The 56,460-nt window shown below is 39.6% G+C and carries 44 protein-coding genes; 27 read left to right on the forward strand and 17 right to left on the reverse strand.

Translation table 11 applies throughout. The features are described from left to right. Nucleotides 1-95: 95 nt before the first annotated feature. Nucleotides 96-425 carry a hypothetical protein gene (locus tag ACTB0Y_RS14925; protein WP_463207631.1) on the reverse strand — a complete coding sequence of 110 codons (330 nt, stop codon included), beginning with the start codon at nucleotides 423-425 and terminating at the stop codon, nucleotides 96-98. 193 nt (nucleotides 426-618) lie between these two features. Here ACTB0Y_RS14925 and ACTB0Y_RS14930 point away from each other — a divergent pair, with 193 nt between their 5' ends. From ACTB0Y_RS14930 to ACTB0Y_RS14975, 10 genes are all read left to right on the forward strand, one after another. Further along, on the forward strand, nucleotides 619-1,425 hold the full coding sequence (locus tag ACTB0Y_RS14930; RefSeq protein WP_463207632.1) for a 2-oxoadipate dioxygenase/decarboxylase family protein: 807 nt from the start codon (nucleotides 619-621) through the stop codon (nucleotides 1,423-1,425). 95 nt (nucleotides 1,426-1,520) lie between these two features. Beyond that, the gene (locus ACTB0Y_RS14935; RefSeq protein WP_463207633.1) at nucleotides 1,521-2,489 is read left to right on the forward strand and encodes an L-histidine N(alpha)-methyltransferase; all 969 of its coding nucleotides are present in this window, start codon (nucleotides 1,521-1,523) and stop codon (nucleotides 2,487-2,489) included. Between the two features lie 142 nt (nucleotides 2,490-2,631). Continuing rightward, nucleotides 2,632-4,545: an endonuclease gene (locus ACTB0Y_RS14940; protein WP_463207634.1), complete on the forward strand. Its 1,914-nt coding sequence runs from the start codon at nucleotides 2,632-2,634 to the stop codon at nucleotides 4,543-4,545. A gap of 51 nt (nucleotides 4,546-4,596) precedes the next feature. Continuing rightward, complete coding sequence (locus ACTB0Y_RS14945) at nucleotides 4,597-6,564, forward strand: endonuclease (protein ID WP_463207635.1); 1,968 nt, start codon at nucleotides 4,597-4,599, stop codon at nucleotides 6,562-6,564. Between the two features lie 52 nt (nucleotides 6,565-6,616). Further along, nucleotides 6,617-11,302 carry an endonuclease gene (locus ACTB0Y_RS14950; protein WP_463207636.1) on the forward strand — a complete coding sequence of 1,562 codons (4,686 nt, stop codon included), beginning with the start codon at nucleotides 6,617-6,619 and terminating at the stop codon, nucleotides 11,300-11,302. Nucleotides 11,303-11,737: 435 nt separating this feature from the next. After that, complete coding sequence (locus ACTB0Y_RS14955) at nucleotides 11,738-12,085, forward strand: hypothetical protein (protein ID WP_463207637.1); 348 nt, start codon at nucleotides 11,738-11,740, stop codon at nucleotides 12,083-12,085. 515 nt (nucleotides 12,086-12,600) lie between these two features. Continuing rightward, nucleotides 12,601-12,975 (forward strand): response regulator, encoded by a 375-nt coding sequence (locus ACTB0Y_RS14960; protein WP_463207638.1) that lies wholly within the window; start codon nucleotides 12,601-12,603, stop codon nucleotides 12,973-12,975. Next, the gene (locus tag ACTB0Y_RS14965) at nucleotides 12,975-15,005 is read left to right on the forward strand and encodes a chemotaxis protein CheA (RefSeq protein ID WP_463207639.1); all 2,031 of its coding nucleotides are present in this window, start codon (nucleotides 12,975-12,977) and stop codon (nucleotides 15,003-15,005) included. Before ACTB0Y_RS14960 ends, ACTB0Y_RS14965 begins: the two co-directional genes overlap by 1 nt. Nucleotides 15,006-15,010: 5 nt before the next feature. Further along, the gene (locus ACTB0Y_RS14970; protein WP_463207640.1) at nucleotides 15,011-15,502 is read left to right on the forward strand and encodes a chemotaxis protein CheW; all 492 of its coding nucleotides are present in this window, start codon (nucleotides 15,011-15,013) and stop codon (nucleotides 15,500-15,502) included. 4 nt (nucleotides 15,503-15,506) lie between these two features. Further along, nucleotides 15,507-16,955, forward strand: coding sequence for a methyl-accepting chemotaxis protein (locus ACTB0Y_RS14975; RefSeq protein WP_463207641.1), 1,449 nt, complete (start codon nucleotides 15,507-15,509; stop codon nucleotides 16,953-16,955). A 64-nt stretch (nucleotides 16,956-17,019) separates the two neighbouring features. Here ACTB0Y_RS14975 and ACTB0Y_RS14980 read toward each other — a convergent pair whose 3' ends face one another. Further along, complete coding sequence (locus ACTB0Y_RS14980; protein WP_463207642.1) at nucleotides 17,020-17,484, reverse strand: hypothetical protein; 465 nt, start codon at nucleotides 17,482-17,484, stop codon at nucleotides 17,020-17,022. 207 nt (nucleotides 17,485-17,691) lie between these two features. On the opposite strand from ACTB0Y_RS14980, the gene fbaA reads away from it, so the two are divergent. Then, entirely contained in the window at nucleotides 17,692-18,768 is a 1,077-nt protein-coding gene (fbaA, locus tag ACTB0Y_RS14985) for a class II fructose-bisphosphate aldolase (protein ID WP_463207643.1), read from the forward strand. A 78-nt stretch (nucleotides 18,769-18,846) separates the two neighbouring features. Here the strand turns inward: fbaA and ACTB0Y_RS14990 are convergent, their stop codons facing one another. Continuing rightward, entirely contained in the window at nucleotides 18,847-19,575 is a 729-nt protein-coding gene (locus tag ACTB0Y_RS14990; protein ID WP_463207644.1) for a prohibitin family protein, read from the reverse strand. Nucleotides 19,576-19,698: 123 nt separating this feature from the next. Beyond that, nucleotides 19,699-20,577: a universal stress protein gene (locus ACTB0Y_RS14995; RefSeq protein WP_463207645.1), complete on the reverse strand. Its 879-nt coding sequence runs from the start codon at nucleotides 20,575-20,577 to the stop codon at nucleotides 19,699-19,701. Nucleotides 20,578-20,782: 205 nt separating this feature from the next. Between ACTB0Y_RS14995 and ACTB0Y_RS15000 the strand changes: the two genes are divergently transcribed. From ACTB0Y_RS15000 to ACTB0Y_RS15015, 4 genes are all read left to right on the forward strand, one after another. Continuing rightward, nucleotides 20,783-21,655 carry a nucleoside phosphorylase gene (locus tag ACTB0Y_RS15000; protein ID WP_463207646.1) on the forward strand — a complete coding sequence of 291 codons (873 nt, stop codon included), beginning with the start codon at nucleotides 20,783-20,785 and terminating at the stop codon, nucleotides 21,653-21,655. A 1-nt stretch (nucleotide 21,656) separates the two neighbouring features. Further along, nucleotides 21,657-22,550 (forward strand): transglutaminase-like domain-containing protein, encoded by an 894-nt coding sequence (locus tag ACTB0Y_RS15005; RefSeq protein ID WP_463207647.1) that lies wholly within the window; start codon nucleotides 21,657-21,659, stop codon nucleotides 22,548-22,550. Nucleotides 22,551-22,775: 225 nt separating this feature from the next. Next, nucleotides 22,776-24,902, forward strand: a complete 2,127-nt coding sequence (locus ACTB0Y_RS15010; protein ID WP_463207648.1) for an HD family phosphohydrolase — start codon at nucleotides 22,776-22,778, stop codon at nucleotides 24,900-24,902. Between the two features lie 65 nt (nucleotides 24,903-24,967). Beyond that, nucleotides 24,968-26,905 carry a thioredoxin domain-containing protein gene (locus tag ACTB0Y_RS15015; protein ID WP_463207649.1) on the forward strand — a complete coding sequence of 646 codons (1,938 nt, stop codon included), beginning with the start codon at nucleotides 24,968-24,970 and terminating at the stop codon, nucleotides 26,903-26,905. Nucleotides 26,906-27,045: 140 nt separating this feature from the next. Here ACTB0Y_RS15015 and ACTB0Y_RS15020 read toward each other — a convergent pair whose 3' ends face one another. Continuing rightward, nucleotides 27,046-28,842 carry a cation:proton antiporter gene (locus ACTB0Y_RS15020; RefSeq protein ID WP_463207650.1) on the reverse strand — a complete coding sequence of 599 codons (1,797 nt, stop codon included), beginning with the start codon at nucleotides 28,840-28,842 and terminating at the stop codon, nucleotides 27,046-27,048. A 392-nt stretch (nucleotides 28,843-29,234) separates the two neighbouring features. On the opposite strand from ACTB0Y_RS15020, the gene ACTB0Y_RS15025 reads away from it, so the two are divergent. Both ACTB0Y_RS15025 and ACTB0Y_RS15030 read left to right on the forward strand, forming a co-directional pair. After that, nucleotides 29,235-29,699: an Lrp/AsnC family transcriptional regulator gene (locus ACTB0Y_RS15025; RefSeq protein WP_463207651.1), complete on the forward strand. Its 465-nt coding sequence runs from the start codon at nucleotides 29,235-29,237 to the stop codon at nucleotides 29,697-29,699. A gap of 38 nt (nucleotides 29,700-29,737) precedes the next feature. Then, nucleotides 29,738-30,430, forward strand: coding sequence for a queuosine precursor transporter (locus tag ACTB0Y_RS15030; RefSeq protein ID WP_463207652.1), 693 nt, complete (start codon nucleotides 29,738-29,740; stop codon nucleotides 30,428-30,430). A gap of 220 nt (nucleotides 30,431-30,650) precedes the next feature. Here the strand turns inward: ACTB0Y_RS15030 and ACTB0Y_RS15035 are convergent, their stop codons facing one another. The 7 genes from ACTB0Y_RS15035 to ACTB0Y_RS15065 all read right to left on the reverse strand — a co-directional run bounded on the left by ACTB0Y_RS15035 (nucleotide 30,651) and on the right by ACTB0Y_RS15065 (nucleotide 37,159). Further along, the gene (locus tag ACTB0Y_RS15035; RefSeq protein ID WP_463207653.1) at nucleotides 30,651-31,157 is read right to left on the reverse strand and encodes a dihydrofolate reductase; all 507 of its coding nucleotides are present in this window, start codon (nucleotides 31,155-31,157) and stop codon (nucleotides 30,651-30,653) included. A gap of 98 nt (nucleotides 31,158-31,255) precedes the next feature. Next, on the reverse strand, nucleotides 31,256-32,515 hold the full coding sequence (gene nqrF, locus ACTB0Y_RS15040; RefSeq protein ID WP_463207654.1) for an NADH:ubiquinone reductase (Na(+)-transporting) subunit F: 1,260 nt from the start codon (nucleotides 32,513-32,515) through the stop codon (nucleotides 31,256-31,258). 20 nt (nucleotides 32,516-32,535) lie between these two features. Beyond that, nucleotides 32,536-33,153 (reverse strand): NADH:ubiquinone reductase (Na(+)-transporting) subunit E, encoded by a 618-nt coding sequence (nqrE, locus tag ACTB0Y_RS15045; protein ID WP_463207655.1) that lies wholly within the window; start codon nucleotides 33,151-33,153, stop codon nucleotides 32,536-32,538. 19 nt (nucleotides 33,154-33,172) lie between these two features. Next, the gene (locus ACTB0Y_RS15050; RefSeq protein WP_463207656.1) at nucleotides 33,173-33,826 is read right to left on the reverse strand and encodes an NADH:ubiquinone reductase (Na(+)-transporting) subunit D; all 654 of its coding nucleotides are present in this window, start codon (nucleotides 33,824-33,826) and stop codon (nucleotides 33,173-33,175) included. A gap of 7 nt (nucleotides 33,827-33,833) precedes the next feature. After that, nucleotides 33,834-34,556 carry an NADH:ubiquinone reductase (Na(+)-transporting) subunit C gene (gene nqrC, locus ACTB0Y_RS15055; protein WP_463207657.1) on the reverse strand — a complete coding sequence of 241 codons (723 nt, stop codon included), beginning with the start codon at nucleotides 34,554-34,556 and terminating at the stop codon, nucleotides 33,834-33,836. 12 nt (nucleotides 34,557-34,568) lie between these two features. Further along, complete coding sequence (locus tag ACTB0Y_RS15060; RefSeq protein ID WP_463207658.1) at nucleotides 34,569-35,720, reverse strand: NADH:ubiquinone reductase (Na(+)-transporting) subunit B; 1,152 nt, start codon at nucleotides 35,718-35,720, stop codon at nucleotides 34,569-34,571. Nucleotides 35,721-35,812: 92 nt separating this feature from the next. After that, nucleotides 35,813-37,159 (reverse strand): Na(+)-translocating NADH-quinone reductase subunit A, encoded by a 1,347-nt coding sequence (locus tag ACTB0Y_RS15065; RefSeq protein WP_463207659.1) that lies wholly within the window; start codon nucleotides 37,157-37,159, stop codon nucleotides 35,813-35,815. A 260-nt stretch (nucleotides 37,160-37,419) separates the two neighbouring features. Here ACTB0Y_RS15065 and ACTB0Y_RS15070 point away from each other — a divergent pair, with 260 nt between their 5' ends. Further along, complete coding sequence (locus tag ACTB0Y_RS15070) at nucleotides 37,420-38,649, forward strand: type IX secretion system plug protein (protein ID WP_463207660.1); 1,230 nt, start codon at nucleotides 37,420-37,422, stop codon at nucleotides 38,647-38,649. A 275-nt stretch (nucleotides 38,650-38,924) separates the two neighbouring features. Here ACTB0Y_RS15070 and ACTB0Y_RS15075 read toward each other — a convergent pair whose 3' ends face one another. Beyond that, nucleotides 38,925-40,016: a redoxin domain-containing protein gene (locus ACTB0Y_RS15075; protein ID WP_463207661.1), complete on the reverse strand. Its 1,092-nt coding sequence runs from the start codon at nucleotides 40,014-40,016 to the stop codon at nucleotides 38,925-38,927. Between the two features lie 137 nt (nucleotides 40,017-40,153). On the opposite strand from ACTB0Y_RS15075, the gene ACTB0Y_RS15080 reads away from it, so the two are divergent. The 5 genes from ACTB0Y_RS15080 to ppdK all read left to right on the forward strand — a co-directional run bounded on the left by ACTB0Y_RS15080 (nucleotide 40,154) and on the right by ppdK (nucleotide 46,638). After that, nucleotides 40,154-40,663 carry a MarR family winged helix-turn-helix transcriptional regulator gene (locus tag ACTB0Y_RS15080; protein ID WP_463207662.1) on the forward strand — a complete coding sequence of 170 codons (510 nt, stop codon included), beginning with the start codon at nucleotides 40,154-40,156 and terminating at the stop codon, nucleotides 40,661-40,663. Nucleotides 40,664-40,708: 45 nt separating this feature from the next. Then, a complete protein-coding gene (locus ACTB0Y_RS15085; protein ID WP_463207663.1) occupies nucleotides 40,709-41,779 on the forward strand; it encodes an alanine racemase in 1,071 nt (356 codons plus the stop codon). Between the two features lie 63 nt (nucleotides 41,780-41,842). Further along, nucleotides 41,843-42,439, forward strand: a complete 597-nt coding sequence (locus ACTB0Y_RS15090) for an aminodeoxychorismate/anthranilate synthase component II (RefSeq protein ID WP_463207664.1) — start codon at nucleotides 41,843-41,845, stop codon at nucleotides 42,437-42,439. Then, on the forward strand, nucleotides 42,426-43,703 hold the full coding sequence (locus ACTB0Y_RS15095) for an anthranilate synthase component I family protein (protein ID WP_463207665.1): 1,278 nt from the start codon (nucleotides 42,426-42,428) through the stop codon (nucleotides 43,701-43,703). Before ACTB0Y_RS15090 ends, ACTB0Y_RS15095 begins: the two co-directional genes overlap by 14 nt. Before the next feature lie 214 nt (nucleotides 43,704-43,917). Then, nucleotides 43,918-46,638, forward strand: a complete 2,721-nt coding sequence (gene ppdK / locus ACTB0Y_RS15100; RefSeq protein ID WP_463207674.1) for a pyruvate, phosphate dikinase — start codon at nucleotides 43,918-43,920, stop codon at nucleotides 46,636-46,638. Between the two features lie 485 nt (nucleotides 46,639-47,123). Here ppdK and ACTB0Y_RS15105 read toward each other — a convergent pair whose 3' ends face one another. The 4 genes from ACTB0Y_RS15105 to ACTB0Y_RS15120 all read right to left on the reverse strand — a co-directional run bounded on the left by ACTB0Y_RS15105 (nucleotide 47,124) and on the right by ACTB0Y_RS15120 (nucleotide 49,180). Then, nucleotides 47,124-47,534, reverse strand: coding sequence for a DUF5958 family protein (locus tag ACTB0Y_RS15105; RefSeq protein WP_463207666.1), 411 nt, complete (start codon nucleotides 47,532-47,534; stop codon nucleotides 47,124-47,126). A gap of 509 nt (nucleotides 47,535-48,043) precedes the next feature. Continuing rightward, a complete protein-coding gene (locus ACTB0Y_RS15110) occupies nucleotides 48,044-48,373 on the reverse strand; it encodes a transposase (RefSeq protein WP_463207667.1) in 330 nt (109 codons plus the stop codon). 283 nt (nucleotides 48,374-48,656) lie between these two features. Further along, on the reverse strand, nucleotides 48,657-48,956 hold the full coding sequence (locus ACTB0Y_RS15115; protein WP_463207668.1) for a type II toxin-antitoxin system RelE/ParE family toxin: 300 nt from the start codon (nucleotides 48,954-48,956) through the stop codon (nucleotides 48,657-48,659). Next, on the reverse strand, nucleotides 48,947-49,180 hold the full coding sequence (locus tag ACTB0Y_RS15120) for a hypothetical protein (protein ID WP_463207669.1): 234 nt from the start codon (nucleotides 49,178-49,180) through the stop codon (nucleotides 48,947-48,949). Before ACTB0Y_RS15120 ends, ACTB0Y_RS15115 begins: the two co-directional genes overlap by 10 nt. 480 nt (nucleotides 49,181-49,660) lie before the next feature. Between ACTB0Y_RS15120 and nuoE the strand changes: the two genes are divergently transcribed. From nuoE to ACTB0Y_RS15140, 4 genes are read left to right on the forward strand one after another with little or no spacing between them, the layout of a single operon-like run. Further along, complete coding sequence (gene nuoE / locus ACTB0Y_RS15125) at nucleotides 49,661-50,182, forward strand: NADH-quinone oxidoreductase subunit NuoE (protein ID WP_463207670.1); 522 nt, start codon at nucleotides 49,661-49,663, stop codon at nucleotides 50,180-50,182. A 48-nt stretch (nucleotides 50,183-50,230) separates the two neighbouring features. Next, nucleotides 50,231-52,009, forward strand: coding sequence for an NADH-ubiquinone oxidoreductase-F iron-sulfur binding region domain-containing protein (locus tag ACTB0Y_RS15130; protein ID WP_463207671.1), 1,779 nt, complete (start codon nucleotides 50,231-50,233; stop codon nucleotides 52,007-52,009). A 19-nt stretch (nucleotides 52,010-52,028) separates the two neighbouring features. Then, nucleotides 52,029-55,706 (forward strand): molybdopterin-dependent oxidoreductase, encoded by a 3,678-nt coding sequence (locus tag ACTB0Y_RS15135; protein ID WP_463207672.1) that lies wholly within the window; start codon nucleotides 52,029-52,031, stop codon nucleotides 55,704-55,706. A 29-nt stretch (nucleotides 55,707-55,735) separates the two neighbouring features. Continuing rightward, nucleotides 55,736-56,191, forward strand: a complete 456-nt coding sequence (locus ACTB0Y_RS15140; protein ID WP_463207673.1) for a ferritin family protein — start codon at nucleotides 55,736-55,738, stop codon at nucleotides 56,189-56,191. Nucleotides 56,192-56,460 lie beyond the last annotated feature (269 nt).

A 56,460-nucleotide genomic window follows, 5' to 3' on the forward strand; every position in this document is an offset into this window, starting at 1 on the left:
CAGCCATAATTTTAAACACCGCCCATATGTTAGAAAAACAAAAGTAGTCCCCCAATTGTAAAAAACAAAATCATAATGCACTCAATGGAAGTTATTTATGCGTTTGTGTTTTCAAGTTGGGTTAAATACCCGGCCTCCAGAATTCCTTGATATTTGTATTTTTTGTGTTTTTTATTTTGGTGGGAATTAAGAAGGTTTTTGTTTTCAATGTTTTTTTGAGATACACTGTCAATATCAGTTTGGTTTATTGAGTATACTTTATTTTCAGCGGTCTTAATTTTAAGTGTTTTTCCTGAAATGTTTTCAATCACCTCGCCTCTTAAAATAGAACCGTCTTTCAGATAAAATACTTTTTGAGTTTGCTCTTGTGCTGCTGTAATTTGCGCAATAAACATTGCAAGGGTAAGTAAAAGCGTAATTCGCATAGTTCAATTTTTTTTAATCGTTGCTTTTCTGATTGACAAAGATAAACTTTGATTAATAAGGTGCAAGTAATTGTTAAAAAAGCTTTATTCCTGCTTTATCCGTTAACTACCTCATAAAAAAAATATTCTCCTATTGCAGCAAATTGTAAACAATCGTTTGCATGACCTGTTTTTATGGAAAACAGTGTGAATTATGAACTATACAGAAATTTTCAACAAGTTATGGGACGCTTACGCCGAACAGAATAAATCGGCAAAGCGCGTAAAGGAACTATTTGAAAGCAAAGGCGAAACAGTAATCAATGATCATGTCGCTTTCAGAACTTACAACGACCCACGTGTAAACATAGAAAAACTGGCACGCATTTTCAAGGATGCCGGCTATGTAGAAAAAGGCTCCTATGATTTTGAGGCCAAAAAATTGAAAGCCAAACACTATGAATTGCCTGGAGTTGAAGATGCACCCCGTGTTTTCATCAGCGAGTTGCTCCTCGAAGAATTCAGTCCCGAATTGCAGAATACTGTAAAAAAGGCCTTAGACAGTGCTGATCAGGAAGAGCTGGATGCCAAAGAATTGGTGTTTAAAGGCCGTCCATGGAACCCGGTATCCTACAAAACCTATGAAAAATTAAGAGCGGAATCAGAATATGCAGCCTGGGTTTATGTGTATGGGTACAGGGCCAATCACTTCACAGTAAGTGTAGATTACTTGAAAAGCATTGTTGATATAGAAGATGTGAATCAGTTACTCAAAGACAATGGTTTTAAACTCAATAGTTCAGGTGGCGAAGTGAAAGGTACCAAAGAACAATTGTTAAAACAGTCCAGTATCATGGCAGACATCATCCCTGTGCAGTTTGAAGAGGGTGAGTATCAGATTCCGGCCTGCTACTATGAGTTTGCTCAACGCTTCGAAGACGAAAATGGCGAGCGGTACTCCGGCTTTATAGCCAAATCGGCCGATAAAATTTTTGAATCGACAAATTATTACAAAAAGTAAAAGAAATTTCAGCGATCCATCAAAACACAAGCAGCAAGCAGTAATGAATTTTTTTTCGTTACTTGCATTGTTGTTTTTTTATTTAAAGTGATATTATGGAGGTGAAAACAATAAATCAACAATTACTTACCGATGTACTCAACGGTTTGACTCACAGGCCTAAATACCTTGAAAGTAAGTATTTTTATGATGATGAAGGCAGCAGGATTTTTCAGCAAATAATGCAAATGCCGGAGTATTATCTGACCAACTCTGAATATGATATTTTTGATCGCAAACCAGAAGAAATTCTGCAGTGGTTTTCCTTCGGTAACAACCCTGTAGATATTATTGAACTGGGTGCCGGAGATGGCTTCAAGACGCGGGTTCTACTCAGGCATTTCATGAACAAGGAGGCAGATATGCGATATATGCCCGTTGACATAAGCGAAGAAGCTAATCGAAGACTATTGGCAGCTGCCCAAAAAGAGTTGCCCGGCTTATACATTAAACCCTACACCGGTGATTTTTTTGATGTCTTACCTCAAATTCAGATGATCGATAATCGTCGTAAGGTTTTTATGTTCCTGGGGTCAAGCATTGGCAACTTTGATCAACAGGACGCCGTTCGATTCTTTAAGCATATTGGGCAATTTATGAACAAAGAGGATTTGCTTTTTACAGGTTTCGACATGAAAAAAGACCCTGCCATAGTTCTACCCGCTTATGATGACCCGCATGGGTACACGGCAGCATTTAATCTGAATTTGCTCAAACGCATAAACCGGGAACTCGATGCCGATTTTGATGTAAGTGCCTTTAAGCATTATGCTACCTACAACCCGGTATCAGGGGAGGCCAAAAGTTACCTGATAAGTAAAAAAACTCAAAAAGTCAGTATTGGGGTAACAGATCAAACCATACATTTTGATAACTGGGAGCCCATTTTTATGGAAGTATCTCAAAAATATGATGAGGATATGATCCGGAAATTAGCGAATGATAGTCATTTCTCTCTGTTACATAATGTTGCCGATGAAAAACATTATTTTATGAACAGTTTATGGAGAAAAAACATTATTTAAAATAATTATAAATTACTAATTGACATCTTCATAACAAAAATATAATCAGCTTCTTTAATTTACGATGTTTTTAAATATGTCTGTCAAGAATCAAAAGTAGCTTAAAAACGTATATTTATAGGCCAACTTAAAAAACCGATTTATGCGTAATTTTTTTCTAATTAGTTTGGCTTTTGCTTTCATTTCCTTTTCCATGCAAGCTCAAGCTCCCGCCGATTATTATAGTACTGCCACCGGCACAGGCTACACCTTAAAAACACAGTTGCATAACATTATAGATGGACACTCATCACAAACCTATGATGCATTGTGGACTCATTTCCAGACTATTGAGGTAGACAACTACTATGAAAACGATGGAAGTCCGCTCGATGTGTATTCGGAAAATCCAAACGGAGCAGATCCATATAACTGGACTTTTGTGAGCGACCAATGTGGAAATTATTCAGGCGAGGGAAGTTGCTACAATCGTGAGCACAGCTTTCCCAAAAGCTGGTTCAATGATGGCTCACCAATGTATACCGACATGTATCATCTCTACTTAACAGACGGGTATGTGAATGGTCAACGGGGAAATTACCCATTTGGTGAGACAGATAATCCAACCTGGACATCCCAAAATGGGTCCAAAAAAGGCCCATCCGCTTATCCGGGCTATTCTGGTACAGTTTTCGAACCCATAGATGAGTTTAAAGGCGACTTTGCCCGCACCTATTTCTACATGGCCACCCGTTATGAGGATGTGCTGACGAGCTGGAGTAGCCCAATGTTGAATGGAACAACCGATCAGGTATATACGGATTGGGCTTTAAATATGCTTTTGGAGTGGCATGCCAATGACCCTGTTTCACAAAAAGAAATCGATCGTAACAATGGTGTTTATGAGATACAGGGAAACCGCAACCCGTTTATTGATAATCCGGAATGGGTGAATGAAATTTGGGGCGGTGGAACTATTAACCCTGAACCCGATAATCAGGCTACTTCATTTTCTGCGGTAGCTTCAAGTTATTCAACAGTGGAGATCAACTGGACAGATGCCACAGGTACGAACCTGCCCGATGGTTATCTCATAAAAGCTAATACCTCAGGTACTTTTACGGCGCCTGTCGATGGCACCGACCCTGTTGAAGATAATGACCTATCAGACAATATTGCCCTTATAAAAGTGGCCTATGGTAATGAAAATCATGTTTTCAATGCCTTAACCGGAGAAACTTCGTATTATTTTAAAGCCTGGGCATTTAGCAATTATGGAGACAATATTGATTACAAATTAGATGGAGTAGTGCCCACAGATAATGCTACCACACCGGTGGCACCTGTGCCAATTTTAACAGATGATTTTGAAACAGATCTGACGCAATGGACTGTATTGAATGATACTGATCCTGATGCTGAGGCTGTTGTAACTAATTCATGGGGAGGGGCAGAGTCTACCAGTAATGCATTGCTCTTTGATGCACCAAACCCTTCATCTATCTCTTATTTTACTTCTCTTATTGAACATACGTTTGAACAAACATCGGACATTTCGCTCAATTTGTGGTACTATTTTGAAGATTACCGTGGTGGTGAAATTGGCATTTATGTAAATAATATACAATATTATTCAATTGCCACAGAAGGTGGTGGAGACATAGCAATAACAGAAAGCGATACAGATACCTGGAAATATCTGGAGCTTGATTTAGCAGACTATACCTCTACAACCGGAGACTACACAATTAGAATTGAAGGAATAGCAAAATGCTCAGATACCTGGAAAGACCGTGTTGGGATTGATCAAATAGAGGTTTATGGTACCGAAACAGGTACAGGCATTAATATTTATGATAATCAAAAGCTCAGCGTGTATCCAAATCCAGCTACCGCAGAAATCAATGTTGTTTTAAAGGGATTAAACACCATAGCATTATTTGATGTGCAAGGGCATAAAGTTGCTGAGAAAGAAATAGAAGATCGCGGAGCTTTTCAAACGACTCATCTGCCCGCAGGCGTTTATTTTCTTCGCATACAAGGCAAAACGGATGTACGAAAAGTGCTGATATATTAGAAACTTAAAATTTATTTATTCATTATGGTCTACAACTAAAACCAGCGAGTTATGAGGAAAATTGTATTTATACTAGCTCTATCTATTGTTTTTTTGGGAATTCAGGCCCAAATACCAGCAGGATATTATGATGCTGCAACCGGAACAGGGTATACTTTAAAAACACAATTGCACGATATCATTGATGCCCATAGCGCGCAAACCTACGAAGACTTGTGGACCCATTTTCAGATTACCGATGTGGATAACTATTACGAAAATGATGGCAGTCCGTTAGATATGTATTCTGAGAATCCAACAGGTTCTGATCCTTATAATTGGGTTTTCGTAACTGACCAGTGTGGTGATTATTCAGGAGAGGGCAGTTGCTACAACCGCGAGCACAGTTTTCCCAAAAGCTGGTTTAACGATGCGGACCCGATGTATACCGATTTATTTCACATTTATTTAACCGATGGTTATGTGAATAACATGCGGGGAAATTATCCTTTTGGCGAGGTTGATGCACCAGACTGGATTTCGCAGAATGGCTCAGAAAGAGGTCCGAATGTTTACCCGGGGTATGCAGGAACAGTCTTCGAACCCATTGATACCTTTAAAGGCGATTTTGCCCGCGCTTATTTTTACATGGCTACACGTTATGAAGATGTTGTTTCAGGATGGCCCGGCTCAGATATGTTAAACGGTACAGGCGATCAGGTTTTTGAAGACTGGGCGCTGAATATGCTCATGGAATGGCATACCAATGATCCGGTATCACAAACAGAAATAGACAGGAACGATGCTGTATACGGAATACAGGGAAATCGAAATCCATTTATAGATAACCCCGATTGGGTATACGAAATTTGGGGTGATGGAACTTCCGATCCTGAGCCAGACAGCCAGCCAACCAATTTTGCCGCCATGGAAAACGGCAGCGATCAAATTGACCTATCATGGACCGATGCTACAGGCACAAATTTACCCGATGGCTATCTTATAAAAGCTAATACATCAGGCACTTTTACTGCACCTGTTGATGGTACTGACCCGACACTTGACAGCGACCTGTCTGATGGGGAGGCTGTTGTGAAAGCTGGCTATGGTTCGCAAAACTATGCTTTTACAGGGCTTCTAGGCGAAACGACTTATCATTTTAGTATTTGGTCTTATGCCAACAGCGGTACAAGCATTGATTTTCTGACGACCGGTGCCCAAATTATATCTGCAACTACAGAAGCTGGTGGCACCGGAGGAACAACCGTTTGTGAAGATTTCGACGACCAAAGCGGGAACCAGTATCTAAGCTCATTTACCACCGATGATTTTGGTGCATGGACAGCAAGCGATGCTGGTAATTTTGATTTGGGAACACCAAACAATGGTGCTGCCTGCGTGGCCATTAATGATGACACGCCCGGAGCGCATATTACAACGCCGGCATTCAATACAGTGGGGACTGTAAGTTTTTGGTATTATCAGCGAAGTGGTGATGCCAACGACCAGTTTGAATTGCAGGTGTCTGAAGATGGAGGAGCTTTTACAACAGTTACCACACAACCGTATAATGTAGGTGAAACGTACACTGAATTTACATACGACGTAAATTCTTCAAGCAGTAATGTAAAAATAAGAGTACTTAACGATAATATGGCGGCACATTTAATCATCGATGATTTTTGTGTGACTGATTATGGCGGAACACCCGAAATTAAGCCGGAACCGACTAACCATGCAGCAAATTTTAGGCGCGAGCGCTCCGTAAATCTCAGTTGGGCCAACAGCGAAACGCCCGATTATTACATGATTAAAATGAACACAACCGGCTGTGGAGATTTTACCGCACCCATAGACGAAACAACTTATACCGAAAGCAATACATTGAAAATAATTAATGGGACATCAACAAATTACAATTGGTCTAACCTGCCAGCAGATGACACCTATTACTTTATAATTATTCCGTTTAACGGAAGCAGTGGAAGCGAAAACTATAAAACCGACGGCAGCATTCCATGCCTGCAAAAGAACCTTTAGTGCTCGCATTTCCCCACTTTTACTGAATAAACCAACTAAAAACACAGGGAACATGAGACAATTGTATCTTTTTGTAACCTTATTTTTCATTACATTGATTGCCGGTGCGCAGGTGCCGGCTACTTATTACGATGGAATTTCCGGCACCGGATATACATTGAAAACCAATTTGCATAATTTGATAGATGGGCATAATTCCCAAAGTTACGATGCATTGTGGACCCACATGCAATCCACAGATAATGATGGTGTTTATGAAAATGATGGTACGGTGCTCGATATGTACTCGGAGAACCCTACGGGCCCTGATCCCTATAACTTTACCTGGGTTTCGGATCAATGCGGAAATTATTCAGGCGAAGGCAGTTGCTACAATCGTGAACACAGTTTCCCGAAAAGCTGGTTTAACGATGGTTATCCTATGTATACTGATTTATTTCATTTATACCCGACAGATGGCTATGTGAACGGACAGCGGGGAAACTACCCTTTTGGCGAAGTAGGTACAGCCTCATGGACTTCGCAGAATGGCTCGAAAAAAGGTTCTTGTGCGCATGCCAACTATGCAGGTACGGTTTTCGAGCCCATTGATGAATTTAAGGGAGATTTTGCACGTACCTATTTTTACATGGCAACACGGTATGAAGATGTAATTACAGGTTGGAGTAGTGATATCTTGGATGGATCGGCCGATAAAGTATATGTCGACTGGTATCTTGAAACTATGATTGAATGGCACCAAAACGATCCTGTTTCTCAAAAAGAAATTGACCGGAACAATGCGGTATACGATATTCAGGGCAATGCCAACCCGTTTATTGACCATCCGGATTGGGTTACCGAAATTTGGGGCGGAGGCACAATTGACCCAGAACCGGATAATTACCCAACAGCTTTTTCAGCAACTGCCAGTGCATACGACCAGATAGATTTGAGTTGGACAGATGCCACAGGAACCGATTTGCCCGACGGGTATTTAATTAAAGTTAATACCATAGGTAGTTTTACGGCACCTTCCGATGGAACAGACCCTGCCGAAGATTCCGACCTTTCAGACGGAGCCGCAGTGGTAAAAGTAAATCACGGAATAGGAAGTCATACTTTTACCGGCTTAAACGGTGAAACTACTTACTATTTCAAAGTTTGGTCTTATACCAATTATGGTACAAATATTGATTTTAAAACCGACGGAACACCCCCGACTGATAATGCAACAACACTTGCTGCACCCTCTACAATTTATTCCGGCAGCTTTGAAATTGATGCAGAAGGATGGACTTTTTACGATGGTAATGCCGGCGGCGCTGACTGGGAAAGAACAACCGATGGAGCCCCAAATAGCACGTATAGTCCCGGTGATTTAGGAAATGATGGTTCCTTTTATATGTGGGTATATGGTTATAATTCAGATGCAGATGATTGGTTAATCACAAATGCATTTGACCTGTCATCTTATACGAATTGCACAATGAATTTTTATTCATGGGTTCGAAATACAGGAACCGATATTGTAATGAAAGTATCTACAGATTATACAGGTTCAGGAGACCCTTCTGCAAACGGAACATGGACTGATTTATCACCAACTTTACCTGCTTCTGTTGAGGCGTGGACTTCATCAGGTAGTGTTGATTTGAGTGCTTATGATGGTGAAAGTTCAGTTTATATTGCCTTTTATTATGGTGGAACAGATGTTGATAGAAACTGGGCCATCGATGATTACGAAGTAACAGGCTATGCCGCAGGTCCGGCTTTATCTGTATCCCCGTCTTCATTAACAGGTTTTACTTATGAGGAGAGTTCAGGTCCGTCAACAGTTCAGTCTTTTATGCTTTCAGGTAGTGATTTGGATGGAACGGATGTTACATTAACCCCGCCAACGAACTATGAGATTTCTACTTCTGATTTTGCAGCCACAAACCCAATAACATTAAGTAGTTATTATGGTTCCGAAACAACCATTTATGTACGCCTGAAAGCGGGTTTGTCAGCAGGGACATACAACAGCGAAAATATATCAATCTCCGGAGGAGGGGATGCAGAAGGTGTAAGTGTTTCGTGCAGCGGTGAGGTAACTCCGCCACCCGACCCCGAACCCGCCAATCAACCCACAGCCTTCACAGCCACAGCCAACGGTTCCGACCAAATTGACCTGGGCTGGACCGATGCCGACCCCGGTTCACAGGTGCCGGCCGGTTATTTAATCAAAGCCAATGAAAGCGGTACTTTTTCAGACCCTTCAGACGGCACCGACCCCGCTGAAGATACAGATTTAAGCGATGGCAGTGCAGTCGTAAAAGTTGCCCACGCTAGCGGTGCCAGTTATTCGTTTACCGGGCTTTCTGCCGAAACGCAATACTACTTCAAAATATGGTCGTACACCAATTCCGGTTCAGATATTAATTTTAAAATTGATGGAACGCCGCCTACGGCTAATGCGACAACTGATGCGGCAGCAACTTCAATGTGTGAGGTTTTTAACAGCGGTTTAGCAGGTTCTTACACTACGGGTACTCAAACTTTATCTACTGGTGATTGGTATACTGTTGCAGTATATGCAGAGGATGCAATTGCCTCTAATGGAGGAACCGGTTCTGCTGCAAGACTTAATGATGATACACCCAATGCAAGTTTAAGAACTCCATCTTTGAATTCTGTTGGTACTGTTACATTTTGGTATCGTGAATTGAATTCTGGCGGTGGTACTTTTGTTTTGCAAAAAAGCTATGATAATTCTGTTTGGACTGATGTCACAAGTCAAGTATATAGTGGAACTACTTTTACAGAATTTTCTTATGACGTGAATGATGGGGTAAATCCTGTATACATTAGAATTCTTAATGATAATCAGGCAGGTCATTTGATAATTGATGACTTTTGCTGGACTTCCTATTCAACCCCTTCCAACGACTCCGACTCCGATGTCTCCGCCGGAGCAGGGTCCGAACCCGCCACCATTGCCTCAACCGTTGACGCGGCCGGCGAAGAAATTGCCGTGCTCGACTTTACCTTTACTGATGCAGGAAGTGGTGACGAATTGGCTACCATTATCGACGAAATTCAAATCACACAGGGCAGCGCCAACGATGTGGCCGACTGGACCAATGCCATTGCAGGAGCTTATCTGAATGGAAATGATGTGACGGATTTAGCCGGAACTGTTAATGCGACCAACATTACTTTTGCCAGCAACGATATGATTTCCATTACCGACGGTACAAGTGAAACCTACACACTCAAAATTTACCTGAAAACCGATTTGAGCGGCATAACCGACAACAATAACCTGGAATTTGCCCTGAATTATACGAACATTACAGCCGATGCATCCGGCTCCTCGTTTGGCTCCGGCGCGCCGGAGAGTGGCGATACCAACGTGGCTATTGATATTACAGCCACTGAAATACGTTTTGTTGCACAGCCGGTAACTTCTGTGGTTGATCAGATAATGTGGCAAAATCCAGATGTAAAAGTTACGGATGTCAATGGAAATGTTGATGTGGATTATGCTGATGCCATTGCTGTTACTTCAAACGGCACTATGACAGGGGATCCTGTGTCAGGGGCATGGGCAGGTAATGTAGCTACATTTAGTGGTATAACCCATGAAGCAACCGGAAAAGGCCTAACACTCACGGCATCATCGGGTGTATTAACAGATGGAACAAGCGACCCGTTTGATGTAAACAAATACTGCACAGAATTAATGATTTCAGAGTATCTTGAAGGTGATTTAAAAAACAAAGCCATTGAATTATTTAATGGAACCGGAGCAGCAATAGATCTTTCATTATATGAGTTACGTCAGGACAATAATCATGATGGTACTTTTGAACGCACTTTAAGTCTTACAGGTAGTTTGGCTCATGGTAAAGTTTATTTGATTGCCCACCAGGACGGCGCCGATCTAATTGCCAGTGTTGGAGAAAGTAATATTGATTTATTATCAGGTAATACTACCATAGAATTTAATGGAGATGACCCTGTTGGGCTTTTTAAAGATGATGGGGTTAAAGCTTTTAACTTAATAGATGTAGTTAGTGATGCGTCGGGTAATTATCAGGATGTTAACCTGAGGCGAAAATCTAATGTTTTTGAACCCAACACTACCTTTACGTTAGATGAATGGACAGCGGAAGCCTTTAACTATACGCCACTTGGAACAACAGAAAATCCACTCCCCGTTACCTGGTGCGGTGTGTCAGCCAAACCTACAGACAAAGGCGTTGCCATTAATTGGAGTACCGCTTCGGAGGTGAATAACGACTATTTCACCGTGGAGTTTTCAACCGACAATCGTCACTTCAATCAGGTGGGTCGGGCAGGAGGTGCAGGAAACACAAATACAGTAAAAAATTATAGCTATTTGCATAAAACTCCGGTATCTGGGGTGAATTACTATCGTATTAAGCAAGTCGATTTCGATGGTGCTATTGATTATAGTAAAATTGTTTCTGCCAATTGGAATGGTATGGAACTAAATGAATTGAGCATTGAGTATGTTCATTGGTCTACAAATGAACATAAAGCGATGATTCATTTTATTCCCGGTAAATTTGTCGAAATTTCCATTTATAACATAACAGGCAAACAGGTTTACAAAGAAACAGTAAAAGTTGCATCAGCTTATTATATACACAGTATCAATAAGAGCAATTTGCAGGATGGTATCTACATTATGCGTGTCAGATCTGGCGAAAATATAGCCCAGCAAAAATTTGTGGTAAGCGGTTTCTAAAAATATTGGTTTACCAGGTTTTTATTTGATAGAGGCTGCCGCTACGGGTCAATTTGCCTGCGCGTACCTCCAAACCTTCTCGATTTAACATTGGGCTCTAAAGGAGGAATCGCCAACGCACGGGTGGTGAAGCTACTTTACCTGAAAACACTTCCGAACGGTATATAATTCTGTCACTACCTGCATTATACCATCCAAAAGTATTGGGGAGGCGAGGTCTCGGAATGAAGAGGATTATTGACCTTTTTAGACTTCATCTGTTTTTTTAACTTATAATTAACTCTACCTCAATCTACTGGTAGTAATAGCTTGTAGGGAGATGGCTGTTTTATGTGATAAAAATATGTAACGAAGTTCAATTATTGGCGTCATATTAATGAAACCCTTTTCAAAACCCGATTCTCTTGATCTTTGAACCGTTAAATCCTTAAAGCCATGAAAAACCTTTTTTTAGTTTTATCTGTCGTTATGGTGCTCTTTGCAGCAACCGGCTCCGCACAAGCCAATAATATTCCACCCACAAACAAAGCGGATGAATTGGCTTATATTAAAAACCTGATCGATAAAAATATCGATTATCCGTACATGTGTGATCAATTTGAATGTGGATTGGTAAAAGCACAATTTATCATTAATCGCGATCAAACGATCGACGTGGTGGCCATTAACGGTGAACCTGAACTGACTACTTATGTCAAAAACCAATTAAAACAGGTCTCAGTAGCCTATCCCAGACTCATTGGCCGGCAATTTATTTGCAAGTTCGATTTTCGAAGTGCTTAATTGAGCGAAATCCAAAATTCAATTCACGAGGTCAGCTAATAAAACCCCGTTGCAAAATAAATTGTCTGGGATTATGTTTGCTGACCTTGTTGTTTTACATCCGGGATAACCTTAGCCCGATTCTTGAAAAATGGAAATCTTGTAAGTGTTTATATTCAATCAACTATTTATACCTGTTGATGTGTTTTTATTGAACAAATCAACAGGTAGACAGCTTCTGTTATTTATAAATCATTCCAACTTACCTTCTTTATTAGTTTTAGCTGCAATAATATAAAAGTGTATTCTATGATACCTCACATTTTTTTATTAATTTTTGGCGAACGTTTTCTTAAAAGCGCTTAATGATAAAAAAATTAAATGTTTGCTATTGAGTGTTTTGTGTGTCTTGTAATAAATTTTGGCCTGATTTCTGATTATATTTAAAAGCCTCTTAAACCTATAAAAACCTATAAAAACCTATAAAAACCAATAATAAAACCACTTTTAAAACCACTTTTAAATCCACAAATACGATGAAAAAGAAAGTACTCGTTGTAGACGATTTTGAAAATACACGCTGGATTGTTCAACAAATTCTTCAGAAAGAAGAAGAACTTGAGGTGCTTAGTGCGGCCAATGGCAAAGAGGCTTTGCAACACTTCGAATCCACCCACATCGATTTGCTTGTTACAGATTTAAATATGCCCGAGATGGATGGTATAGAACTGGTTAAAGCTGTAAGGGCTAAAGATCGTTACAAGTTTATACCAATTATTATGCTAACTACAGAGCGCAATCCTGAAAAAAAGCAGAAGGCCCTGGATATTAAAGTAACCACCTGGATACAGAAGCCTTTTGAGCAAGGTCAGTTCAGAAAAATAATACGTAAAGCACTGAGGCTTAAATAATGGAAAACTATCAGGCCAGATTTAGTCACGAAGTTCTAGAGTTACTGGAAGGGCTCGAAGGAAGTCTTATTCAGCTTGAGAAAAACCCTCAGGATGGAGAGTCGATTGCTGAGCTTTTCAGGGTAATGCATACCATAAAAGGTACTGCCTCCATGTTTGGTTTTGCCAATATGGGAAAACTTACCCATGATGTAGAAGATTTATTCCAAATAGTACGTTCGGGAGATCTGGCTGTTGATGAGCAGATTATCAAAATAAGCTTTGATACGGTAGATGCATTGCGTGCTATGCTTGATACAAGAGATCAACTTGCGGGCGATTTACAAACCAAATATAATGATATTCTTACCAACGTAGCACAAATACTTGATTCATATAGCTCTGATGCCCCCGAAACACAAGAAAAATCAACAATTGAACCGGGTAATGCAAATCAGATGTTTTATGTACGTTATCAGCCAGATAGCGATGTATTGGAACGCGGCATTGATCCTTTAGGTGTGTTTGATGAGTTCGAAGATGAAGGTCAATTTCTCGCTTTTCTCGATTTAACCTTAGTGCCTTCGATCGAGGCTTTTGATACGGAAAAAACATTTTTAGCATGGGATATTTTTTGTACTGGCTTAAATGATCAGGAGACACTGGAGGATATTTTCATGTTCTTTCTCAGTCATGAATATACAATTGTTCCATTTAAAGGTAATGAACTTAAAAAACAAGACCAGTTTAAAGATATTCTGACACGCCTTGAATATTACAAGATGGACGAATCCGATTTATTTCTCCAGCTCGACCATTTATGTAATGGATGTTTTACAGGTAAAAAAGATGCAGCAAATAGAACCACAGCAGATAATAACCTTAAAGAACAAACAGAAGAAAAAGTACAGCAGGTAAAGGAAATGATTAGGGTAGATGCTGGTCGACTGGATGAACTCATTAATCTGGTAAGCGACCTGGTAACGCTTAATAGTCAGTTGGAGTTAAGAGCAAAATCGTTGGGCGATGACCAATTGCAAAAGCAGGTATTGAATCTGAGTAAGTTGTCTAAAAACTTTCGCGATAACGCGTTAAACCTGAGATTGGTGCCCGTGGAGAGCCTCACTATCAAGATGCAACGTATGGTACGGGACCTGGCGAATAATTTGGGTAAAAAAATCGATTTTATTACAGAAGGCACCAATACAGAACTCGACAAAAATATCATCAGCCGGCTCGAAGGTCCGGTACTTCATATCATCAGAAACTGTCTCGATCATGCCATTGAAATGCCGGAGGAACGCCTCAAACAAAACAAACCCGAAAATGGCATCGTGCGTTTTATTGCCTTTTATTCAGGAGCCAATGTCTTTATTCAGATACAGGATGATGGGCGTGGTATTGACCCGGCTAAGGTAAGGCAAAAAGCCATAGACAAAGGAATGATAGCTGCCGACGAGCAAATATCAGATGAGCAGGCCTATAACTTCATTTTTGAACCGGGCTTTACTACAGCAACAGAGATTTCTGACGTTTCAGGGCGCGGTGTAGGCCTCGACAGCGTTAGAAAGCAAATTGCAGAAATGCGCGGACAGATTGATGTGGAATCTGAAATAGATTTAGGCACCAGTTTTACCATAAAATTGCCATTAACCCTGTCTATTATTGATACACTCATGACAAAAGTCGGCAAGCAAACATTGCTTGTACCTATGGAGTACGTGGTAAAAACAATGTTTGTAACCAATGTGGACAAACCAAACATTGCCTATGAAGATTCCATAATTCCCCTGATAAACATGAATAAATTGATGGATGAACCCTTACCTGAACGTAAAATGAGGGCCATCATAATAAGACATTACAACAAGCGGTATGCAATAGCGGTGGATCAAATTCTGCGCGACTACCAGGCTGTTGTGAAACCGTTGGGAGCCTACAACCGCCACCATCCCTTTTTCTCAGGTTCCAGCATAATGGGAGATGGCAGTTTGGCTGTAATACTCGATATTAACCGTTTAATAAAACACCAAAAGCAAAATAATTCATAAGCATTATGACAGAAAATTCTGAACATAAATCTATACTGCATTTTCAGCTTGGCAATGAGACACTCGGTGTGAGCGTGTCGAATGTGTTGGAAGTGCTGCGAAATAACGGATTGACCCCAATTCCGCGGTCAGCCGATTTTGTGCGTGGTATTGTACAATTCCGTGGTGAGATTATTACCGTAATCGACTTTTCCGAGAAACTTAACTTGCATGAAAATGAACCAACAAGTGGAAAAGTTATTATTGTATTTCAAATCAATACAGATGACCACGAATTTAAGGTTGGAATTTTGGCTGACGATGTTAAGGCAGTGGAAGAACTACAGCAAACAGATATTAAAACAGTAGACGAGATTACACACTATTACAATCCAGAATACCTTGAAGGAGTTGTGAAACTGAACGAAGAATTTGTAATTGTATTGAACGTCAATAAAATATTCTCTGATAAAGAGATAGATCTAATAAAAACAACAGCAAAAAACGAAAAAAAATAATATTATGAGTGATTTAATGGTTTTAGGCTTAACTTCATTGGGCGGTATCGTAATAATGGGAACCGTGCTGTTCATAATTTTCCGGAAATCAATATCCTTTATAGTGGGCTTATTGGTTTTGTTATCATCACTCGGTACACTTGTTTTGGCAAGTATCGATTTAAGCGACAATGTGTTTGTAGACAAATTGCTCGGAATACTAATTCTGGTTACCATTATGTCTGCTCTGCTATTAGCTTTTGATCGCAATGTAGGCCGGCACCTGAGGATGCTTACACACAAGATTAACCAGATTTCACATGGCGATTTATCCGTAGATTTTGATCAGGACTTGACCAGGAAAAATAATGAAATCGGTGAAATTGTAAGCTCAATGACCAGAATGATAGCTACTTTGAGAGAGAGTGCAGAGGTAGCCAAAAATGTCGCTGATGGGCAGTTATATGTAGAAATAAAAGCGGATAGAAAAGGTGATTTGGATAATGCCTTACGCAATATGATTAATAACTTAAAACGTATTGCCGTGGAAATAAAATCAGCTTCAGCACAGGTAGAGCAAGGCAGTGAGCAAGTTAGTGAATCGGCCCAGAGCATATCGTCAGGTGCAAGCGAACAGGCGGCTTCTTCAGAAGAAGTAGCAACTTCAATGGAGGAAATGTCGACCAATATTCAGCAAAACACAGAACATGCCACAGAGGCTGAAAAAGTGGCCGAAACCGTAGCCAAAGATATCGAGAGCGTTAGCAATTCTTTTACCGAAAGTGCTAAGGCTATGCAACAGATTAAAGAAAGAATTGAAAATATTAAGGATATTGCAGAACGCACAGACTTGCTGGCCATTAATGCGGCTATAGAAGCAGCCCGGGCAGGAGAGTACGGTAAAGGTTTTGCAGTGGTGGCCGGCGAGATTCGGGAATTGGCAGAAAATAGCCAGAAAACTTCAGAGCTTATATCCAATGTAGCCATGAAAAGTCTTGACCAGTTTAACGATTCCGAAGAGAAACTATACAAGGTAATTCCGGAAATTAACAAAACGGCTACACTTGTGAAAGAAATATCAGCAGCGAGTGGTGAACAAAATAGTGGTGTTTCAGAAATCAACCAGGCACTGCAGCAACTTTCTTCTGTTACACAAAGCAACTCTGCCTTAGCCGAACAAATGGCTTCAAGCGCCGAAGAGCTTTCATCGCAAAGCGTGAGCCTTAATGATGCCATTGGGTTCTTAAAAACTACCCGTGAAGAATTTGACTTATCACAACGGGAAGAACTGCAAAAAGAATTTGAGCGGTTAAAGCAGGTGTTAACCAATGAACCTCAGTCCACCAAAAAATCAAAATCAGTGCAGGCAACTTTTAATACAAAAGATGATGAAGAGAATCAAGGCCAGAATAAAAAAGGTGGTGTAAACCTTAATCTGGACGATGAAGATTTTGAAGGTTACCAAAAATCATAAACTGAAATTAATAAACCAAAAGCCGTGATAATTTTTATTTATCACGGCTTTTTGTTTAAATATTTCACTCAAACCATTCTTTCATCATTTTAAGGGTTTTGCGTGCTTGTATTTGAAAGGGAACAATGACCCATAAATAGGCACCCAAAGCAATCCATAAACCTATTTTTACTACCTCCTCGTATTGGCGTGTTTCCCAGAAATTAGCCAACAGGAGGCCAAAAGCTAAAATTAATAATGGTATTATTACACGCAAATGCGGGTTTGCCATGGTCAGGGTTATCCGGCTTTTATCTTTGTTTTCAGTGACGAATCCGCGTATATGAACCGGTGAAATATTCCAATAGGGTACTACGGGTCTCACAGCAAAATGGTCTTCTTTTATCTTTCCCCATAAGGCTTTATTAAAAGACTTGCCCCAATAAAAGGCAGGGCTTTTATTCTCTGTATGTTTTGATAAAAGTTCGTTTACTTCTTCCTTTGAAAGTTTTGTATCTATCTGTGTGTGAATCAATGGCCAAAATTTCATAAGTCCTCCTTTATTACTTATAACAGGTTAAAAAGGCTCTGGTTCAACGAATCCCTGTTTTTTTATCAGCATATTTTATGCTTCTTGCACTACTAATCATGATTTTCAATCGTTTGCATATTTTTAAACGTACGAAATCTCACATATAGAATTAATTATCGCAGGAATTAATTAATTTTACACACCTAAAACTATAAAATCGTAATTATGACAAAAATATTTGATGCAGTAAAGCCAGGCGTGCTTTTCGGAAAAGATGTAACACGGGTATTGGAGATAGCCAAAAAAGAAAAATTTGCCATCCCGGCGGTGAATGTTGTAGGAACAAACTCTATTAATGCAGTATTGGAAGCTGCAAAAACTGTAAACTCACCAGTTATTATACAATTTTCGAATGGCGGAGCTTCATTTTATGCCGGTAAAGGAATAGATTTGCCCGGGCAGGAAGCTGCTGTTGCAGGTGCTGTAGCAGGTGCTTTGCATGTCAACCATATGGCCGAACTTTACGGCGTACCCGTAATATTACATACTGACCACGCAGCCAAAAAGCTGTTACCCTGGATTGATGGTTTACTTGATGCCTCAGAAGCACAATTTGAAGCTACAGGCAAACCACTTTTTTCTTCTCACATGCTCGATCTCTCAGAAGAACCGCTTGAAGAAAATATTGCCACTTGTGCTAAGTATCTGGAGCGGATGGATACAATGGGAATGACACTCGAAATCGAACTGGGTGTTACCGGTGGTGAAGAAGATGGAGTTGACAATACGAATATAGATTCTTCGGCGCTCTACACGCAGCCTGAAGAAGTCTATTATGCCTATAAAGAACTGAATAAGGTTTCTTCTAATTTTACCATTGCCGCATCGTTTGGTAACGTGCATGGTGTATACAAGCCGGGAAATGTAAAATTGACACCAAAAATACTGGATAACTCTCAACAATACATTCAGGAAAAAGAGGGTACCGAAGGTAAACCTGTCAATTTTGTATTCCATGGAGGTTCGGGTTCTTCTTTGGAAGAAATACGGGAAGCCATCGATTATGGTGTAATAAAAATGAACATCGATACCGATACCCAGTGGGCAGCCTGGAACGGTGTAAGGGAATATGAAGCTAAAAATCATGATTATTTGCAAGCTCAAATTGGTAATCCCGAAGGAGCGGATAAACCCAATAAGAAATATTACGATCCGAGAAAATGGTTGCGCGAGCTCGAAAAATCAATGGTGGAGCGCCTGAAACAAGCATTCTCTGATTTGAATTGTATCGACAGAAACTAAGCATATATTCTAAAACAAAAAAAGGCTGTTTAATTATTTCAAACAGCCTTTTTTTACTTTAAATCTTTTATTGATTCCCTAATATAAGCGGCATGCCACCTTCTCCACTACCAATACCACAACCTTACTGTTTGGTGATTCTGATAATTTTACGGTGGCTTCTATTCCACGCATGCGGAGGAGGCTTCTGGTCAAACTTGCGTTGATAATTTTGTTTGCGCGTGACTCTCCTTCGGCTTCAATGCGTTTCCTTTCTGCTTCACTTTTTTCTTTTTCGAGCTTAAACTTATATGCTAAAGCTTCCTGCTCTTGCGTAAGCTTATTTTCAATGGCCAATTTAATATCTTTAGGCAATTGAATGGAGCGGATTAAAAGAGCTCGCATATCTATAAAATTGTTACTTAGTTTTTTACCGGCTTCATCAATGATAGTTTGTTTAACTTCTGATCGTTTAGTAGAGTAGATTTCCTCTGCTGTATACCGCCCTGCAACCTGTCTTACAGTACTCCGTATTTCGGGTATTATCAGTTGATTTATGTAATCTAATCCAAATTGGCGGTGCAAATAAGGTATTTTTTTGTATATGGGATTATAACGCACTGAAACATCTATATTCACAGAAAGGCCGTTTTTGTCCAGCACATCCATAGGTTCCTCTGATGATTGCTCTTTTACATTGTATGTAATAAAGTCGTTCCAGGGAGCAACAACATGAAAACCTGGGATAAAAACATTTGCTGTGTCCAGCCCGTCACCAAATTGACGGAAAATAATGGCCCGCTCGCCCGGACTTACTGTGTAAAACATGCTGCTGCCAAAGAAAACTATCAGTATAAAAACACCGATAATTGCAATAATTAGTTGTTGAAGTCCTTTTTACATAGTTTTAAGGTTTTAATAATTAATTGTCAAATTTATTTTGTGTGTGCATTAATCTGTTCCTGGCATAGCAGTTAAAACCTTAAAGGTGCCTTTGGGTACAATACTTAATACTGGTACTGGGGAACTGTGTACAACTTCTTTGGCAAAGGAGCCCATAAAAAATTGTACTATTTCTGGTTGTTGATGAGTAGTTATAATAACCAAATCTCCGTCTTGCTCCTGAACATATTCTAAAAACTTTTTGCGTCGGTTGCCATCGTAAAAGCGGAAATCAGTTTGTATTTCAATTCCGGATTTTTCAACAAAATCTTCAACCTGTCGTAACTGACCTTTAAGATGTCCCACTATACCATCGTCGCGTGTAGAAGAAAAAGATACTGCAAAAATTTTACTGTGAAATTTTTTAGCCAATTTTACGGCATCAGTTACTTTCTCTCGTGTTTCCTTTGTTAGGTCTAATGGCAGGATAATATTGTTCAGGTTTTTGCTTGCACAGCCATTTTTCACTGTTACCACCGGTATTTCTGCCTCTGTAGCAACCCTGAGGGCATTACTTCCAATAATCTTTTTCTTGATATTGTCAGCTGTTGACGTACCCATAACAATGAGTTCCGCATTCACCTGGTTGGCTTGATCTAAAATAGTATCACAAAGTTTTCCTTCTACAACAATGGTAGAAAACTCCGGTGGTGTATCCTGAGAGAGTTCTTCTGCTTCCTTTACGAGCGCTTGTTCAATGCTTACAATTTGTGTTTCGCGTTCTTTATCCTCCATAAAGATCCATGGTGGTAAATTCGGACGAATTACGTGTAAAAGGAAAATTCTTGCGCCGTTTTCGTTAGCAATCTGAATGGCTTGATATATGCCTTCTTTTGATTGTTCCGAGAAATCTACAGGAACGAGTATTCTGGCTTCTTTTTTTTCCATTTGTTGATATATTTGTAACGTTCAGTTATTGTTTTGTATGCTTTTTGATTCAAAGTAATTTTTGAAGAAACAAGCTAATTTTACTTTACTTTGTCTAAAAATTAATAGCTTTGGTCTCCGTTTTCAATCACAATTTTATTATTTAGTGAGTGAGATTAATTCTATAAAATAATTATTTTATTGTTCATTACAAATTTAAACATATATGAAGCAAATACAAGCATCTGAATTAATAGTTAACCCGGATGGATCAATTTTTCATTTACATCTTAAACCAGAAGAAATTGCTGATACCATAATTTTGGTTGGCGATCAGGATAGAGTGGACATGATAGGCGGTTATTTCGACAACATTGAACTAACTCGCCAAAACCGTGAATTTAGGTCAATTACAGGCACTTACAAAGGTAAAAGGTTATCTGTAATTTCCACAGGAATAGGGACAGATAATATTGATATTGTGCTTAATGAACTTGATGCCCTGGCAAATATTGATTTGGAAAAACGCGAAATTAAAAAAGAACACACACAATTAAGTTTTATACGAATTGGAACTTCAGGTGCCCTCCAGGCAGATATTCCTGTTGATACACCGGTCATTAGCCAGGTAGCCTGCGGATTTGATGGGTTATTGAACTTTTATGCAGATCGGGATAAGGTGAGCAATTTGGTGATGGAAAACCATTTTATGGAGCATATGAATTACTATAAAAAACTTGCAGTCCCTTATTTCGTTGGTGCCGATGACGACCTTTATGATATTTTAAAACCAGGATGTACCAGTGGTATAACCATATCTGCACCCGGGTTTTATGGTCCTCAGGGGCGCGTGCTAAGGTTGGACATTAAAGATCCTGAAGTAAACAACAAAATATCTGCATTTAATATCAACGGAGATCGTTTTACGAACTATGAGATGGAAAGTTCAGCCATTTACGGGCTGTCTAAGTTGTTGGGACATAGGGCTTTAACCATATGCAATATTATAGCCAATCGTATGCGTGGTGAATACAGTAAAGATTATAAAGAAGGATTGAAAGTTACAATTAAAAACGTATTAGACCGGCTGAGTTATTAATATGAATAACGACCTATTGTATTTACTGAAATTGATGGATGACCCCAGCAAAGAGGTTTTTAATGCCGTTAAATCAAAAGTAATTGATTTTGGGCGGGAGGTAATTCCTGATCTGGAGAGTTTCTGGGAGAAAACAGATAATACTTTAGTGCAAGGCAGGATAGAGAATTTACTTCAAAAGATTAATTTTAATTTTTTAAAACATCAATTGCGCAGTTGGATTCCTAATAGCGACCATAACGCTATTTATGGAGCCTACCTTGTTTCGTTAATTCAATATCCCGATATTGAATTCGAAGATATTTCAACATTGTTCGAGGAACTTAAGAGAGATTTATGGCTCGAAATGAATCTACAGCTCACTGCCCTTGAGAAGGTGAGGGTTATTAATCATATTTTATTTCAGGTACACAAATTCCAGGGCAATAAAAGTAACCCAACAAGCCCACAACACTTTTTTATCAACAATTTACTTGATACCAGACGTGGAAACCAGTACTCATTAATGTTGTTGTACGTGTCCCTGGCTCAATCCATAGATTTACCTGTCCATGGTGTGCAGCTACCGCATAATTATTTATTGGCCTATCATGATGAGGATTTGGCAAAATATGTTGGAAAAGATAAGTCGGGCATTTTATTTTATATTAACCCTTACAACAAAGGTGCTATTTTTGGTAAACAAGAGTTGGCACAAATGCTCAAACAAAACAAAATTGAGCCTCGCGAACAGTTCTTTGAACCGGCTGATAACGTTTTTTTAATATCACAGGTCTTTAGAGCAATGCTCCTAACGTTTCAGAATTTAGGTTATACAGAAAAGGTGGAACGCATAGAAGAGCTCTTACGATTTATTGCTGCTGAACAAAGTAGGGTCAAAAAACGTAATAAGTGATTGAACCGAGTCATGACAATATTTTTATCACGCACCGCGTGTCGCCTAAAGCTTCAGCGTTTCACCTGCGGAAGCTTCCGGCGACCGAAGGGTGGCGCACTCGCATGATTGTAATGAAGCCAAAAATAGCGTGCGACGTGCATTTTACATATCATGGCGAGCTACACCTCTCCGCCCTACTACTGAGGCAGGCGGGTGTGACTTTTGAATAATAAATATAGACAAATGAAACGAATTGATATACTATTTAGGCGGCACAGGGAGAATTTGTTCCGTTTCTTTCTTTTCATTATAACTGTAACCATATTGGTTTTTTTATTGCCTACAGAACGAAAATTTGGTTTCGAATACCGCAAGGGTGCACCATGGATGCATCAGGATTTAATTGCACCATTCGATTTTGCTATACAGAAAAATTCCGATATCATTCAGAAACAAAAAGATAGCATTCAGCAACAGGCTAATGTTTTCTATCGCTTTCGTGATGAGCTATTCATGGAGCTTGATTCAAGCTTTAATCAAAATATAGAGTTGGCCTTTGAGAAATTTGCCGATACTGCAAATCTCAAAAGCGAAGCAATGAATGACCTCAATTTTTACCTTGATAGCCTTAGGCTGGTTTATTCCAATATAATGCATCAGGGTGTAATAGATACGTTACTGATAGATGATGAGGCAGGTAACCGGAAAATTACCTTGTTGAGAAATAACGTAGCCCATACAATTGATAAAAAATTGCCAAAGCCGGACAAAGCTGAAATGCAATTGAGGAAAAAGATTAACACATTCAATTTGGAAGATCAGGTACTTAAAGATTTCCTAAATCATTTGAATATAAGTCAATACGTCAGACCTACGGCAGTTTACGATAAACAAACAACGGCAGATAATCTGGAGAATTTAACCAAATCCCTTTCTACCACTTCCGGAATGATTCAACGTGGACAACGCATTGTAAGCAGGGGAGAACTCATCACAAATAACACTTACCAGATTATTGAATCTTTGCGTAAAGAGTATGAATCAGAGCAAGGTGTTGGAAGGGTGAAAGATTGGCTGATTGTTGGAAAAATAATTGTGATTTCTCTCGCTATTGGGGTGCTGTTTTTATTTTTAATTTATTTCAGGCGTGAGGTGCTCAAACATAGGGTGAAATCTTACTTTATTGTGTTTTTATTACTTCTTATGGTGCTGGCCGCCGGACTTACATCCGATGCCGACAATATTAACATCTATGTTGTTCCCATTGCCATTATGCCCATCATAATACAAATATTTTATGACCCCCGGTTGGCTATTTTTGTCCATATGGTCACAATTGTCATAATTGGATTTATTGTGCCCAACCCCTTTAAATTTGTTTTTATTCAATTTGTGGTTGGGGTTGTGGCCATATTGAGTTTACGGAATATGCACCGGCGGCAACAAATATTTTTTGCTGCGCTAGCTGTTTTTACCACCTATAGTTTAGTTTATCTTGGCCTTGGCATGATGCAGGAGGGGGATATCACAAAGATTGATCCAATGCAATTTGCCTGGTTTGCCGGAAACAGCATGTTGGTGCTCTGGACATATCCATTGATTTATTTATTTGAAAAAATGTTTGGCTTTTTATCCGATGTTACATTGATGGAAATGGCAGACACCAATCACCCGTTATTAAGAAAACTGAACGAAAAAGCACCAGGCACTTTTCAGCATTCCATGCAAGTTGCCAACCTTGCAGAAGCTGTAATAAGGCGCATTGGCGGAAACCCATCGCTGGTGCGAACCGGAGCTCTCTACCACGATATTGGAAAAATGAAGAACCCGGAATATTTTATCGAAAACCAGGTGCCAAACCGCAATCCACACGATAAACATACATTTGAAGAAAGTGCCAATATCATTATCAACCATGTGAAAGACGGTATTAAAATGGCTAAACAATACAACTTGCCCAAGCCCGTGGTCGACTTTATTCGCACACACCATGGCGATGGGCTGGTGCAGTATTTTTACCGCTCACATGTCAACCAATTCCCGGAAGATATTGTCGATGAAACAAAATTCAGGTATCCTGGCCCAACGCCTTTTTCAAAAGAGACAGGCGTAGTTATGATGGCAGATTCAGTAGAAGCTGCCTCCCGCAGTCTTAAAACCATGAATGAACAGACGATCGATAATTTGGTTGATAATATCATTAGTTACATAATTGGCGAAGATCAGTTAGATGATGCAGATATTACCTTCAGGGATATCAACATCGCAAAAAGTATTTTTAAAGACAAACTAAAAAATATTTACCACGCGCGTATTGAATATCCGGAAGAAAATAATAAGCAGCCAGCAGCAGAGCCAGAAAATGCTTAGTACATTCAATACCCTGATAAATTTTAAACAGATAAAATCAATAGGTGTTGGTATGATAAAAGCATATGGCCAACAGATTAAATAAAGAAAATAGTCTCTATCTCAGACAGCATGCCGAAAATCCTGTGGATTGGTTCTCGTGGGGTGATGAAGCATTCAAAAAAGCACGCGATGAAAATAAACTCCTGATTGTAAGTATTGGATATTCATCGTGTCACTGGTGCCATGTGATGGAACACAATGTATTTGAGCATGAAGATGCAGCAGCCTTAATGAACGAGCACTTTGTAAGTGTGAAAGTTGACCGGGAGGAGAGACCCGCTATTGACCAGATTTATATGGATGCAGTACAAATGATTACCGGCAGTGGCGGCTGGCCGCTAAATGTTTTTGTGTTACCAGATGGCAGACCATTTTATGGTGGTACCTATTTCCCCAAGACCCAATGGATGAGTTTAATAGAGCGCCTGGCAATTACGTACAAAGAACGCCCGGAACTTATTCGGCAGACAGCAGCAGAAATAAAAGAAAAAATAGCGCAAAATGAAGATGCCTTACAAGGACAGGACAGCCTGAAATCTAATAATGTTGATTTGCATAGTAAGCTGTCCCGGCAATGGAAAGCTAATTTCGATTCACAAAATGGTGGTGAAAAAGGAGCTCCTAAATTTCCCATGCCTGCCAAATTAAGTGCTGTATTGAATATGGCTTTTACAAAAGAAAATGAATCAGTAAAAAAACAAGTGCTCTTTACATTGAAAAAAATGGCAGCAGGAGGTATTTACGATCAGGTGGGTGGTGGTTTTTCTCGTTATGCTGTTGATAGCCATTGGAAAGTGCCTCATTTCGAAAAAATGTTGTACGACAATGCCCAACTTTTACCACTTTATGCCAAAGCTGCTGCCATTGAGAATGATAAACTCTGCAAACTGGTTCTAAATGAAACCTTTGAATTTTTGCTTCGCGAGATGCAACCCGAACCAGGACTGTTTGCGGCTGCCATTGATGCCGATAGTGAAGGGGTAGAAGGTAAGTTTTACACCTGGAACTACGACGAATTTAAGCAAGTGATGCCCGATGATCAATGGGCAGATTTTTTCAATGTAATTAAGCCGGGCAATTGGGAAGGAACCAATGTGCTGCATTGTAATTCCGAAAATATGGATGAAAAAATGCAGGCGGGAAGAAAATTTGAATCTGCTCTTGCCGGGGTGAAGTCAGTGTTTTTGCAAGAACGGGAAAAACGTATCAGACCCATTCGGGACGATAAGGCCATCACAAGCTGGAATGCCATGCTGGCTTTTTCTTTGTTAGAAGCCAACCGGTATGTAAGCAATGAAAATTTTTATTCAACAGCCATTGAAATACTCAACCCTATAAAGGCGTATTGGCAAAAACATCAGCAACTTCCAAGAATTTTGAATTACGATGCAGGAGAAGGCATGCTTGATGATTACGCCTATGTAGCTAAAGCATTTTATGGTGCACATGAAATTACACACGAGCAGTCATGGCTAGAACTTGCAGAAAATATTCTGGTGAAAACCCTGGAACTATTTGATTTGGGAAAACCATTGCTAAACTATTATCCGGTTAAAAATGAGTTATTTGCCACAAAAACGGAGTGGTTGGATACTGTAATACCTTCATCGAATGCATTAGTAGCTTCTGCGCTCTTTAATGTGGGGTATGCTGCCAAAAATCCGGAATTTACTGAAAAATCTATGGTTATGGTCGATTTAATGAAACCATATATGGAAAAACACCCATTGATGTTAGGTGCCTGGATTGAGGTAAATTTGGATATTGAAGAGAAACAATTTGTTAGTATTGGCGATAAGTATGACAGCATGGAGGTGAGGAATAACTTTGCCAAAGAAAAATACTTTCCTGATATTTTACCACTCACAATGGGCGAAAAAGATGATATGCTTGTTTGTAAGGGTAGTGTTTGTTTTCAACCGGTTAAAAGTGTTCAGGAGGCAAAGCAATTGCTGAAATAGATTTTTTGGCGGTATGCAAGCAGTTTTTCAGGTAGATTATCGCTTCTTGTTACTTTAAATAATTATTGTTTCTATTTTTTAAGCTGGTTTATTTGTCAGTTGAAATTAATCATCCATTGTTTCGTTGAAGTTGTCGTTAGTTATCTGTTTTTTTTAACCATTGCAATAAGTTTCTCGCCTTGTATTGGCTCCCAGTCTATGTCACTGGTAAATACTTTTAAGCGGTTTCCTTTTTCAATAATAAAAAGTGGAGCAATATTGCCTTGATAATCCAGGATAAGATCGTCATAATCAGTTTTATCAGACATTTCCAGGGTTGCTAATTCGTACTTTTCTCTGGAAAAATTGTAAATCGTCTCGTAGTAAAAATCTTCACCAAACACAAATCTGCCTCTTAGGTGTTTGGGCGTGTGTTCATTGTATCCTTTGCCATCGTTAAGGTTGGGTTGTAACTGAAATAAATGTTCCGAATCAAAATAATCGCTAAAGTGCAGTGCCGCAAGAGAGTTAACCTCATCGTTAGGCGTGAGCGCAATGAGCTTACCTATGCCCTCCATATCAATTTCATCGGCAATGGCTTCTGATAAAACATTACCATGGTAGGCTTTTAGACCTTGTTTGCGCGCTTTTTGCACATTCGATGGAGAAGTGTCTATTAATGCTACATTGAAATTGTGACTTTGTAATAAGTCTGCCAATTCTCGTACCCATTTAAATCCTCCGATAAATAATATTCCCTGCGGATCTGTTTGGGCTACCTTTAGTTTTTTGGCGACCCATGAGGCAGAGAGTCCATAGATTGTTACCGTAGATACGATCACAATAAACGTTATGGGTACGATTCTTTCTGTTTGTTGAAATCCACTTTCTGCCAGTTTGAAGGCAAAAACAGATGCTACAGCAGCCGCTACAATACCCCTGGGAGCCATCCATGATAGAAATAGTTTCTCACGTATGTTTAATCCGGATCCTATACTCGAAAGAAAAACTGAAAAGGGTCTTATAACTATAACCAGTGCAATAATGAACAAAATGGTTTGCCAGTTAAATGTTGCGAAGCTTTCTAGTTCAAGACGGGCGGCAAGCAGGATGAATAAACTGCTTATGATAAGCACTACAAGATTTTCTTTAAACTCTACAATGTTTTTTATTGTTACGATTTTTTGGTTATCCAACACAATACCCATAACAGTAGCTGCAAATAGACCCGATTCTTCCTGAAATTGATTTGATAGTATAAATGCAAGTATAACCAACATAAAAGTCACGGTTTCCTGCAGAAAGTCAGGAATCCAATACCGCCTTAGCAGGTAAACCAGCAATAGAGCCAGACCAATACCTATTCCTCCTCCGAATAAGATGGTTTTAAAAATACCAAATGCGATAAGGGATGATGCCTGTTCAAGTTTCTCAACTAGTAATGCTTCAAAAACCAGCACTGCAAGCAAAGCACCAACTGGATCAATAACTATACCTTCCCACTTAAGTACTTTACCAACATTCCCCTTTGGTCTTATGTGGGCCAATAGAGGATTTATCACTGTGGGTCCAGTCACGACAAGCACAGCACCAAGCAAAATAGAAATTCGTAAATTAAGGTCGAGAATATAATATGCCGCAAGGCTTGTTAATATCCATGTGATGAAAACACCCAGCGAAATTAGTTTTAGTACTGTTCCTCCAACTGTTTTTAACTCTTTTACCCGTAGTGACAGGCCCCCTTCGAAAAGAATTACGGCTACAGACATAGTGACTACAGGTAACAAGGCTTCTCCCATCACTGCATCAGGGTCCAATATGTTAAAAACCGGTCCGGCAAGAAAGCCAAAAAGCAACAGTAGTAAAATGGAAGGCATCTTTAACCGCCACGCAACCCATTGTGCACCTATACCCAATATTACAATGATTGCAAGTCCCGTAACTATATCTTCTGACATATGCTTTCTCTAATGATCTCCTAAAATAACAATTGATTGGCAAATTCGTTCCAGAATATCTGGAATTTTTTCATTAATTTTTATTAGCAGATGAAAAAAAGCCACTCCGGAAAAGAATGGCTTATTGGGCATTTGCAAGATATTTAATTTGTTTTTCTGCAAATGCGAGGGGTATGCTGTTTAAATGATATGGGGATGAAAGTTTACTATTTCTGATTTGTTGTTTTAGAATTTGATGCTGCAAATATCTAAAAAAATAATTATTTTTGCTGCATTATTAGTTAATTTTAGAAAAATAAACTATGTTTATTGTATATTTTGATGATTTTAACTTGATTTGATAGTATTAAAATATCTAATTTGGATAATATAACTATAAAATACTGAAAAATATGAAATTAGATGCTACAGACCGTAAAATTCTGGCCATTTTGCAGGAGAATGCACGCATTACTACTAAAGAGCTGGCTTCGCAACTTCATTTATCAAATACACCCGTTTATGAACGTGTGAAAAAGTTAGAAAAAGCTGGAATTATTGAGAAGTATACAGCAAAACTCAATGCCGCTAAGGTGGGGCGAAGCATGACCAGTTTTATTATGGTTTCGCTTCAAAGCCATACAAAAAGGGTAGTGGAGGAATTTCAAAAAGAGGCCATGTCGCTTCCGGAGGTAATGGAGTTTTATTATATATCTGGAAACTATGATGCACTGCTCAAGGTTATGGTTGCCGATATGAGTGAATTCAAGGTTTTCCTCGAAGAAAAACTGGCCAGTGTTGAGCATATAACACAGTTTCACAGTATTTTTGTTATTTCAGGCGATAAAAAAGATGGTTTCGAGGTGATGGAAAAGTAGTTTAGTATTGCTATTTTTGCGCCATAAATAATATGTCTATGAATGAGTTGTTCTGGCTGGCCATGCTGCTGGCCAATTTTATATTGATATTACTGGCTTATCGAATCTATGGGAAAATGGGGTTATTTATCTGGGTACCTATAGCTGCTATTATTGCAAATATCCAGGTAATACAGGGAATTGAACTTTTCGGATTTGCAGCTACACTTGGAAATATCGTTTATGCCTCTTCTTTTCTGGTTACCGACATACTCTCAGAAAACTATGGAAAAAAGGAAGCTAATAAAGCCATTTGGATAGGTTTCTTCAGCCTAGTGGCAATGACATTGTTGATGAACCTGGCATTGCTTTTTGAACCGTTACAAGATGATTTTGCGAAATCAATACATGAGAGCACTGCCAACATTTTTAGTTTTATGCCCCGTATCGTAATCGCAAGCTTCCTGGCCTATCTCATTTCTCAGAAGCATGATATTTGGGCCTATCACTTGTGGAAGAAGCGTTTCAAAGGAAGGAAAAATATTTGGCTGCGCAATAACCTGAGCACCATGGTTTCGCAACTGATCGACAGCGTGATTTTTACCATAATTGCTTTTTATGGTGTATATGAAATGGACGTGCTCATTGAGATTGTACTGACCACCTATTTGCTGAAGTGGATAGTTGCTGCAGCTGATACTCCATTTGTGTATATTGCCAACCACATGCAACGTAAAAATCTTGTAAAGTAGTCTTTGCGGGAAAAAGCCAAATACAGCTTTATGATCGTTTTTTAAAGCCCTTTATTTGACGTTTTCTTATCAAAAACTGAAATTAATTTAACGGGCGTAAAAGTAAAACTTACTTCATCAGATTGCAAAATGATGAAAACATCAGAACGAACCGTTTAATAATAAATAGGAAGCTTTAGTGAAATTTTAGGGTTGCTCTTCTCTGGCAACCCTGTTATTTCTATTCAGGTGATCTTGCTATTCTATCGAGAATTTTGAATTCAAAGCTATAAGTATGTTTTGCATCTTTTGGATGATAGTGATTATATGTAACATCCCAGTTGTGTGTATCATATTTTGGAAAAAAAGTTTCACCTTCAATTTCGGTATTTACAATGGTTAAATAAAGCCGATGCGCAAAGGGTAGGGCTGCTTTATAGATTTTACCACCGCCTACCACCATTAGTTCTTTTTCACCAAGCGACTCTGCAAGTGAAATTCCTTCTGGCAATGACTGTACAACCTGTGCTTTGCCTGCATTGTAATCAACCTGCCTGGTAACAACAATTGTTTTCTGATTTATCAATTCTTGTTGGGGTTCTTCGAATGTTTTGCGGCCCATAAGTAAATAACGTCCTTCAATACGTTCCTCTAACCACTTCAGGTCGTCTGGTAGTTGCCAGGGGACCTGGCCTTTTACTCCAATAACGCGATTGCGACTATGGGCGGCTATTAATGATATTTTCATGGATTTTAATTTGCATATGCAAGTTAACTATTGTTTTAATTTAGGGCAAAAAAAAACCGGCTTTCAAAAGAAAACCGGTCATGTAAAAGTTCATTATTTTATCCAAAATCGTCATATGCAATATTTTCTTCAGGCACACCGAGATCAATGAGCATTTTGGTAGCTGCGTCATTCATCATTGGGGGGCCGCATAGATAATATTCAATTTCTTCTGGTTCCTCGTGTTTCGAGAGGTAATTATCGTAGATTACCTGGTGTATAAAACCGGTATCTCCTTTCCATTTATCTTCGGCCTGTGGCTCAGAAAGGGCTATTGTAAAATCGAAGTTGGGAAAATCTTTTTCAATTTGCCTGAAGTCTTCTTCATAAAAGATCTCTTTTTTCGAGCGGGCACCATACCAGAATGTAACTTTACGGTCTGTTTTTTCGGTTTTGAACAAATGAAATAGATGTGAACGCATGGGTGCCATACCTGCACCACCACCAATAAACATCATTTCGCGTTGCGTATCTTTTAGGAAAAACTCTCCATATGGACCACTAATAGTCACTTTATCGCCAGGTTTCTGTGAGAAAATATATGAAGAACAAACACCCGGATTGACGTTTTTAAATTCTCCTTTAACCCGGTCGAAAGGTGGTGTGGCAATACGAATATTGAGCATTACAATATTCCCTTCAGCAGGGTGGTTGGCCATTGAGTATGCCCGGAATTGTGGTTCGGGATTTTTCATTTTCAGGTCGAAAAGACCCATTTTTTCCCAATCTTCCCGGAATGGTTCTTCTATTTCAATGTCTTTGGCAAAATCGACCTCGACTTTAGGTACATCAATCTGAACATATCCACCACTCTTGAAATCAAGGTTTTCGCCTTCAGGCAATTTAACCACAAATTCTTTAATGAAGGTGGCCACATTTTTATTGGAAACCACTTCGCATTCCCATTTTTTAATGCCCATAACCTCTTTAGGTACGTGCATTTTGATGTCATCCTTAACTTTTATCTGGCACCCTAACCGCCAATTGTTCTGTATTTCTTTTCGGGTAAAAAATCCTGTTTCTGTTGGCAAAATCGTTCCTGCACCTGATTCAACCTGGCACTTACACATGCCGCATGTGCCACCACCACCACAAGCCGAAGGCAGGAATAGGTCATTGCTGCTTAAAGTTGATAGCAGGGTACCACCTGGCTCGGCCTCAAATTCTTTTTCACCATCGTTAATATCGATTTCAACCTTTCCCTGTGGTGTAAGTTTTTTCTTGGCAAAAAGCAATATCGACACGAGCATCATGATGATGATCAGGAAGACGGCAACGCTAATTTCTATAACTGTTATATTTGATGTTAACCAAATCATGTTTGTCGCTTTTTATCTGATTATAATTTAATTCCCATAAAACTCATAAACGCGATACCCATTAATCCTGTTATGATAAAAGTAATACCGAGTCCTCTGAGTGGTGCTGGTACGTTCGAATACCTTATTTTTTCTCGTATTGCTGCAATACCAACAATAGCAAGTAGCCAACCTACACCTGAGCCCAGTCCGAATGCTGAGGCTTCAGCTATATTGTTGTATGCGCGCTCCTGCATGAACAAAGAACCACCCAGAATAGAACAGTTCACTGCTATTAGTGGCAGGAATATACCAAGTGATGCATATAGTGTAGGGGCAAATTTGTCTATCACCATTTCAACCAATTGCACCATAGAGGCAATAACAGCAATAAATATTATAAAACTGAGGAATCCAAGATCTACATCGGCCAGGCTGGGAGATAACCAGGTAAGTGCGCCTTCCTGTAAGAGGTAATTTTCGATCAAATAGTTTACAGGTACGGTAATACCCAAAACAAACACCACCGCTAAACCAAGTCCCATTGATGTTTTAACTGTCTTCGATACTGCCAGGTATGAACACATACCCAGAAAGTAGGCGAAGATCATGTTATCTATAAATATCGACTTTACAAATATATCTAGTAAATTTTCCATTTCAGCTGATTTTCAGTGTTTAACTTACGTCAATCAAGTCTTTGTTTCTACTTCGCTGTATCCAGATAATGATGCCGACTGTAATCAGCGCCATAGGGGGAAGTATAAACATACCATTATTTACATACACTCCGCCGGCATCGGCATACCAACTATCCGGGATTACCTGGTAACCCCAAACTGTACCCGAACCAAACAGTTCTCGTATAAATCCTACAACTACGAGAATAACACCGTATCCGGCAGCATTTCCTATTCCATCCAGGAATGAAGGCCATGTTTTGTTGCCTAATGCAAAGGCTTCGAGCCTTCCCATAATGATACAGTTCGTAATGATTAGCCCTACAAAGACTGATAATTGTTTACTGATATCGTACACGAAGGCTTTAAGTACCTGATCTACCAAAATTACTAATGAAGCAATCACTACCAACTGCACAATAATTCTGATACGATTAGGTATGGTTTTGCGCAACAGGGATATAATGACATTGGCTGCAGCCATTACAGCCACTACCGATAGTGCCATAACAACTGAAGGTTTTAATTTCACTGTAACAGCGAGCGCCGAACAGATACCAAGCACCTGAACAGTGATAGGGTTATCCTGCCCCAGCGGATTGGTGATAAGGCGTCGGTTTTTGGGTGAAAATAGAGGTTCTCTATCGCTCATTGCTTATCTATTTTTGTTGTTGTTTAAAATATTCTTTATAGCTTTCAAGGTTATCTTCCAGCATGGCATCCAATCCATTACTGGTTATGGTACCTCCGGAAATGGCATCTACTGCATGTGGATCCCCTTCAGGAGCTCCACCTTTTACCACATCTATTGATACAAATTTGTTTTCTTTGTTAAATAACTTTTTGCCAACAAATTGTTGTTCAAATTCTGTAGTATTGATTTCTGCACCAAGACCGGGCGTTTCACTTTTATGATCGAAACTGGCTCCAACCAATGTATTGAAGTCATCTTTAAGGGCTATATAGCCCCAAATTGGACCCCACAAACCTTTGCCGCGTACCGGCAAAATATAATTTTTCGTTCCATCGTCCTGTTTACTTACGAAAACCGGTAGTTTGCGTTTTTCAACAGGTTTGTTCAGTTCTTTTTTCAAGTCTACGGTGAAGGCTTCTCCTTTAACTTTTTCTCCTTTGGAGTTTACCACATAGCTATTCACAATATATTTATCGTACAATTTTTCGATATAGCTAGTTTTGTTTTGTTGCTCATCAGCATCAAGTCCAAGGCTAACTGAACTCAGGATGCTTTTTTTCTTTTCTACCTCCACGTTTTTATCCTGTAAAGGCTTAAGCGACATGGCTGCAAAAGAAAGCACTGCAGCCACAACTATCACCATTATCGCAGCATAAATAAATGTATATGTATTACTTTGCGTATTCATGTGTATCTATGTTTAAGCGTTGGTACTTACTTTAGCCCGTTTCATACGTTTTTTAATATTGGCTTGCATCACATAGTAGTCTATAAGTGGTGCAAATACATTCATGAACAGAATGGCAAGCATTACACCTTCGGGGTATGCCGGGTTAACCACCCTGATTAGTATGGCTAAGAATCCAATTAAGAAACCGTATATATATTTACCTTTTGCTGTTTGAGAACCTGATACCGGATCTGTAGCCATAAATACAATTCCAAAAGCAAATCCACCCATAATAAGGTGCTGCCAGAAAGGTATTTCCATGAATGGATTCACGGCAAACGTATTTAGCAGAAACCCCATAATGGCTCCACCGGCAAGGGCAGATAACATAATGCGCCAGCTTCCGATGCCAGTGAGAAGTAAAATACCTGCTCCGATTAATATTGCTATAACGGATGTTTCACCTATTGAGCCGGGTATAAATCCTAATAACATATCCATGGTGGAGTGCGCCTGTGGTTCACCCAAAGCGCCCTGTGCAAGGGGCGTAGCCCCTGAAAAGGCATCGGCTTTTTGAGCAATCCAGACCTGATCTCCGGACATATAGCTGGGATAAGCAAAGAATAAAAAGGCCCTTGCCATCAATGCCGGGTTCAAAATATTCATTCCTGTGCCGCCAAAAACTTCCTTACCTATTATAACGGCAAATGCTGTAGCAACAGCAACCATCCATAATGGCACTGTAACTGGCATAATTAATGGAATGAGCATTCCGGAAACCAGAAAACCTTCGTTGATCTGGTGTCCCCTTACTTGCGCAAAAATAAACTCAATACCAAGTCCAACTACATACGATACAATTACAACTGGAAGGACTTTAAGAAATCCGTACCAAAAAATATCAAAGAATTCTTGCTCTGCAAGCGTTCCGATTGAATCAAAATGTTGGTAGCCTGTGTTGTACATACCAAATAGTAATGCTGGAATAAGGGCCAGCACTACTATTCCCATGGTACGCTTAAGGTCAATCACATCATGAATATGAACACCTGATTTGGCCGTCGTATTGGGTACGAATAAAAATGATTCAAATCCGTCAAACACAGAATGGAGCTTTTCAAAACGGCCTCCCTTCTCGAATTGCGGTTTGATCTTATCTAAAAATCGTCTAAGTGGTTTCATTCTGTTAATTTTTTAAGTACTTACTTTGGCGTATCCATAAGTTAGTACACCTAATTGTTAGTGGTTTATTCATTAACAACCATTCAAATTCACTACATTGTTTCTTTTATCATTAGGTCAATACCTTGGCGCAAAATGTTTTGAACTTCTATTTTTGAAGTGCACACATATTCGCACAAGGCCATATCTTCTTCGACAACTTCAAATATTCCCAGTTGTTCCATTTCATCAATGTCTTCTATCATGATGGCTTTAAGTAAATGCACTGGCATAACATCCATCGGGAAAACTTTTTCATATTCACCAGTTACAACAAATGCACGTTGATCGCCATGCATATTTGCAGACATTTCATATTTTTTTCCGGGCATTAACCAGGAGAAATATGCTCTACTGGCAGAAAACTGGTTGAACCTTGGCATTGCCCATCCAAAAAATTCATATTCGTCACCTTCGGGAATAACTGTTATCTGTGAATCGTAAAAACCCAGGAATCCAGTTTTGTGAATTTTACTTCCGGTAAGTGGGTTACCACTTATATATCGAAGTGTTTCACTGGTGTCGCTTTCTTTGAAGCAAGGAAGCATTTCTGTTCCAATACGGGTTCTGCAATAACCTCTTTGGTGAGTATGGGAGCCTGTTAAAGCCACTACACGCTCAAAACTAACTTCACCCTTTTCAAAGAGTTTACCTATCATGGCTACATTTTGAGGGTGTACGGTCCATACTTTTTCTCCTTTTATCAGAGGTTTAGTATGATGAATTTGTATACCCACATTGCCTGCAGGGTGGGGGCCCGAAAAGTAAGTTTTTTCCACGCCAGGTGTTTCTTCAAAGAATCCGGGGGCACCCGCTTTAAGGCCCAGAAAAACCTCACCATCTGTAAGTTTAGAAAGAATCTTTATTCCATTGAAAAAATCATCTTTGTCATCGGCCATAGCAAAATCAAGGTCTGGTGCCAGGGGGCCTGATTCAAAAGATGAAATAAATACATCGCGTGGTTTGTCTTCCGGATTAGCCACGATGCCGTATGGTCTCATTTCAATGTAAGGCCATAAACCGGAATTAAGCATAAGCTGAATAATTTCTTCACGTGAATATTCTTCCAGCTTTTTTGTTTGGTGTTTGATAACTTCTTTTGGATCGTTTGTTTCTATTACGACGTCCAAAATTCGTCTTCTTTCACCACGGTTCACATCAACCACTTTTCCACTTACAGGTGCTACAAGCACTATGTCGTTGTTCTTTTTATCAAACATAACAACATCACCTGCTTTTACTTCAGTATCCTGCTTGGCTTTGAGTTTGAGATCAAGTCCCTTGAAATCTGGTGGTTTAATAGCAAACCTTCCGGTCTCAGGCATGTCTCTCAGTTTTTTCGGAGCTGCTCCCTTTATGGGTATATCAAGCCCTTTCTTAATTTTAACAACTTTTGACATGTCGTTTTTCCATTTAATTTATAGCTAATGTGGACAAAGGTAATATTTTTGTACGTTAAAGGTATGTAAATTTATGTTGATATACATCTTTAAATAACTTGATGCAAATCAACTTTTCCTGTAAAAATATTTAAACATCACTATTTATGGTTTGTTCAGCAAGACTTTATAGAAATTTTGAATTAGGCTTTATAATGGCCAGTTTTTTATTCTTTTTACCTTTCCAAGGTTTAAAAGCCCAAAGTATTAGGCCTGATTCAATGCTGATAAAAAAAATTGAAGAAAAATATGCATCTAACGGAAATTATGTGTTTAATCAGCATATTCGTAGTATAAAACTTACCAATCCCAGTTGGGAGCTAAGCTATCCTGTTTTACAACTAAATGCTCAGCAGCAACTGAAATTATCGTTTGATGAATTAAGTGATGAGTTCAAAACCTATTATTACACTATTGAGCACATGAACAGTGACTGGACTGAACGCGATGCCATGTTTACTGAGTATGCAAACGGTTTTGAAGAAAATGAGATAAGAGATTATGAATCTTCTTACAGTGCCATTGAACCATATATACATTATGAACTGCTTATCCCAAATGACGATATACAACTTAAATTATCCGGGAACTATTTGCTGAGCGTTTATGATGGGAATAAAAACAATCTCCTTTTTACAAGACGTTTCGTAGTATATGAGCAAAAAACCATTATTGAAGGCGAGGTTAAGCGTGCCATGTCTGAAAATTATGGAAGTACAAGTCATAAAATACCTTTCTCTGTGTATTTGAGAGATGTGCAGGTCAATGATCCTTATACCCAGGTTGAAGTTAAAATATTACCCAATAATAACTGGTTCAAAGTACATGAAAATTTTCAGCCCTTGTTTATCAGGGGTGAACAGCTTGTGTATAAAGATAAAGAACAAAATATTTTTCGGGCAGGAAATGAATACCGTACCTTTATCACAAAAGATCTGACCTATGAAGCTATTATGGTGGAGCGTATTCAAAAAATTAATTATGATTACCACGTGAAGTTGCGCCCTGATAAACCACGCCGCTATTTGCAATATGAACATCATCAGGACTTAAATGGCATGTTTACTATTGATAAAAGCAACAGCATGACTCCGGCCCTCGATGCCGACTACGTGAATGTGTATTTTACACTCGATGTGGAAACACCAATTTTGACCGGTCAGGTTTTTGTTTATGGTGCCCTTACAGATTATACTTTTTCATCGAAAAATGTTATGAATTACAATCCTCGCAGGAAGCAATACGAGCTGCGACTTAAATTAAAACAGGGATATTATGATTATCAATATGTGGTATTGGAACGCCATAAAAATAATGAAGCAGACTTTAGTTATATTGAAGGCAATAAATGGCAAACCAATAATGACTATCTTATTTATGTGTATTATCACGATTTATTAAGAGGTTACAGCAAAGTTGTAGGATTTAAAACGTTACGAACAAGTTTTTAAATTCAAGGGTAATGGATTATTAAATAATAATTGATTTAGTAACGGAAGAAATAAGGCCATTTCTAAAAGAGGGCAAGGATGCAGATTATATACCAGCCCTTGCCAGTGTTGATGCCAATCAGTTTGCAATGTCTGTTGTAAAGGTAATTTGCACGTAAGTATTAAAGCGATTGAGCTCTTTAGTACCAAGACCGGAGTGTCGGTGTTTTAGACTGGCACGGCAAAAAAAAGCCGATTCTTTGCAGAATCAGCTTTTGGTATCAATGCGAGCATTTTTATTTATAAATATCTTCGAGCATTTCTCTTAATTCTTCGTGATCAAAACGGTTAGCTACAACTTTACCATCCGGGTCAATCAGTACGGTGTGCGGAATACTGTTTACACCATAAAGCTGGCTGGCCTCGTTTTTCCAGCCTTTAAGGTCAGATACCTGGGTCCACGGTAGGTTGTCTTCATGAATAGCTTTAATCCATGCTTCGCGCGATTGGTCTAAAGAAACGCCTAATACCTGGAAACCTTTTGGATGGAAATCATTATAAATTTCTACTACATGCGGGTTTGCCCTGCGACAGGGACCGCACCATGCTGCCCAAAAATCAACAAGGGTGTAGTTGCCACGAAAATCTTTCAATGCAACTTCGTTTTCTGCAGTGTCCTTCATCGTGAATAATGGAGCTTCTTTACCAACACGTGTTTTTTCAAGTTTTGCTAAATGACTTTCCAGGTATTCGTAATAAGCATTGTTTTGATTACTTTCAGGTACCTTGTCTAATACTTCCTTAAGTTTTTTGTAATCCATTGTATAAACAAGTTTACGACGCACAATGTATAATCCTACAAGATTATCGAGGTTATTCATTGCAAAAGACTCTGAATAAGCCTGTTCTTTATCATATAAACCTTCTACTAATCCCCGGATAGAATCCTCACGGATTTTATTTTTTTCCTGTTGCGCTTGCTGATATTCACCGTATAAACGCTGATTTTTCAGGTTGTAATAACTTGAGCTATCATTATATTGTTCAAAAATATCATTCAACTTTGAACCTTCGTAATTAAACGCTCCCGGGTTTCCTTCAGCAGGTGTTATTTTAATGGTCTCGTTTTCCAGGAATAGGGGCTGGCGTTTATTTGTGCCTTTTAAGTTAAAAAATACCAGTTCGGGTCTTTCGACAGATCCAGTAAAATGATATCCGTCTTTCCATTGAGCCGAATCAAATGGCACCAACTGGTTGTTTTCTACTTTCATCAAATAAGCCCAGTCAGCCTCTTTCTGAACGGTTTTTATTTTAACGTCATAGCCTGTTTCTTCTGTGCAAGCGCCCAAAATCAAAATGGCAGCTAGCATTACGAGTATTTTTTTCATAGAGTTTGGTTCTTTAATGTAAAACATGATGTAAAAATAGTAAAACCTGAATCAGAAAAAAATACTGGTCGGTCTTAATCTTAATTTTTCATTCAATTAAAAAAAATATATATTTGTCGTGCACAAATTAACTAAAAATGGACTCAACACAAATATTAATCAGGATTCGCAAAATTGTGAGATCTATTAATTTAGAATCTAAACAAATACAAAAAAAATACGGCATTAGTATACCTCAGCTGCTCTGCTTGCAATTTTTACATAAATCAGATAATTTTCAGGCTACACATAAAGTTATTACAAAATACCTTGAACTTAATAGTAGCACGGTCACCGGAATCATTAACCGATTACAAAAGAAAGGGTATGTAGCCAGACTACCAAAGCAGCAGGACAAGCGAACTACGTATATTGTACTGACCTCCAATGGTGAAAATATGCTGAAAAATTCACCCCAACTGTTGCATACCCGTTTAAGTACTAAGCTGGATAATGTTTCTGCAGAATCAATTGAGGTAATTAGCGAATCGCTTGACAAAATTATTGCCCTGCTGGAAATTCAGGATATGGAGGCATCGCCCGTACTGGTGGCTGACGATTTTAAAGCAAATGATCAAATTGAAAATACAAATAAAAAAGATTCATGAATTATTATATTCTGCACAACATGATTGAAATAATTAATTGAAAATATGGCATTTATAGAATTAGATCGAGAGAAATTACATCACAATTATCAGTTTTTAAAACGAACTTTTGATAAGAATAACATTGAATTCGGAATTGTAACCAAATTACTTTGTGGTCACAATGCCTATTTGAAGGAAGTTATTAATTTGGGCGTGAAACAAGTATGCGATTCCCGCATCAGCAACCTCAAGAAGGTAAAAGGTATCAACTCCGAAGTCGAAACTATTTACATCAAACCTCCGGCAAAGCGAAGTATTAAAAGTATAGTAGCTTATGCCGATATAAGTTTGAATACAGAATCATACACCATCAATTTACTTTCTGAAGAAGCACAACGTCAGCAAAAAGTGCACAAGATCATCATCATGATTGAAATGGGCGATTTGCGCGAAGGTGTCATGCGTGAGGATTTTATCGATTTTTACGAAAAGGTATTTGAAATGCCCAATATCGAAGTTGTGGGTATAGGAACCAATTTGAGTTGTATGAGCGGCGTAATGCCCAGCCCCGATAAGCTTATTCAGTTGAGTTTATACGAGCAGCTTATTGAGGCCCGTTTCAGCCGCAACGTACCTTATGTATCTGGAGGTACATCTGTTACCTTGCCAATGCTCTTGCAGGGAATGTTGCCACCAGGTATTAACCACTATCGTCTGGGCGAAACCCTGTATTTGGGCAATAACCTCATAAACGACAAACCCATCAAGGGCATGAAACAAAATGCTCTGACGTTATATGCAGAACTGATTGAACTAACAGAAAAACCGGTTGTCCCTGAGGGCGATCTGGGCGAAAATGTAGATGGCCAAAAGGCAGAAATTGACCCTGAAGATCTTGGGAAAACAGCCTATCGCGGATTGCTCGATATTGGTTTACTTGATATTGACCCGCGCCATATTGAACCTTTCGATCCGGATGTGGAAATTGCCGGAGCATCTTCCGATATGATTGTAATCGACCTCGGTTCCGAACAACCAAGGTATAAAGTAGGAGATTTAATACGTTTGCGCATGACATATATGGGCGCACTTGGCGTGATGAACTCCAATTATATCGAGAAACGGATTGTGTAAGAAAATATCCTTATTTTTGCAATTCCCGGGGACAGATACCCCGGGAATTTTTGTGCTGTACACATGACAAAGCAAGTTATATTATTCGATAACTACGATTCTTTTACCTACAACCTGCTACATCTTTTGAAAACAGTGCGGCCTGGTTACCGGTTCGATGTTTTCAGGAACAGAGATCGCACAATTCTGCGGGAAACACCTCACGTGCTGGTTATTGGACCAGGTCCTATGACTCCGGCTGAGACTGGTTTGTTGCAGGAATATTTTGAGTTTGTGGTTGAAAAAAAGCAAATTCCTGTTTTTGGTGTATGTCTTGGAATGCAGTTTTTGGCCTGGCGCGAGGGTATTAAAGTAAGCCGTTCGACCCAGCCGGCACATGGAGCAGCAGTTATTGTAAAGCACCGTCAAAATGATATTTTCGAAGGAGTCAATGCCCGCTTTGAAGGTGCAAGATATAATTCGTTGGAAGTGCAAGCAAAGCAAATTAATAATTCACCCGAGTTTAAGCTATTGGCACACGCTCCAGAGAATAATGCTGCAATGGCGCTCAAACATAATTATCAACCATGGACTGGCGTGCAGTTTCACCCCGAAAGTTTTCTTACATCTCAGGGCGCATTAATCATTGATAATTTTTTCAAACAATATGTTGAAGTTTAGTGCACATCCTATTTCAGTCAACCATATAATTGACCTGCAAGCGGCCATTAATCTTGTGGAGCAATGGGACGGGTCATTGCTCTATACCAGTCCTGATGTAGATGGTGAACATAATATCATTCTGGCTTTTAATCCATTGCATGATATTGATGATAGTGAGCCACTGGAAACAATTGATCACTTATTGCAAAATCATCAATTCACTTTTCCCTGGATTTTTGGTTATTTGGGTTACGACACAAAAGGTCTGTTGGAGGAAGGGGGCATTTATCATAATTTGCGCGATACAGGGTTCTCACTTTACCGGTTTCATGTGTATCAATACGTAATTATTCTAGATCAGCAATGGTCCGTTAAAGATGCTTTCGAACTCCAATCGAACGCAGAAAAACAAAATATGCTCAATATTGAACAAGCCTTTAATATTTCGCAAAATGACCCAGAGCATTTTTCGGTTTTTCATTTACACTCCGTTCCAGATCAAAAAGGGTTTATGAAAGGGGTTAGGAGAATTCAGGAATACATAAGGGCAGGAGATATTTACCAGGTGAATTTAACGCGAAAAATTTCGGGTCGATTTCAAGGTAATGAGCAAGCCGCTGCTCTGGCGCTTTTAAAATCGAATCGCATCGAATTTGGCGTTTTTTATAAATCAAAAGATCAGTACCTCATTTCAACTTCTCCCGAAAGATTTTTCAAAATACAGAAAGATAAAATTACAGCTTCTCCGATTAAAGGAACTGCACCTCGCCTGAATGGCGACAATGAGGGCGGTCAGAAACTCATTCATGACCAAAAAAACTTGAGGGAGCTCGCCATGATCACAGACTTATTGCGTAACGATATTTCAAAAATTTGTTCCCCGGGCAGCGTAAAGGTCAATGGTTTTCCAATATTAAAAACACTGAAAAATGTGTATCATTTAGTGGCTGATGTGGAAGGAACCCTTGATGATAAGCTTTTTTCGCATATTATTAAAGCGCTCTTTCCCGGTGGGTCCATTACCGGTTGTCCCAAGGTCAGGGCCTGTCAGATAATTGAAGAGCTTGAGCAAAAGGGCAGGGGACCCTATACCGGCAGCTTTGGTTATCTATCGGGCAACGGTGAAATGGATTTTAATATTCTTATTCGTACGGTATTTATTGAACTTAACCAGCTTTCTTTCAATGTGGGTGGGGGTATTACTTTACTTTCCGATCCTGAGGATGAATACGAAGAAACACTACACAAAGCACAAAACATCTTAAAAGCTCTCAAGCAATGAACTTTTGCCTGTAAATGCTTTGTAATGTGGATTTAACGAAAAATTAACATGTTTTAGTACGTTTCCGCAAACGTTTTCATTGTGTTGTGTGTTGAATATCAAAAGGTTATTTCTTTGTTGTCTGATACAGCAAATCCAAAATAATATATTATTTTTGTATGCTGGATATAAAAGCGAATTTTAATAAGTTTTAATCAAACATAAAAACGATTTAATTATGACTAAACACGTTTATACCTTTGGCGATGGTAAGGCTGAAGGAAAAACAGAAATGAAAAATTTGTTGGGTGGTAAAGGTGCTAACCTTGCTGAAATGAATCTTATCGGTGTTCCGGTACCTGCAGGTTTTACAATTACTACTGAAGTATGTACAAAATATAACCAGGAGGGTGAAGAAGCCACATTTGCTGCCATCAAAGGAGAGGTAGAAAAGGCTGTAAAAGCCACAGAAGATGCTATGGGCGCCAAATTCGGTTCTCAAACCGATGAATTCCCGTTGCTGCTTTCTGTTCGCTCCGGTGCACGCGTTTCAATGCCAGGTATGATGGATACAGTACTTAACCTGGGAATGAATGACGATACAGTTAAGATTGTAGCAGAAAAATCAGGCAACGAACGTTTTGCCTGGGACTCCTACCGCCGTTTTATCCAAATGTACGGTGATGTGGTAATGGGCGTTGAGGCCGAAAAAGGTGAAAGTGATCCTTTCGAGGTTGAAATCGAAAAAATTAAAGAAGAAAAAGGTTATAAATTAGATACAGAATTTACACCAGAAGACCTAAAAAAACTTGTTGAGGCCTTTAAAAAGGTAATTAAAGATAAAACAGGAAAAGCATTCCCCAATGACCCATGGGAACAACTTTGGGGTTCTGTTGCTGCTGTTTTTGGCAGTTGGAACAACAAGCGTGCTATTTATTACCGACGTATGCATCAAATACCTGACGAGTGGGGAACTGCCGTAAACGTTCAGGCTATGGTGTATGGTAACATGGGTAAAAACTCCGCTACAGGTGTGGCCTTTACGCGCGACGCTGGTACCGGAGAAGATATCTTTAACGGTGAATACCTGATCGACGCTCAGGGTGAGGATGTTGTTGCCGGTATTCGCACACCACAGGAAATTACAAAAGAAGGTTCTTTGCGCTGGGCTAAGCGTGCAGGTATTTCTGAAGACAAACGTAAAGCTGAATTTCCATCACTGGAAGAAGCTATGCCGAAAGTCTATAAGGAATTGGATACCGTTCAGCAAAAGCTTGAGGACCACTACAAAGATATGCAGGACCTTGAGTTTACCATTCAGGATGGTAAATTATGGATGCTCCAAACCCGTAACGGAAAACGTACAGGTGCCGCCATGGTAAAAATGGCCGTAGATATGATGGAAGAAGGCATGATAGACGAAAAAACTGCCATGCTGCGCATTGAACCCAATAGGCTTGATGAATTGCTTCACCCTGTATTTGATAAGGAGGCTATTAAAGATGCTAAAGTATTATCAAAAGGACTGCCTGCTTCTCCAGGTGCAGCCACTGGTCGTGTAGTATTCGACGCTGACGATGCAGAAGAGTGGAAGGACCGTGGCGAAAAAGTTATTTTGGTACGTACCGAAACTTCTCCCGAAGACCTCAGCGGTATGAACGTATCAGAAGGTATTCTTACTTCTCGTGGTGGGATGACTTCGCACGCTGCTGTTGTAGCTCGCGGTATGGGTAAATGCTGTGTTTCCGGAGCCGGTGATGTAATTGTAAACTATGCCAAAAAACAATTTACTGTTGACGGTACAGCCTATAAAGAAGGCGATTGGATTTCGCTTAACGGTTCTACCGGCGAAGTTTACGAAGGTAAAGTAGCTACTATTGATCCAGAATTGGCCGGAAACTTTGGTCAGATTATGGAATTGGCTGAAAAATATACCCGCATGGATGTACGCACAAATGCTGACACACCACATGATGCGGAAACAGCATTTAACTTTGGTGCCAAAGGTATTGGTCTTTGCCGTACTGAGCACATGTTCTTCGAAGGCGAACGCATTAAAGCCGTTCGTGAAATGATTTTGGCCAACGATGAAGCTGGTCGTCGTAAGGCGCTTGGCAAATTGTTGCCCTGGCAGCGCGAGGATTTTGAAGGTATTCTTAAAGCTATGGACGGATACGGAGTAACAATCCGCTTGCTCGATCCACCATTGCACGAGTTTACGCCAAACGATGAAAAATCGCAGGAGCAAATGGCCAAAGAACTTGGTATACCTGCTGATGAAGTGAAAGCTAAAGTTGAATCACTCCACGAATTTAACCCAATGTTGGGCCACCGTGGATGTCGCCTCGGAAATACTTATCCTGAAATTACAGAAATGCAGGCGCGTGCCATTATCGAAGCAGCTTGCAACCTCAAGTCACAAGGACTGAATCCGAAGCCGGAAATTATGGTACCACTTATTGGTACAGTTGCCGAACTGAAAATGCAGGAAGAAATCATCCGCAGTGTAGCAGCTGATGTATTCAAAGAAAAGGGTGTAGAGGTTGATTACCTTGTAGGTACAATGATCGAGATTCCACGCGCTGCACTTACTGCAGACGAGGTAGCTGAAGTTGCCGAATTCTTCTCTTTTGGTACCAACGACCTTACCCAAATGACTTTCGGTTATTCGCGTGACGATGCCGGTAAATTCTTACCCATTTACCTTGAAAAAGGCTTGCTGAAAAACGATCCTTTCCTGGTATTGGATCAAACAGGAGTCGGACAACTCGTTGAAATGGGAACACAGAAAGGCCGCAGCACTAAGAAAGACCTGAAAGTAGGTATTTGTGGTGAGCACGGCGGTGAGCCAAGTTCAGTAGAATTTTGCCACCGTGTGGGAATGAACTACGTTTCATGCTCGCCATACCGCGTACCAATCGCACGTTTGGCTGCCGCACAGGCAAATATTCGCTAGTTTCGTTTTGTTAATAAAATTCGAAATATCTCAAAAGCCTCCGGAAACGGGGGCTTTTTTTGGTGGCATATTTTCCTAAAGCTATCAACTGATTGAATTTTAGTGGATTGACTCAAAAAATCTGTAAAAAGTGCCAAATAGCAACTTAGCCGATGACTATGCTCAAAGCAACCCAGGAGGGTTCATATTTATAGAATTATAGCAAGAAAGAATACAACTACACAGCCAACCCAGGTTACAAAAACCAAAACCTTAAGCAAAACCCTGCCATACATCCCGCTTGCTTTATCTCTTACTGCCGTTGCTCTTGCCGTTTTTATGGACTGGCAGTACTGGCTCAACCTGGCTACAGCTACTTTTATTGCTTTTTTAGCATTGATTAAAAAGTAAAACCGCTCCAAAACCCCTTCCCAATATCGGGGACACTAAATTTTGATTTTAATGTGGGATTAGCAGGGGGAATTCGATTTATTTAAAGTTAACTTTTATTTTTTTATATTATTATCAATTGACAAATCCCAGAACCACCATTTGTTGGGGGCGTTTTTTTCAACTTCATATTTACGGATATAACCTACCTTGTATAAGTTAAGAAATAAAATAAATACCTTTTTATATTCATTTTTCGGCAATTCAATTATGCGATAAAGATTGCCCTGATTAACTCCTTTTCTTAATAAAACACAAGGTGTAAACGTAGGCTTTAGCTTACTATACTTAATAGCTGTTTCAACATCTTCATTTTTTACATCTGATTGTATGATCAAGTATATTAAGTCCTCAAGAAATTTCTTTTTATCATTTATTTCAAGAATTTCAAACTCCTGAATCAGTCTATCAATCCCTTCTAAATCTTGACCAAATTTATTAACTAATATTTCAGTTTCTAAAGTCATAATAAATTTTATTGAGGTTTTATAGTAATATAGGGTTTACTTTTATTTAATTCTCCTTTAAACACATCTATCCTACGTGGTAAAGCATCTATTTTAGAAGGAGCACCAGGCGCACCAGGCAATGAATTTTTAATTTTTTTCCATTGCTTATTCGTTAAGCCTTGAATTACATAGTCAAAGTCTGATGTTGCTTTGGCAGTTACCCGATCGCGCGGATTTGTAATCCGTGCGCGTTACCTAAGTTAAAATCACTATCGACATATTAAAGCTTAATTATATGTAATCAACTTTTGCGATTCTAAAATCACTTCGATTGCATAAGATAAATTTGCATAATTTCTCGCAGAACTAAAAAAATATTCCCATGGTTCGTTTACTATCATATCTTCAACCGGATTTTGATGGATATATTCCAGCTTTTCGTAGAAAAATTTATTACTGTAAATCAGTTCCGGGTGATTGCCATCCTGCCACACTTTATAGTTTTGACCACGCTTTAGCCCTTTACATTAGTGTTTGAGAAATGGCAAAATCCATTCCCTTCTGCTTTCAGGTTCTTCTTGTATTTGACGCACAATCTCTTTCGAGGTAAACTTCTTAAAATCCCTCAATATATCTGACAAACTAAAACCTTCATCGGCTTTGCACAATAAATGTAAATGACTGTGCATTAAGACCCAACCAAAAATGACTAATCCTTTATGCTTTTGGCAATATTCTAATGAATTTACAATCGTTAGCTTGTGGTTTTTACGAGTAAAAATATCAACCCAACCAACTGTGGTCATGGTGATAAAATAGGCTTTGCTGTTGTCGTGAATCTTGTATTTTTCTGACATATAGCAAAAGTACAGAATCTATTTAAATTCGAAAAGCTTTTATCTGAGCAACAGGCACGGATTACAAATCCGCGCTATCGGGGGGGGCGGCACAGCTCTTTTTTATTCAATTGAACGGCGAAGCCCTCACGAACACAATTGAAAATTTAAGTGATTGTGAGTAAAATAAAAGTGATCATAAAAATGTGCTGTGACGGCTTGGCATGGATTTTTCCGCCGGCAGGCGGACGCAGTGCTGACGATTGATGACGAATACCGCTTTTCCTGCCTTGTGCGGTGGGGTTTAATATTGAAGTTTTCCTGGATCTTTTCGGTTGTCCCAAAATGAATAAAGTTCTATAACACTGTCTTCTTCATTGATATTATAGAATAAACTGTTGTGTTTAGTTACAAGGGCTTTCCGTATATCTTCAATGGCTGAAGCTTTAAATTGATATGGGTTTTTCTGTATTTGTTCTATTACTTTGTTAGTCTTCTGAGCAAAATTGCGGACTTCTTTTTCTGTCCATTTATTTTCAAGGTATGCTATTATTGCTTCAAAGGTTTCTTCTGCTTCTTCTGTCCATTTTACTTTTAAAGCCATTTCTCATACTTTTTCATAACTTCACTATGATCTTTAGTTTGCCCATTTTTAGCTTGTGTCATTCCTCTTTTTACAGATTCCTGAACATTTACAGGCAAATCATTCCAAAAATCAGTATCGCTTAACTGTTTAGCCAGAATTGCTCTAATGGCATTTAGTATAGTTTCATCATTGACCTTGTCAATCAAGTTATGTAAGTCTGATTTTAATTCAATCGAGTCCATAATTTCCATTGTTTTATTCTCCTACAAATTTAACGATTAATATTGACTTTTAGTTTCGGATAAAGGATGCAACTTCTCTAATTTGCTTTTCAGGTTGTCCAGGCTATTGATTTTGTAACGTTCGGTTGAGCTTACATATTTGTGTCGGGCCATGTATTTAAACCAATCAATATTTTACACTTTGACCAACAAAAACTATTTTTAAGCTCGCGCCAGCGGGGGTTCTATATTATCGGATGAATTAATTGTCATCGGTTTACTTAAAAAAACATCCTGATAAAGACGCAAATAGTAACTCTGCCCATGACTATCCTCAAAACATTTTATCTGTGGGGCTTCCTTTACCCATGCTAATTTAAAACCTTTTCAAATTACCCATTTCCGAAAAAAAACACATGTTTGCCGTTTTTTAGCTCATCGGCATTTCATAAATTCACCATGCGAAATCTCGGCTATTGGTAATGTTTTAAAAGACTGATTATGCGTGTACAACGGCTCCCTCAAAAACCTGCTCAAACTGAACCTTCAGAGCAGGTCGATCTAAGTTTACTGGATCCATTAATTGAAAAGTATAAAGCCAAAAAAGGTAATATGATTCCTTTGCTGCAGGGCACACAGGATATATTTGGGTATTTGCCCCGTCCCGCCTTTGGCAAAATAGCAGAAGAAACCGGACTAAACCTCAATGATATGTTTGGTGTGGCTACTTTTTATGCCCAGTTTCGACTGAAGCCCGTTGGAAAGCATATTGTGAAAGTATGTCACGGCACAGCATGTCATGTGCAAAATGCTACAAAAATTAGTGAAGCACTGGAAGATACGCTGGGTGTAAAAGATGGTGAAACAACTGATGATATGAGCTTTACACTTGAGTCTGTAGCCTGCCTTGGATGTTGCTCTCTTGCTCCGGTAATGATGGTCGGCGATGAAACATATGGAAATTTGGATGGTAAAAAAGCCTCAAAAATTGTAAAGGATATCCGTCGCAGCGAGCAAAACTGATTTGTTTAAGAATACAAGCATTTATCTGATAAAATCTCACACCAATTTATGGAAAAACTTCAGGTTAAAGTAGATATAGGCAGTTCCGGTATTGCAGCCGGTGCCGGTAAGGTGCATACACACCTTCAGGACATCATCAAACAAGATCAGTTGCCAATTGATTTGCAGCAAACAAGCGGTATTGGGATATGTTATAAAGAACCTCTTGTGGAGGTTAAAGATGCTGATGGTACCTATTTGTATGGTGATATGACGCCCGAGTTGATTGAAGATGTCTTAAACAGCCATCTCAAACTCAATGTGCCATTGGAAAAATATGTAGTGCACACAGCCAGTTTCGATACACCGCACAATGGTTTTTTAAATGACCAGATACGCATTGCTTTGCGGCATTGTGGTGTTATTGATCCGGAAAGAATTGAAGAATATGAGGTACATGAGGGGTATAAAGCGATTAAAAGTCTTTTAAAAAACAAGGTGGAGTCGCCTCAGGTAATACAAACCATTATCGATTCCGGTCTTCGGGGGCGCGGAGGTGGCGGTTTCCCAACGGGCTTAAAATGGAAATTTGCTTTCAACAGTAAATCAGACGAAAAATATATTATTTGCAATGCCGATGAGGGCGACCCGGGTGCGTTTATGGACCGGTCTTTACTCGAAGGAGATCCGCATGCTGTGCTGGAAGGTATGATTATCGGAGCTTATGCCATGGAGGCCACCGGAGGTGTAATTTATTGCCGCGCAGAATATCCGCTGGCCATAAAGAGACTTAGTAAAGCTATTCAACAGGCGCATGAAAAAGGATATTTAGGAAAAAATAGTTTTGGTATCGAAGGATTCGACTTTGATATTTATGTAAAAGAAGGTGCAGGCGCTTTCGTGTGTGGAGAAGAGACCGCCTTAATTGCCTCTATCGAAGGCAAAAGAGGTATGCCCCGCAAGCGACCGCCTTTTCCGGCTGTATCAGGTTTGTGGGAAAAACCTTCCAATATCAATAATGTGGAAACACTGGCCAATATCCCCTGGATTATAAACAACGGGCCGGAAAAGTATGCTGCTTACGGAACTGAGAAAAGTAAAGGAACAAAGGTTTTTGCACTGGCCGGTAAAATCAATCGAGGCGGCCTGGTAGAAGTGCCCATGGGTATTTCCATCGAAGATGTGGTATACAAACTTGGCGGTGGTATTCCCGATAATAAAAAGCTCAAAGCTGTACAGCTTGGTGGCCCTTCCGGAGGTTGTATCCCTGCCCACTTGCTCGATACAAAGGTTGATTACGAATCGGTAACAGCTACCGGAGCCATAATGGGCTCAGGTGGTTTGGTGGTAATGGATGAGACAACCTGCATGGTCGATGTGGCTAAGTTCTTCCTCGATTTTACACGCAAAGAGTCCTGTGGAAAATGCACTTTCTGCCGAATTGGTACAAAACGTATGCTTGAAATCCTTACGAGAATTAGTGAAGGGGATGGCAAACCAGAAGATATTGATAAATTGCTTGATCTTGGAGAAGAGGTGAAGAAGAATTCACTCTGTGGTTTAGGTCAAACAGCTCCCAACCCGGTATTGACCACCATTCGATACTTCCGTGATGAATATGAAGCCCATATAAACGATAAAAAATGTCCCGCCGCTGTGTGTAAACAATTATTGCATTACGAAATTGATCCTGAGAAATGTACAGGTTGTACGGTTTGTGCCAGAGCTTGCCCGACCGATGCCATTTTAGGTGAGCGAAAAGGTGTGCACGTCATCGACCAGGAAAAATGTATACAATGCGGTGAGTGCTACAGCAAGTGTAATTTCGATGCAGTTTTAGTTTCATAAACCCGACAAAAAAGTATTTATGAGCGATAAAGTCAATATAATTCTCAATGGAAAAAATATCAAAACCAATGCTGGTGAAACCATTCTGGAGATGGCCCGCCAACATAAAATTGATATTCCTACTCTGTGTTACGATGAGCGTTTGAAACCCAACTCATCATGTTTTGTATGCGTGGTGGAGGTTGAGCAAAACGGTAAAAAAAGCATGCAACCATCTTGTTCTACATTCGTGAACGAGGGCATGCACATCAACACATCCAATGAGGCTGTAAAAAAGTCCAGAAAAACTGCTTTGGAACTAATGCTCAGTAATCACTATGCTGATTGTGTGGGTCCATGCAAAGAAGAGTGTCCTGCAGGGGTAGATGTACAAGGCTACATATCACTTATTGAAAAGGAGCATTACAGTGATGCCATTGCTTTGATAAAAGAAACCAACCCGCTCCCGGCCATTTGTGGTCGCGTGTGTGTGCGTCCATGCGAGGTGGCATGTCGGCGTAATTTGCTGGACGAGGATAATGCCGTCGGAATTGATTATTTGAAACGTTTTGCAGCTGATCAGGACTTTAACAGCAAGCATTATCATAAACCTGAAATAGCTGAATCTACCGGTAAACGTGTTGCCATAGTTGGTGCCGGCCCGGGCGGGTTATCTGCAGCATGGTTTTTACAACAAAAAGGCCATCAATGTGATATTTTTGAGGCTCAGCCCCATGCAGGCGGTTGGTTGCGGTATGGCATACCTGAATACCGGCTTCCGAATGATATTCTCGATAAAGAAGTGGAGCGCATCACAGAATTGGGTGTGAAAATTAACTATAATCAAAAACTGGGCGATAATTTAAGTTATGCGCAACTTGAAAAAGATTTCGATGCCACCATTTTAACCATCGGATCACAAAGAGGAACATTGCTCCGCGCCGAGGGTGAAGATGCTGAAAACGTATTTTCAGGGATCGATTTTTTGCGCAATATGGAAATGACCGGGCAGCGATACGACTTTACAGGCAAAAAAGTAGCTGTAGTAGGTGGTGGCAATACCGCCATGGATTGCTGCCGCACTGCCATTCGCTGCGGGTCAACAGATGTTAAAGTTGTTTATCGCCGCACAGAGAAAGAGATGCCGGCCAACCCGATAGAGATTCACGAGTCGAAACTTGAGGGAGTGGAATACAATCTATTGACCAACCCGGTAAAGGTCAATAAGGATGATGAAGGCCGGGTGAAAAGTATGACCCTTATAAAAATGGAGCTGGGCGAACCCGATGAGAGCGGTCGCCGCAGGCCTAAACCCATAGAGGGATCGGAGTACGATGAGGAGTTTGATTATATCCTGGCAGCTATTGGTCAGAAAACCGACATCAACTTTTTGGATGATATTAACCAAAACAGCCAGAACGGCGAATTGGTAGCCAACCGTTGGGGCGACATTGATGCAAACGAACAAACATTACAAACCTCCATTCCTTCGGTTTTTGCAGCAGGTGATGGCGTTACAGGTCCTGCCACAATTATAGAGGCTGTAGCTCAGGCTAAAACTGCTGCACACAGTTGCCATCAGTTTTTAATGGGAGAGGAGATTAAACCAGAACCCAAAGAATTTTTCAGTCGCAAAGCAAACTTTAAGAAGCAGGAGAAAAAAGATTATGCGGAAAGGTATCAAAAGCAAATGCGGGAAGAGATGCCCACTTTACCCGAAAATGAGCGCGTGAATTTTAATGAAGTTGAATTGGGATATGCCGGAGTGGAAGTGGCAAAGCGCGAAACACAACGCTGCCTTGAGTGTGGCTGTAGTGCATTGCATACTTGCGATTTAAAGGCTTATGCTACTGAATACCAGGCAGAACAAATGGCTTTTAGCGGTGAATTTAAAGATTTTGAACCCGATCATTCACACCCCTTTATAGAAATCGATAATAACAAATGTATTTTGTGTAGCCGATGTGAGAGAGTCTGTAAAAATATAGTGGGAGCCAATGCTCTTGGATTAGTGGAACGTGGATTTGAAACTTACATTGCACCGAGCATGGGCAATTCTCTCAACGATACCAATTGCGAATCTTGCGGTATGTGCATTTCTGCATGCTCAACAGGCGCTATAACGGAGAATGTACTCTTTAAGCCATTGCCGGTAAAAATGGAAACATCAAAAACAATCTGTAATTACTGCAGTATTGGATGCGAAATAGAAATACATAACAAAAATGGTTTTGTAACAGCTGTGGAAGGTGCTGAAGGCACAGTGAACAGGGACGGCAATATATGTCGCTATGCAAGATTTGGTTATCACTATTTGAATGATAACCGCAGAATAACAAAACCGTTGATAAAAGAAAACGGCCAATTCCGTGAAGCTGAATTTGACGAAGTTTTTGAATTAATTAAAAAATACTTCGACAAAACAGATGGAGATAAAAACGCATTGTTTGCCGGCTCACGCCTCTCGAATGAGGAGCTTTACCTTGCCGGCAAGTTGGCTCGTGAAGGTATGAAAACCCAAAATGTCGGTAGCTTCCATTACCTGGGTCGCGAATATGGTTATCTGAATAATAACCGACACAATGTAGCTTTTGACCAGCTTAAAGATGCAGGAAAATTTTTCTTACTGGGGGCTGATATCAATGCAGATAATGCGGTAGCTGGTTTTATGGTTCAGCAACAGGTTTCCGAAAACAACACTCCCTTGGTTGTGATTACCGATAAGAAGGAATCATCTATGTCGTATAAAGCTGATGAAACTTTGCATGTGCAATCTTATTACGATCTGGTAAAAGCCATGAATCATTATATAGTTTCAGCGGGAAAGGAGAACCAAATGTTTATTGATGCCCAGTGCGATAATTTTGAAACTTATAAATCAGCGCTTCTGGCGAGTGATTATAATACGCTCATTAAGCGGGCCGGCTTGCCACAAGAACAGGTCGAAAAGCTTGCCGATGCTTATAACCTTGAACCAAACGCCATATTAATATTTTCTGAAAAAGAAGTTGATACAGGAACTTCACAGGAGATTCTTAACCTGGCCATGATAACCGGAAAGCTGGGTAAAACGGCCATGGGCATTATAGCCCTGAAGGAGAAAAATAATGCCCAGGGACTGATGGATATGGGTATGGCTCCGGCACTTACTATTGGTGGTGAAATGACTGTCAATACTGACGGAACCCTGAAGATGAAAGTTCAGGAAGGCGCCTTTAAAAACCTGATGATTCTGGGTGAAGACCCGGTGGGAACAGCTAAAAATCAGCATGATATTGCAAAGCTAATGGACAATGCTTCATTTGTTGTTGTGCAAGATGCTTTTATGACAGAAACCGCAAAGCTTGCAGATGTTGTTTTACCGGCGTCATTTACCATAGAATCAAGTGGTAGCTATACCAACACCAACCGTTTCATTCAATCGTATACACATCACTTTAGTGCCAAAACAGGTAAAACTACTTTTCATCAGCTTGTAGCCTTGTTGGACAAATATGGAATTGAAACAGCTAAAGATGCTGCTTATGTGATGGATGAAATCGCTCGTGAGTTGCCCGGGGCAATGGACAATAAACTACATTTTAAAGCAACAGAGCACATTGGCGAGAGTGCTATGTTCAATCATGGAGCAGATTCTATTAATAAAGCATTTGATGAAATGTTTGAGCGTGCATTTACAAAAAAGCGAATAGAGGTAGAAGCCGGTTTTTATGCCTAATGCAATAGTAAATACTTAAAAATATAGCCATGAAGAACTTTAAAAACATTGACGAGATTCTGGATTTTGCCATGCAAAGTGAACAGGAAGCGGTAGATTTTTATAACAAATTGGCATCAGACGCAAAAACGAAGGATATGCAGGAAATTTTTGAGCAGTTTGCGCAAGAGGAGGTTAGCCATAAAGCCCGGCTAAAAGAAATAAAAACAAACAGAACATTCGAAGTGCCTGACGAGAAAGTATCTGATTTGCAAATTGCTGATTATACAACAAAAGTACAGCCTAAACCCGACATGGATTACCAGGACGCCCTTGTGGTGGCCATGCAAAAAGAAAAGGCAGCATTCAGACTGTATACAAATCTTGCCAAACGTGCACCTAACACCGACATGCAAACACTTTTTGAAGCCCTGGCAATGGAAGAATCAAAACATAAACTTCGTTTTGAGCTGGAATATGATGAACATATCCTGCGTGAGAACTAAAAATTATTGCAGATAAACCACAAGAGGCTGTCCAAATAGGTTCGAAGACGTCATAGCGAGAGAAACGAAGCTATCTGTTAAAAACTTGAAGGAAATCAAACAGATCGCTTTGTCGCTCTCACTTTCGCTCTACTAATACGGCAAGTCGTTCCGCACAATGACGGCAATGTTTTACTTTTTGGACAGTCTCTTTCATCGGTTGTTTTTTACTGAAATATTTTTAAACTCAATACGCAGCAGGTTGTTTATAATTTACGTAAACATTAAAC

Source organism: Salinivirga sp. (assembly GCF_055145285.1).

Coding starts and splice junctions, on each gene's coding strand:
- ACTB0Y_RS14925 (WP_463207631.1), bottom strand. CDS start 425: ATGCGAATTACGCTTTTACTTACCCTTGCAATGTTTATTGCGCAAATT.
- ACTB0Y_RS14930 (WP_463207632.1), top strand. CDS start 619: ATGAACTATACAGAAATTTTCAACAAGTTATGGGACGCTTACGCCGAA.
- ACTB0Y_RS14935 (WP_463207633.1), top strand. CDS start 1,521: ATGGAGGTGAAAACAATAAATCAACAATTACTTACCGATGTACTCAAC.
- ACTB0Y_RS14940 (WP_463207634.1), top strand. CDS start 2,632: ATGCGTAATTTTTTTCTAATTAGTTTGGCTTTTGCTTTCATTTCCTTT.
- ACTB0Y_RS14945 (WP_463207635.1), top strand. CDS start 4,597: ATGAGGAAAATTGTATTTATACTAGCTCTATCTATTGTTTTTTTGGGA.
- ACTB0Y_RS14950 (WP_463207636.1), top strand. CDS start 6,617: ATGAGACAATTGTATCTTTTTGTAACCTTATTTTTCATTACATTGATT.
- ACTB0Y_RS14955 (WP_463207637.1), top strand. CDS start 11,738: ATGAAAAACCTTTTTTTAGTTTTATCTGTCGTTATGGTGCTCTTTGCA.
- ACTB0Y_RS14960 (WP_463207638.1), top strand. CDS start 12,601: ATGAAAAAGAAAGTACTCGTTGTAGACGATTTTGAAAATACACGCTGG.
- ACTB0Y_RS14965 (WP_463207639.1), top strand. CDS start 12,975: ATGGAAAACTATCAGGCCAGATTTAGTCACGAAGTTCTAGAGTTACTG.
- ACTB0Y_RS14970 (WP_463207640.1), top strand. CDS start 15,011: ATGACAGAAAATTCTGAACATAAATCTATACTGCATTTTCAGCTTGGC.
- ACTB0Y_RS14975 (WP_463207641.1), top strand. CDS start 15,507: ATGAGTGATTTAATGGTTTTAGGCTTAACTTCATTGGGCGGTATCGTA.
- ACTB0Y_RS14980 (WP_463207642.1), bottom strand. CDS start 17,484: ATGAAATTTTGGCCATTGATTCACACACAGATAGATACAAAACTTTCA.
- fbaA (WP_463207643.1), top strand. CDS start 17,692: ATGACAAAAATATTTGATGCAGTAAAGCCAGGCGTGCTTTTCGGAAAA.
- ACTB0Y_RS14990 (WP_463207644.1), bottom strand. CDS start 19,575: ATGTTTTACACAGTAAGTCCGGGCGAGCGGGCCATTATTTTCCGTCAA.
- ACTB0Y_RS14995 (WP_463207645.1), bottom strand. CDS start 20,577: ATGGAAAAAAAAGAAGCCAGAATACTCGTTCCTGTAGATTTCTCGGAA.
- ACTB0Y_RS15000 (WP_463207646.1), top strand. CDS start 20,783: ATGAAGCAAATACAAGCATCTGAATTAATAGTTAACCCGGATGGATCA.
- ACTB0Y_RS15005 (WP_463207647.1), top strand. CDS start 21,657: ATGAATAACGACCTATTGTATTTACTGAAATTGATGGATGACCCCAGC.
- ACTB0Y_RS15010 (WP_463207648.1), top strand. CDS start 22,776: ATGAAACGAATTGATATACTATTTAGGCGGCACAGGGAGAATTTGTTC.
- ACTB0Y_RS15015 (WP_463207649.1), top strand. CDS start 24,968: ATGGCCAACAGATTAAATAAAGAAAATAGTCTCTATCTCAGACAGCAT.
- ACTB0Y_RS15020 (WP_463207650.1), bottom strand. CDS start 28,842: ATGTCAGAAGATATAGTTACGGGACTTGCAATCATTGTAATATTGGGT.
- ACTB0Y_RS15025 (WP_463207651.1), top strand. CDS start 29,235: ATGAAATTAGATGCTACAGACCGTAAAATTCTGGCCATTTTGCAGGAG.
- ACTB0Y_RS15030 (WP_463207652.1), top strand. CDS start 29,738: ATGAATGAGTTGTTCTGGCTGGCCATGCTGCTGGCCAATTTTATATTG.
- ACTB0Y_RS15035 (WP_463207653.1), bottom strand. CDS start 31,157: ATGAAAATATCATTAATAGCCGCCCATAGTCGCAATCGCGTTATTGGA.
- nqrF (WP_463207654.1), bottom strand. CDS start 32,515: ATGATTTGGTTAACATCAAATATAACAGTTATAGAAATTAGCGTTGCC.
- nqrE (WP_463207655.1), bottom strand. CDS start 33,153: ATGGAAAATTTACTAGATATATTTGTAAAGTCGATATTTATAGATAAC.
- ACTB0Y_RS15050 (WP_463207656.1), bottom strand. CDS start 33,826: ATGAGCGATAGAGAACCTCTATTTTCACCCAAAAACCGACGCCTTATC.
- nqrC (WP_463207657.1), bottom strand. CDS start 34,556: ATGAATACGCAAAGTAATACATATACATTTATTTATGCTGCGATAATG.
- ACTB0Y_RS15060 (WP_463207658.1), bottom strand. CDS start 35,720: ATGAAACCACTTAGACGATTTTTAGATAAGATCAAACCGCAATTCGAG.
- ACTB0Y_RS15065 (WP_463207659.1), bottom strand. CDS start 37,159: ATGTCAAAAGTTGTTAAAATTAAGAAAGGGCTTGATATACCCATAAAG.
- ACTB0Y_RS15070 (WP_463207660.1), top strand. CDS start 37,420: ATGCTGATAAAAAAAATTGAAGAAAAATATGCATCTAACGGAAATTAT.
- ACTB0Y_RS15075 (WP_463207661.1), bottom strand. CDS start 40,016: ATGAAAAAAATACTCGTAATGCTAGCTGCCATTTTGATTTTGGGCGCT.
- ACTB0Y_RS15080 (WP_463207662.1), top strand. CDS start 40,154: ATGGACTCAACACAAATATTAATCAGGATTCGCAAAATTGTGAGATCT.
- ACTB0Y_RS15085 (WP_463207663.1), top strand. CDS start 40,709: ATGGCATTTATAGAATTAGATCGAGAGAAATTACATCACAATTATCAG.
- ACTB0Y_RS15090 (WP_463207664.1), top strand. CDS start 41,843: ATGACAAAGCAAGTTATATTATTCGATAACTACGATTCTTTTACCTAC.
- ACTB0Y_RS15095 (WP_463207665.1), top strand. CDS start 42,426: ATGTTGAAGTTTAGTGCACATCCTATTTCAGTCAACCATATAATTGAC.
- ACTB0Y_RS15105 (WP_463207666.1), bottom strand. CDS start 47,534: ATGACTTTAGAAACTGAAATATTAGTTAATAAATTTGGTCAAGATTTA.
- ACTB0Y_RS15110 (WP_463207667.1), bottom strand. CDS start 48,373: ATGTCAGAAAAATACAAGATTCACGACAACAGCAAAGCCTATTTTATC.
- ACTB0Y_RS15115 (WP_463207668.1), bottom strand. CDS start 48,956: ATGGCTTTAAAAGTAAAATGGACAGAAGAAGCAGAAGAAACCTTTGAA.
- ACTB0Y_RS15120 (WP_463207669.1), bottom strand. CDS start 49,180: ATGGACTCGATTGAATTAAAATCAGACTTACATAACTTGATTGACAAG.
- nuoE (WP_463207670.1), top strand. CDS start 49,661: ATGCGTGTACAACGGCTCCCTCAAAAACCTGCTCAAACTGAACCTTCA.
- ACTB0Y_RS15130 (WP_463207671.1), top strand. CDS start 50,231: ATGGAAAAACTTCAGGTTAAAGTAGATATAGGCAGTTCCGGTATTGCA.
- ACTB0Y_RS15135 (WP_463207672.1), top strand. CDS start 52,029: ATGAGCGATAAAGTCAATATAATTCTCAATGGAAAAAATATCAAAACC.
- ACTB0Y_RS15140 (WP_463207673.1), top strand. CDS start 55,736: ATGAAGAACTTTAAAAACATTGACGAGATTCTGGATTTTGCCATGCAA.